We start from the raw sequence: 57671 nt of genomic DNA, 5'->3' as shown, positions 1-57671 counted from the left end.
ACGTGATCGAAGAGAACACCGGGTCCCGTCCGAAATATGTGCGGACCCGCTCGGGGGACTATCCCGAGGACTTGCCGCTGGTGGCGGCCCAGCTCGGGCTGAAGGCGGTGGTGAGCTACAACATCAACCCGAAAGACCGGGACATGCAGAGCGCCAAGGAGATTGGGGACTATGTCAAAAGATATATCCACCGGGGCGGCATCATCTCCTTAAACACCGACATTAATCCGGAAGTCATCGCGTCGATTCCTTATATCGCCGCAGCCGCGGACGAAATCGGATATAAGCTGGTTACGCTGGACGAGCTCGTCAGCCGCGGCGGCGTACGCAAACCTGCCGAGCAGGTTCCGGGATACGATGCGGCGCGCATTAATTCCGATTACAAAACGGCGAAGTATCGCCTGATCTATCAAGTGGACACCCCCAAGAAGCACATCGCCCTAACCTTCGACGATTGGGGGAGCGACAAAACCGTCACGAAAATTCTCGACATCCTGGCGGAGAAAGGCGTGCATGCCACGTTCTTCCTGCGGGCGAAAGGCGTCGAAACCAACCCGAATCTGGCCAGGGCCATGGTGGAAGAAGGCCATGATGTCGCCAATCACTCTTACAGCCACCCGGTGGTCACTTCGTTGACGGCCGACGAATTGCAGAAAGATATCGTGAAGGCCCACCAAGTGATCACGGATGCGATTCAGGAGCAGCCGGTGATGCTCTTCCGTCCGCCTACCGGTGTAGTCGATGACGAAAGAGCCAAGGCCATCGCCGCGGTAGGCTACCCGGACATCGCGATGTACGATGTGACGATGCTCGACTGGGATGCCTCGAACAGCGCGGACGATATCGTCAAAGGCGCTTTGGCGCAGACGAAACCGGGGAGCGTCATCCTGCTTCACATGCTGGATGACATCCATACGATTGAAGCCCTGCCAAGAGTCATCGACAGCTTGGAGGGCAAGGGCTATACGTTTGTGAAAATGGCGGATTTGATTAAAGAACAAAAAAATTAGAACAGCGGGGAAGTAGAAACATGGTCACTGAACTTTATGAAAATATCGTCGATCGACGCGAAAAAATTGCCGTCGTCGGCCTGGGTTACGTCGGACTTCCGATTGCGGTCGCCTTTTCCAAAAGGGCCGAGGTGATCGGCTTCGATGTCAATGTAGCCAAAGTGGCGAGTTACCAACGGGGGATCGATGTCACGGGGGATTTGGGAGATGAGTCGATTTCGAGCTGCAGCGTGAAATTCACCTCCAATCCGGCCGATCTTGACGGCGTACGATGCTTTATCGTGGCTGTGCCGACGCCGGTCAAGAGCGGAAACGTCCCTGACCTTCAGTTCGTGAAGAAAGCGAGCGCGCTGGTCGCCGAGAAACTCACGCCCGGTTCGCTCGTCGTTTACGAATCGACGGTTTACCCCGGCGTTACGGAGGAAGTTTGCATACCGGTGCTGGAGTCGCAATCGGGCTTCCGGTGCGGCACCGACTTCAAGGTTGGATATTCACCCGAGCGTATTAACCCGGGCGATCCGGTGCACCGCCTCGAGAATATCGTAAAGATCGTGTCGGGCAGCGACGAAGCGGCGCTGGACATCGTCGCGAAGCTGTACGAGCTGATCATCGAGGCCGGCGTGCATCGGGCCGAAACGATTAAAGTCGCCGAGGCGGCCAAAGTCATTGAAAATGCCCAGCGCGATATCAATATCGCTTTTATGAACGAGCTGTCCATGCTGTTTCACGAAATGGATATCGACACGAACGCGGTGCTTCGGGCGGCGGGAACCAAATGGAACTTCCTGAATTTCCGCCCGGGGCTGGTCGGCGGCCATTGCATCGGGATCGACCCGTATTATTTAACATACAAGGCGGAGGACAGCGGGTATCATTCCAAAATCATTTTGGCCGGACGGCATGTCAATGACGGAATGGGAAAATACATCGCTTCGAACATCGTTAAAATCATGGTGCGGCAGCGCCTGGACCTCAGCCGGACAAAGGTGGGGATCCTGGGACTGGCCTTCAAAGAAAATTGCCGGGATATCCGTAATTCCAAAGTCATCGATATGATTCGCGAGCTTCAGGAATACGGCGTCGAGCCCCTTGTCTTCGATCCGCTGGTCGACCCTTCGGAAGCGTACGAGGAATATGGGGTCGAGTTGTCGGGAACCGAGGCGTTAAAGGGACTTAACATTGCCGTAGTGGCGGTGGCGCACGATTGCTTTGCTTCGATGGGACCCGAGGAGATCGACTCGATGTACAGCGACGACCAGCCTAAGACGATCATCGATATTAAAGGCATTTATAACAGAACCGGGTTAGAAAGCAAGGGCTACCTTTACTGGAGTCTGTAATTTACCGATTGGGGTTTTCTCAAGTGATTATTAAGAAAAAAGAAACCAAAGAAGAAAAATTAACAATGACTCGAACGGACCGGCGTACGCTTTCGTACGTTCCCGATCCGGAACAGGTCCGCAAGAACGCGGACCGGAGAGGCTCGCACCTGGCGGACTCCGGGAACGGGGATGTGGATCCGGAATATATCAACAAGCTGCGGATGCTGAGCTTGCGCTATTTGGCCGACTTTGAAGTGCTGCTCGTGCCGGAGGGCAAGCGGAAAAAGGAAGGCATCCGGGGCCAGGCTTCCGATATTTCCGCCACCGGTCTTTTGATCGAACTGAAGGAAGATGCCGGCTTGACGGAAGGGAGCCGGGTTAGCGCCCGTTTTCGCATCCCTCCGGGAACGATGCCTGAGGGGTTCGAGTCTTCCGTAACCATCGACGCTACGGTGGTGCGCCGGTTTATCCGGGGAGAAGGACAGGAAGCCAGAACTATGCTGGCCGTGGAGTTTTCCAAGCCGCTGACTTCTTATTTTCAACGAAAACGTTGGGGATATTCCGTATACTCCGCGAGCGCGATCCTTTTTGTCGCCATTTTGTTCATTATGCTGATGCGCGTGGAAAGTGTCGTTTACTTCCGCTACAACCTGGTGCTTTATTTGTATAGCCTCATTGCGGCGGCTTTTTTGCTGACCCGCTATTTATTCGGCGCTTTTTACCGCGACGTTCCGATCAATCCCGATTATACGCCCGGCGTTTCCATTATCATCCCTTGCTTTAACGAGGAGGAGTGGATCGGCAGGACCATCATGAGCTGCATCAATCAGGATTATCCGGTTGACAAGCTGGAGGTCATTGTGGTAGACGATCGTTCCACGGACGGTTCGGTGAGCAACATTCAAAAAACCGTCGAGTTGATTCATAGAGAGGCGGAGCGTTATGCCACAAAGGACCGCCTGACGTACACCATTCTTGAGAAGAACGGAGGAAAGCGGGAAGCGCTGGTTAAGGGGGTCGAACTGGCCAAACATGATCTCGTCGTCTTCGTGGATTCGGACAGCTTCCTGGAACCGACGGCGATCCGCCATCTGGTCCAGCCTTTTCAGGATCCCAAAATGGGCGGCGTGGCAGGGCGGACGGACGTGGAGAACAAATACACGAATGCCATCACCAAGCTGCAGACGGTTCGCTATTATATCGCTTTTCGCATTATGAAGGCGGCGGAGTCCTGGTTTGACAGCGTCACCTGTCTGTCCGGCCCATTGTCCTGCTACAGAAAAGATCTCATTCAGCAGCACGCCGAGGCTTGGCTGAATCAAAAATTTCTTGGACAGCCCGCAACCTTCGGGGATGACCGGAGCATGACCAACTTCATATTGAAAACGCATCGGACGGCCTACCAGGATTCCGCGATCTGCTCCACGATCGTGCCTTCGAAGACGGACGTGTTCCTGAAGCAGCAAATGCGCTGGAAACGATCCTGGCTTCGCGAATCGCTCCGGGCGGCCACATTTATTTGGCGTAAGGAACCTTTCATGGCCTTATTTTTCTACATAGGTTTGATCGTGCCGATCGCCGCGCCGGTCGTGGTTCTTTATAACCTGGTATACGTACCTGCGGTCTATCGTGTTTTTCCGACGACGTTCCTGGTGGGGCTGTTAATGATGGCGCTGCTGATGAGCCTGGCGCACCTGATGTTCCGGAAGAGCCGGCTCTGGGTGTTCGGCTTCGTCTTCTGCCTCTTCTATGAATTTGTTCTGCTCTGGCAAATGCCCGTAGCTTGGGTGACCTTCTGGAAGTCCACCTGGGGAACCCGGGAAACACCGCAGGACGTCGAGGCCCGGATGAAGAAAGAAGCGCGCAAACTTAAAAATAAAAACCGAGTCAAGTGAGGATGGCAGACATGGTAAAGAAAAAACAAAGTTCTGCCCTGAATGTACGCAGAAAAAACACGAAAAAGCTTGTCAAAACAATGATCCAGTCCGTCATTCTGGTGTTGCTGGGGGTTGTTTTGTTTCATGCCGTATTCGACGTAGAGTCCTATCGGGAGCCCGACAAGACCACCTGGAAACAGCAAAACGGGTTTATCGCCCTGTCTTATTTCGGAGTAGGACGTTCCGGGACATCCAAATTGGTGGCCAAAAGCGACCTGGACGAGCAGCTTAAAGTGCTGCACGATTTGGGCTATCAGACGGTATCGCAGCAGGATATCATCGACTTTTACTCCAAGGGCAAATCGCTTCCCGACAAGGCCCTGTACCTGTCCTTTGAAGACGGAAGAAACGATTCGAGCTTGTTCGCCCGTCCGCTTCTGGAGAAATACAATTTTAAAGCCACCTTCTTTTCCTATGCCGATAAGCTGGGGGACAATAAAGAGCGGAAATTCGTCCAGCCGAAGGAAATGAAGAAGATGGAGAAGACCGGCTTTTGGGAGATGGGGACCAACGGATACCGGCTCAGCTACATTAATGTTTTTGACAACGAGGGCCATTTTATCGGGATGAAGAACGAGAACGAGTTGCGAGACAAGTCCAATGTGGCGTACTATAACCATTATTTAATGGACTTTATTCGGGACGAGAATATGATTCCGGCCGAAAATCGGGACGAGATGAATGCGCGGATCGGCGCCGATTACGAGAATATGAAGAAAATATATACGGAACAGCTAGGTTACGTGCCTTCCGTTTATATGATCATGCACGCCAACGCGCTGGGCGAAGGCATGAACCGTCTCGTCACGGAGGCCAACCAGGATAATATCCGCGGATTGTTCCAGATTCATTTCAACCGGGAGGGTCGCGCGTATAATTCTAGCCGTGCCGATCTCCTGAATCTGACCCGGCTTCAGCCGGCACCTTATTGGTCGACGAACCATCTTTTGATGAGGCTGCGGGAAGACAGCGGCGAAGCGCTTCCGTTCATCACCGGGAACGAAGAGGATTCCGCCCGGTGGAACGTCAAGGATGGGGCGGCGCAGTTTAAAGATCACGAGCTGATTCTGACCTCTCCCCCGGGAAGAAGCGGGCTGCTTGAGCTGAAGGAAGCCGTAAAAAGCGAAAAACTTCATGTGTCCGCCCAAGCGACAGGAAATGTAGTGGGCAAGCAGAGCATTTATGTTCGCTACGACCGTGCGAAAGATTCCTATATCCGGATCACCTTGGACAATAACACGCTGCAGGTGGAACAGAAGAAAGCCGGCGCCGCACCGGCGGTCTTGCTTACGCGAGAACTGGATCCCGTAGCCTGGTCTTCCGAGGATCTCAGCTTTGATAAAGCTTCGGTCTATACGTACGAGCAGACGTCGGCCGGCGTAAGTGAGGAAGAAGAGAAATATCCGATCAATATCAAAGATGAGCGGAAGCTCGACATTACGCTGGACGGTGAATCCTTGACCGTACGGGTGGATGACGAGGCGATGCTGGACAAGCGGAAGATCGACGATTCCATCCGGACCGGCACGGTGGCTGTGGAAGCGGAATATAGCGAGAACAACAAGAAAGAAAATATTTACGATGCCCGGTTTGAGAATATGGAGATTACGGCGGGAGACCGGGTTCTATTCAGCAATGCCCCCCGCGGTTGGCAGGGGGCGGCCGACCGGGTCAAATCGGCGGTTAACGCCGCCATTGACTGGGCGATCGAAACGTTCTGAGTTTCATAGTTCAACGCATCGGAGGTGGGCGAATGCCTGCAGGCAAAGGAACGCGAATCGCCCTGGCCGCTGCCGGGCTGCTGCTGTTGATCGGGGCGGCCGCCGTCTGGTTCTTCCTGCGGGAGGGGGACGACCACGGCCGGCCGGAGCCGAGTCCGGAGGATCGGGCGGAGTTTTCCGCCTGGATCGTCGACTGGCAGTTGGGGGCGGGGATGGAAGAGGCCCAAAAGCTAACGGGCGGCACCCCGCAGGGGCTGCAGTTGTTTGCCGTCTATTTTGATGAAAATGATGGATTGTACTTCAGCGAGGATATGAAAAAGGCATTGACTCGATTACCCGAGCTCCGAACCGAGCCCGGCGCCGAAATCGGGATAACCCTCGTTAACGATATCGTTCGGTCGGACGGAAGTTCCGTGCAAAAAGATCCGGACCTGATCAACCGCCTGGTGGCCACGGAACAAAGCCGCGGCAGCCATATTCGGCAAATTGTGGACACCCTTGAACAGCAAGGATTGAACCGGGTTGAAATCGACTTTGAAAAGATTCGCCAAGAGGACTGGAAGTCCGTCAGCCTTTTTTATAAAGAGCTCTATGAAGCGCTGAAAGCTCGGGGAAAAACACTTCGAATCGTGCTGGAACCTAAAGCCCCGGTTGACTCCGTGACGCTTCCGGAAGGGCCCGAATATGTCATGATGGCTTATAACCTATTCGGTTCCCACAGCGGCCCCGGTCCAAAAGCGGACCCCGCGTTTATCCGGAAGGTGGCCGGCAAATTGAAGGGACTCCCCGGAAAGCCGGTCATCGCCCTTGCCGCCGGCGGCTTCGATTGGTCGGCGTCCGGAAAGGTGACGGCCGTGACCGAGAAGAAAGCAGAAGAGCTGGCCCGGACGAAAGAGGCTTCGTTGCGGAGGGATCAGGACAGCGGAAGTCTGCACTTTGAATACACCTCTAAGGACGGGGAGCGGCATACCGTATGGTTTGCCGACCACACGACCCTGGAGATGTGGGTACAAACGGCTCAGGAAGAAGGGATTACCCGCTTTTCTCTGTGGCGGTTGGGCGAGCTGGCTGAAGAGACGCTGGAATACTGGAAAGAAGGAACGGACGGATCGTAAACCGGCGTTCCTTTTTTCGTTGAGAAATTGTAGAGCCGAGTGAGTTATGCTGAAAAACAACAACATAATAAAGGTGGATCAACCGATGCGAAAGTGGCCTTACTTGCTCATCATTGCGGGGCTGATATTGATTGCGGCTCCTTACGCCATAGAATGGAACGCCAATCGGGAGGAGAAGCTGCTGCTGCAGGAAGCGGAAGCGCTCCAGAAGCTATGGAATACCGGCGGTCCGAACTCCGAACTTGCGGCAGGGTATGAAAGGGTATCCCGGCTGCTTGAACAGGAGAGCGGGGAAGATGAAGCACCCACACTCGATCCAAAGGAAAACGTAAAGGAGGGAACCCTGGCAACGATCGAGATTGAGAAGATCGATTTGAAGCTTCCCGTGCTGGAAGGGGCGACCCAAAAAAACATGAAACACGCGGCGGCACATATGACGGAGACGGCTCCCTTCGGCCAAGTCGGCAACGCGGCGGTGGCCGCTCACCGGGCCCGAACCAAGGGAAGACTATTTAATCGCTTGAATGAAGTGGAGATTGGAGATAAGATCAGGATAAGCACGATCGACGGGACTTATGAATATACCGTCTACGATACTTCGGTAGTTGAACCTACGGATTTGTCCGTGCTCGAAGGAAATGGTCAAGACCAAATCCTGACCCTGATTACTTGTCACCCCTTGAAGAATCCAACACATCGGCTGATCATTCAAGCCAGAATCGAGTCGTAGGGGTACACAGCGAAAGGAATGGAATCGATTGCCGCTCGAACCTGTCAAGCTGAACTCCAAGCGAAAGATGCTTCTGTATTTGATCCTTTTTATACTTCTCCTTCTGGGCCTGCGTTTGTTATGGTTCCAATTCCGCATGATTCCGGAGCATCCCCATGCGCAGCAAGGAACCCAGGATCTTAGGAAATGGAACTTCACCGATAACCAGGTGATTACGTTGAATGGAGAGTGGGAATTTTATCCCGGGGTCTTCGTGGAACCGGAAGCGTTCGTGAAACCGGAGGGCAGGTTGGGACGGCAATTCATCCAGGTACCGTCGAATTGGGTTAATCAATCCGAACTCTACCGGAAACATAAATTTGCCACTTATCATCTGCGCGTGCTCCTCAAAGATCATGATTTATTGTATGGCATGCGAGTCTATAGTATCGATACGGCGTCCAAGCTGTTCGTCAACGGCAAGCTGATGAAGCAGGCCGGCAATCCGGGCGGAAATGCATCGGTCAGCAAACCGATCAACATTCCCTACACCGTCCTGTTTAAATCGGACAAGCCCTATCTGGATATCGTCATTCACGTTTCGAACCATGAATATTCAGGGAAAGGCGGCATCAACCAATCCATCAAGTTCGGAACGGCGGCGGCCATAACCCATGAAGAATTTTTCACCAAAACGATGCAAATTATCGTCACGATTGTGATGCTGCTGCACGGTCTTTGCGCCTTGATCCTGTTAATCATGGGGTATCGAGGAAAAGGGCTGGTTTATTTTGCCGTCATGAATGTTTTTGCGGTTCTGTCCGTCCTGTCGGAAGACGATCGGATGCTGATCGCTTGGCTGCAACTGGATGTGGTGTGGTCCGTTAAATTAAGGCTTGTGATTTATATGAGCTTGGCTTTATTTATCACCTTATGCACGAGGTCTTTGCTGGAGGAACGCAAACTGGAAAAACCGGTCCGCGCCCTTACCGCCCTGGGCATCGTCAGCATCCTTGTCACGTTGTGTCTGCCGGTGGAGTATATTACCTACTTCCGGCTCCTGCTGCTTGCCATCAATGCAGGGATGAGCCTTCTCGTTATAATGACGATTGTCAACGTCATCCGGAGCGGGGAGAAGACGGCGTTTTCCTTCCTCCTCGCGGCAACGGCCCTGTCGATGAATATTTTGATCGGTGGGGTAATCAAAGCCCGGGTGTGGCTGGACATGCCTTACTATCCGGTGGACCTGATCATCGCGTTTCTCAGCTTCGCTTCCTTCTGGTTTATCCGGTTCACCCAAACATCGATTCGCGCCGGTAAACTGGCGGAGCAGCTGCTTAGAGCGGACAAGCAGAAAGATGACTTTCTGGCCAATACGTCGCATGAACTGCGCAATCCGCTGCATGGCATGATCAATATGGCCCAGACGGTCCTGGATGAAGAAGGAAACACCCTTCGGCCTCAGCACCGCGACAAACTGAAACTGCTCGTTACCGTAGGCCAACGGATGTCTTTGCTGCTGAACGATTTGCTGGACGCAACACGTCTGCGGAACCGGGATGTTCGGCTGCAGAAACATCGTGTGAATTTGGAGGGAGTTGTGGCCGGGGTGTTCGACATGGTCCGTTACATGACCGACGGCAAGCCGGTGGTGTTGGAGCAACGATTTCAAACTCCTTTTCCTCACGTCGTTGCCGACGAGAATCGTCTGGTTCAAATTTTGTTCAATCTGGTGCATAACGCCATAAAATATACTCGCGAAGGAAAGGTGACCGTGGAAGCCGAGATCAAAGAGGAGACTGTCTGCATTCATGTAAAGGATACGGGAATGGGGATGGACCGGGATACCCTGGAACGGATCTTTGAACCCTATGAGCAAGGGGATTCGGGGATCACGGCGACAGGAGGCGGTATCGGGCTGGGGCTCAGCATTTGCAGGCAGTTGGTTGAGCTTCATGGCGGGACGCTCACCGCTCAGTCCGTTCCCGGGCAGGGTTCCGTCTTCACATTCACGCTCCCTGTGGATCTTGAGCATCTGGACGAGCTGTCGGCCCCTTCGCCGTTTTTGGAAACGGCTGCGGATACGGAAGGGAGGCTTGAAGCGCCTCCGATGTCCATCGAGGTCCCCGAGGTTCTTCAGACAGCGGAAGAAACAGCGGTTGACTCTCAACAGTTAGGCGAGTATCGACCGCATATATTGGCGGTGGACGACGACCCCATTAATCTGAAAATTTTAGAGGCTATGCTGGCTCAGGAGCAATACCATGTCGTTGTCGTAACGAACGGAGCGGACGCCCTGAAACAACTGGAACTCCGGGAATGGGACTTGGTCATTGCCGATGTGATGATGCCGCAGATGTCCGGCTACGAGCTTACCAGGAAAATCCGGTTTAATTATTCCATTTCCGAACTGCCCGTGCTGCTGTTAACAGCCCGAAGCCGGCCCGAGGATGTATTTGCGGGATTTTCCTCCGGCGCCAATGACTATGTCACCAAACCGGTGGGGGCGATGGAGTTAAAAGCGAGAGTGCGCGCTCTGGTTGAACTCAAACACTCGATCCATGAACGGCTTCAAATGGAAGCCGCGTGGCTCCAGGCTCAAATCCAGCCGCATTTTCTGTTCAACACGCTGAATTCCATCGCTTCACTGAGCGAAAGCGATCCGGGCAGAATGGTCATCCTGCTCGAGGAATTCGGCAACTATCTGCGGAAGAGTTTCGACCTGAAAAATTTGGAGCGTGTCGTTCCATTGGATCATGAACTTGAACTTCTCCATTCTTACTTATATATTGAAAAAGAACGATTTGGGGAGCGGCTCAAAATAGATTGGCAGGTTCCTGCTTTGGTGGAAGCGGATATTCCGCCTCTATCGCTTCAAACCTTGGTTGAAAACGCGGTCCGCCACGGGATACTTGCCCGGGCCAGCGGCGGCACGGTCACCATTCGGATTGCGGAATTCCAGGCCGAATGGGAGTTCGCCGTAACGGACGACGGGGTGGGCATCGAGGAGGATAAACTGCAGCAACTGCTGACCGGAACACCTACGGCTCCTAAGGGAGTAGGGCTGATCAACACGGATCGCCGATTGAAGCAAATTTACGGCCAAGGTTTGCAGATTTCCAGCGTTCCCCACCGGGGAACGACCGTAAAATTCCGAGTCCCCAAACAGCAGCGGACAACAAGTAAGGCAGAAACGGGGATGTATAGGTGATGACAATGAATTTATCCGGAATTAACCTGCATTATGTTCTTTATGGTCTCTTTGTTATAGTACTGCTCGCCGGAGTGATCTATATCCGTACACTGCTGGCGGAAAGGAATACGCTGAGGGAACTCGCGTACCGGGATCCGGTAACCGGACTGCTGAACCGTAACGGATTCGAACATTTTTGGTCGACTTTTAAAGGGAAAGATAATCTGGCCGTGCTGAGTCTGGATTTGGACCGGTTTAAAGAGATCAACGATTCTTACGGCCATAATGCGGGGGACCAATTGCTCAAGGAGGTCAGCGAGGATTTACGGCAGGTAACGAACAAAAATCTGCTCGCGTTTCGGATGGGCGGAGACGAGTTTTTGTTTATTATGAAAAATCGCGATCCGAACCAGGTCGAGATTCTCGCCGGCTTAATTTTAAGCAAAATCAGCAGGCCCTATTATATTCAAGAGCGCGATATGTCCGTAACGGGCAGTATAGGGATAAGCCTATGCCATGCTTCTAAAGTGGATCGGGCTCGCATGCTGGAGGAGGCGGACCGGGCGATGTACCATGCCAAACGTTTGGGCAAAAACTGTTACTATGTCTTTTCCAGACCCGAACCCGAAAATCAGGTTCACGAAGACGAGCAGGACGCGGTATGACCTAGGAGGCGGCCTTGAGTGAAGCCTCTTAAGTTATCCCGTGAAAAAGACACAAAAATCCATATATAAGATCACTTTATTAACGTTACTCCTCCTGGATAACATAGTAGAATGGGGTAAAAGCCATTCCAGTATTCATAACCATTCAGGAGGATTTTACTATGCCCATTTTCTATGATAAAGCTCAGGGTCTGTTCCATTTGCAATCGCAAAATTCCAGCTATTTGATCCAATTGGTGCATGGCTATCCGGCTCATCTGTATTACGGGCCCAAACTGCGGAACGACAGTAATCTTTCGGACTTGTTACAACTGACGGAGCGGGCGTCGTTTTCCCCTAACCCGATTCCCGAGGACAAACGGATTTCTCTCGACACGCTGCCCCAGGAGTATCCGGGATACGGGACCAGCGACTTCCGCAGCCCGGCCTATCAAGTGAAATTGGCGGACGGCACCCGGATCACGGAATTGACTTACAGCTCCCATCGGATTATTTCCGGAAAACCGGCTTTACCGGGGCTGCCCGCCGTTTATACGGAGCAGGATTCCGAAGCCGAAACGTTGGAACTTGAGTTGATCGATACGGTTTCCGGGCTGACGGTGACCCTTTTCTATACGGTATTTTCCGATTTTAACGCCATTGTCCGTTCGGTTGGCATCACGAATGCCGGTCAAAGCGCGGTGGAACTGGAACGTGTGCTGAGCGCGTCCGTCGATTTTGCCGACAGCGATTATGACGCCCTGTATCTGTCCGGCGCTTGGGCCCGCGAACGCCATGTGCAGCGGCGGAAATTGGCGCCCGGCGTCACGGGAATCAGCAGCCGCAGAGGATCGAGCTCCCACCAGCAAAATCCGTTTATCGCACTGCTTCGTCCGGACGCCAATGAACGTCAGGGCGAAGTATACGGATTCAGCCTCGTTTACAGCGGTAATTTTGTGGCGGAGGCCGAGGTCGAGCAGTTCGGAACAACACGGCTGCAAATCGGCATCAATCCGTTCGATTTCGGCTGGCGGCTTGAGCCGGGCGAGCGCTTCCAGACTCCGGAAGTGGTTATGGTATATTCCGGCGAAGGATTGGGCGGTATGTCCCGGACGTTCCACCGGTTGTACCGCACCCGGCTTTGCCGCGGACAGCATCGCGATCAAGTGCGGCCGATTCTGGTCAACAACTGGGAGGCCACCTACTTCGATTTCAACGCCGACAAAATCGAGGCCATCGCAAAGGCGGGGAGCGAACTCGGAATCGAGCTGTTTGTGCTCGATGACGGCTGGTTCGGCCGCCGCGACAAGGATAACTGCTCGCTCGGCGACTGGTTCGAAGACCGCCGCAAGCTGCCGGGCGGTCTGGAGGATTTGGCCCGCCGGGTTGAAGCGACCGGCCTGCAATTCGGCCTATGGGTCGAGCCGGAGATGGTCTCCCCGGACAGCGATTTGTACCGCAGCCACCCGGATTGGTGCCTACATGTTCCGAATCGGCGCCGGACGGAAGCTCGGGACCAACTCGTGCTCGATATGTCGAGGGAGGATGTCCGGACTTATCTCTATGAGCGGCTTAGCGCTATTTTCGCCAGCGTGCCGATCTCTTACGTCAAATGGGATATGAACCGGAACATGACGGAAATAGGTTCAGCCCAAGTCCCGGCCGAGCGGCAGAAGGAAATCGCCCATCGTTATATCCTCGGCCTCTACGATCTGCTTGAACGGCTGACGACCGAGTTTCCGCACATCTTGTTCGAGAGCTGTTCCGGCGGCGGCGGACGCTTTGACCCGGGCATGCTCTACTATATGCCTCAGACTTGGACCAGCGACGACACCGATGGCGTCGAACGGTTAAAAATTCAGTACGGCACGAGCCTGGTATATCCCGTTTCCACGATGGGGGCGCATGTTTCCGCCGTACCGAATCATCAGGTGGAGCGCATCACGTCGCTTAACTTCCGCGGGGACGTCGCCATGTCCGGCAACTTCGGCTACGAATTGGATCTGACGAAGTTTACGCAGGAAGAGAAGGAAACGGCCAAGCGTCAAATCGAGTTCTACAAGCGAATCCGCGGTCTGGTGCAGCAAGGCGACCTGTATCGTCTGCGCAGCCCGTTCGAGGGCAATGACACTTCCTGGATGTTTGTGAGCCGGGACCAGGAGGAGGCGCTGCTGTTCTACTTCCGGGTATTGGCGGAACCGAATGCGCCGCTGCGCAGCGTGAAGCTGGAGGGACTGAACCCGGCCAAAAACTACCGGCTTGACCCTAGCGGAGAGGTGTTCGGCGGGGATCGTCTGATGTATGCGGGAATACCGGTATCTTCCCTGCACGGGGATTTTGCAAGCATGTGGGTGCGTTTGACAGCCGTCCATTAATGCGGGACTTACGTTGAATTCAAAAGAGCCTGTAGCGAAAGCTCCAGGCTCTTTGCATTTGGCAGCGAACCGCCGCTTTAGGTGTCCATGCACCCGGGGAACATCCCCGTGGAAATCGCGATGCGATTCCAGGCATTGATCAGGTTGATGGCGAAGATCAAATCGACGTATTCTTTCTCGCTGTAGTAATTCCGTATACGCTGATACAGCTCCTCAGGCACGCCTTTCTCGGAGATGAGGGTGACGGCTTCCGTCAACTCCAGCACGGCTTTTTCCTGGTCGCTGTAACATGGAGACTCCTTCCAGACGCTGACTAAAGCGATCCGCTGTTCGGATTCGCCCATTTTCCGCAGTTCCTCGGTGTGCATGTTGAGGCAGAAGGCACAGCCATTGATTTGCGATGCGCGGATTTTGATCAGTTCATACGTTACCCGGTCCAACCCGCTTTCCCTGACACGGGTCTCCAATTGAGTCATGGCCCGATATACTTCCGGATTTACCGCATAATGATTCACTCTCATCTTCATTGCAATCCCTCCAAATGGGTCTATTATTTCGATCCGTCAAAGTTAAGACAATGAAGGAGGGGATTTTGTGACCGAACCCTAAAAAATCAATGAGTCAAAGGCAAAGAAAGAGGAGGGGCCATGGCCAATTTATCCGGGTTCGTGACCAGGTACATATTCCGGATTTGCCCTTGAGCATCCCCCTCAAATGCGATGGCTTTAACGGGACGGCCTTGCTGGTAAAGGAGGAGTCCCCAGTCCCCGTTTAAGCGTACCGGGACCAGTTCCCCGGCCATGGAGCCTTTGCGCGTAATTCCGTTCCAAAAGGCCATAATCCGCTCGCGCGTAAAAATCGGACGAAGTGCCGAACGTACCTTGCCGCCGCCATCGCTCCAAAGGACGGCATCTTCCCGTATCATCGCCAGCAGCGGGGTGAACTCCCCTTGCCGGGAGGCTTGGAGAAAGGCCTGGACCCAAGCCGAAACCCGGTCTCCCGGGACTTTCGTTTCTTCCAGGCCGCTGCGGGTCAACTTGTTACGAGCCCGGCTCAACAATTTCCGGCAGGCGGCTTCGCTTTTGTCCAGAATGGCGGCGATTTCTTGATAATCAACGGCGAATGACTCCCGAAGCACCATGACGGCCCGCTCTTCAGGGGACAGCTGTTCCAGCATCACCATAAAGGCGTATGACACTTGCTCTTCATGGAGTACGGAATGATCCGTCTCGGTGGCGGTTTGAAAAAGAGGTTCGGGAAGCCATGTCCCCGGATACGTTTCTCGAGAGAACCGCGGGGACTTCAGCACGTTCAAGCTGCGATTGACCACGGCTTGCCTGAAATAGGGGAGCGGATTCCGCACCTGCTCAAACGCCGCGGGAGTCTCAAGCAGGGAGGTGAAGGTTTCCTGGACGATATCTTCGGCTTCCGCCCAAGAGCCCGTTAACCGGTAAGCCATGGCGATCAATGAGGACTTATGCTCACGGTAAAAGTTTTCCCAAGGCGAAGACATGATTCGGTCGTCTCCTTTCGATCGGTCTGTCATTGGACTATCCCCAATATAGCAAAAAAAATGCCGCCGTGTCTCACCAAGAGAAACGGCGGTTAGTATCAAGATCAAGGGAGCTAAAATTTGAAAATATGTATCGTCTTTTGAAGCTGGAATACGGCGTTTTTCATTTCTTCGGCCTCATCGGCCATCGCTTGAATCGATGTAATCTGCTCGTTCATGGAAGCGGAGACCTCCTCGGTTCCGGCGGCCGACTGCTGGGTGATGGCCGAAATGTTCTGGATCGCCGACGAGATATGGTGCGCGCTTTCCAGCATCGCTTCACTTTCTTGGGAGAAAGCGGAGATTTGCTCTGAAATGTATTGAACGCTATCCACGATTTGCTGGAAGACCTGTTCGGCTTCCCGGATCATTTCATTTTGCTGGCGCACCACGTCTTCATTGATTTTGATGTTGTGTCCGGCGCGCTCGACATCCTGCTCGATGCTGCGGACGAGACTGAACACCTCTTTGGTGGAGGCGGTGGATTCTTCGGCCAACTTGCGGACCTCATGGGCCACGACGGCAAAACCGGCGCCATGTTCGCCCGCCCGCGCCGCTTCAATGGAAGCGTTCAGGGAGAGGAGGTTGGTCTGCTCCGCGATTTCTGAAATGGTGGCCGTAATCTTCGTGATTCCCCGGGCATTTTGCGCCAACGCCTCGATGGATTCGGCCACGCGGTTCGTCGCCTCAATGTTGCGTTTCATTCCCTCGGCCTGCTGGGACACCGATTCCTGACCCCGCTCCACCAGACTCAGCATTTCCACGGAACGCTGATTCATTTCCCGGGTGGAGTCGGCATAATTGCTGACTTTAAGCTCGATTTCACCGATCGAATCTTTCATGCCGGCGACATCCTCCGAAATTTCGTTGGCCCCGAGCGCCAGCTCGTTGGAGGATTGGGTCACCTGAGTCATGACGCGGATGAGCTCCTGGTTGCGATCGGCGATCGAACGGCTGGAATCCATCACTTTTCGGGTGATTTCCGACGTTTCCTGCAAAATTTTGCGCAGCTTGTCCGCCATGTTGTTGAACGCGCGGTTCAGATCTTCCATGCCCCCGGTTTCCATGATCCGGACGGTGAAATCGCCTTTGGCGATTTTCGCGGAAGCATTGGAAATGTCATCGAAAGAGCCGGTCAAAGACTTCTGAACATACAGGGTGAGCGGATAAGTAAGCGCTCCCAACACGGCGATCAAAATAATGCCGGCCAGCAGTTTCCCGACCACCGCAAACAAAACCAGTGCAGGAACGGCAAACATGGCGGCCACCAGATAGCACGCGGCGGAAATTTTTTTGGATAGAGGAAGTCTGTTGAACCATGACATAAGTACGATGCCTCCTTGAAAAATAGGATATATCTACCATTGATTATATCACCGACTGTGGAATGCGGATAGATCTAATCTTCACTGCATATGACCAAAGAACTTGGGAAAGGTTATAGAAAAAAAGTTGATGCCGTATAAAAGTTCATCCTACTTGAGAAAGTGAGAGAAAGAATCCGCATGGAAAATACTGCGAATGCCGGAGCGCTCCCTCTAAAAAGATGGCCGATCGTCATGGCGCTCCTGATCGGAGCCTTCGTCTCCATCTTGAATCAGACTTTGATGAACGTGGCGTTGCCTCACATGATGCGCGATTTGAAAGTCACGGAAACGACGATACAATGGTTGGTCACCGGATTTATGCTGGTCAACGGTGTTCTCATTCCGGTCAGCGCATATTTGATGGAACGGTTTACGACGCGGGGACTGTTTGTGGCGGCGATGACGCTTTTTACGATCGGCACCGTCGTCTGCGGAATCGGTACGAATTTCGAGATGGTATTGACGGGCCGCCTGATTCAAGCCGCGGGGGCTGGCGTACTTATGCCGCTGATGACAGTCGTATTTCTGACGATTTTTCCGATTGAAAAACGGGGTCAGGCGATGGGCACGATGGGGATTGCCATGGTGTTCGCCCCGGCTGTCGGCCCAACGCTGTCGGGCTGGATTATTGAACATCATCCGTGGAACATGCTTTTTTGGATTATCCTTCCGTTCTCGGTGCTTTCGGTTATTCTAGGCGTTATATTTATGAGAAATGTCACCGAAGTATCGCGTCCCAAACTGGATGTGCTGTCGGTCATCCTCTCGACCCTGGGATTCGGAGGCATCCTGTATGGCTTTAGTGAAGCGGGAAGCTTGGGCTGGGGCGCTGGTGAAGTGACCGTCAGTCTGATCGTCGGCGCCGTCGCCCTGGCGCTTTTCCTGTGGCGTCAAGTCAAGAGCAGCCATCCGATGCTGGAATTCCGGGTGTTCAGCTACGATATGTTCTCCTTAACGACGGTAATCAACGTTATTGTTACGATGGCGCTTTACGCGGCCATGATTTTACTGCCGATCTACCTGCAGACGATCCGCGGTTTCTCGCCGCTGGAATCCGGCCTGCTGCTGATGCCGGGGGCGATCCTGATGGGGATCATGTCCCCGGTGACCGGGATCATCTTCGACAGAATCGGAGCCCGGTGGCTGGCGGTGACCGGTCTGGCCATCACGACCGTGACGACATGGGAGTTCAGCAGACTGACGGACAGCACGACCTACACCCAGCTCATTCTCATTTATACGGTCCGGATGTTCGGCATGTCCATGCTGATGATGCCGATTCAAACGGCCGGCTTAAACCAGCTGCCCGCCCGCTTGAACGCGCACGGAACGGCCATGTCGAATACGCTGCGCACGATCGCGGGCGCGCTCGGAACCGCGCTGCTTGTCTCCATCATGTCTTCCCGGACGAAGGATCGGGTGACGGAGATGATTCTGGCGGCGGGCATTAACCCGCGGGACCCGGCGAATACGGAGCAGCTTGCGCAGATTACCAAAGCAGCGACCATCAACGGGATCGACTTTGCGTTCGAAGTCGCTACGGGGATCACACTGGCGGCCTTTTTGCTGTCTTTCTTTATCCGTAAAGTGCGGGTAGGCCAGGGCGGTCGTAACCGGATCAACAAAAGAGCCTGATATAAAGCCCGCGTATCTCGTACGCTTTTAAAAAACCGATTGCAGGAATTACTGCGGTTGGTTTTTTTTACGTTCTTTAAAAATAAAAAAATGAAAAATAATGTAGATTTGGGAGGGAAACTATCTATCCATGTAGAAATAATTACAAGATGGGGGGACATACCTTTGTGGCAGGGGAAGAGTAGCCATAACAAAATCATAGATTGTGACGACTAATAGAGGTGTAGAAATGAAAAAGGCTATATTTTTTTTATTTTTCAGTTTGACTTTTTTCATCGCGTTCTTTCCGCAGGAAATTCATGCAAAACCCGCGCAATCCAAAATCGTCCTGGACGGCCAGGAAATCCTTCCCCCGGAAGGCGTGGAAGTCGCCAGTATCAACAACAGCGTGATGATTCCCATAAGGGTTGTGGCCGAAAATTTACAATTCAATGTTAAATGGGATCAAAAGACGCAAAACGTTAAAATCGAAAACCAGTCGAATGCGATTTCTTTAAAAGTGGGCCAGAAAGAAGCGAAGGTCGCCGATAAGCAAGTGTTGCTAAGCACCGCACCCCTCGTGCAAAAAAATACGGTATTGGTTCCGATTCGTTTTGTCAGCGAGCAGATGGGGCTGGAGGTAAATTGGAACAACGCCGATAAAACCGTATATCTTGCAAGTAAAGAAAAAAATGTGATTCCGCCGGAAGAACAAGCCGAGGAATCATTGAAGTATATAAACGAAATCAATTTTAACAACGATCAGCTTGTTATCTCGATGAACGGTCAGGTTACTCCCACTCTATTTACACTGCCGAATCCTGATAGAATAGTCATCGATTTGCCGCATACCGCATTCGCGGATACGTTTCAGCCTTTGGGAGCCGGCCTGAACGGGAGTTTGGACGTGAGCGGAAGTGCCCAGATCGCCGACATTCGATATTCGCTGTTTCAGCGTGATCCGGAACAAGTCCGGATCGTTGTCGAGTTAAAGAAGGACCAAGAACTTCGGTATAACTATGAATTTCAGGAAGGCAACTTGATCGTTGATTTAAGCGAAGCGGGGAATTCTTCCGATCCTGTTAATTCAGATAATCCTGTTACTCCTGATAATCCTGCTACTCCCCAAGATCCCGTCGTCCAACCGGGACTCAAAACGGTAGTAATTGACGCGGGTCATGGCGGCAGCGATCCGGGGACAACGAGCTACAGCAAGAGACCTGAAAAGGAGTTTACTCTGGCGTTAGCCTTGAAAGTCCAGGAGTTACTTTTACAGGAGCCCGGGATTCATCTCGTAATGACTCGTGAAAGCGATGTTTACCCAACCCGCCCGGAGCGCGTGGCGATGGCCAATGATGGCAATGCGGATGTGTTCGTCTCGATTCACGGCAATAGCGTGCCCTCTTCACCGCAAACGACCGGAACGGAAACCTTTTATTATAAACGAAGCAGCAGCAAAGAATTAGCCGACGCGATTCATAAGCGCTTAGTGGAAGCCATGGGTTTAAAAGACCGCGGCGTCAAGGACGGAAATTTTCAAGTCATTAGAGAGACCCGTATGGCTGCGGTTCTGTTAGAGGTCGGGTTTCTAAGCAACCCGTCGGACGAGGAAGCGATGTTCTCCGAGGATATGCAGTACAAGGCGGCCCAAGCCATTGTCGATGGGATAAAAGAATATTTGGATATCTCTGGAATGTAGGGGGCCGCTTCGTGCGTGCCTATGTATAGGATGCAAAAAACCAGGGTAGGGGAGAAATCCCCTGCCCTGGTTTTTTTAACTAGCCTAATACCACTTCAACTTGGTGCACGCCGCCGTCGCCGATCGGAACGATGATGTTGCCTTCTACCGCTTGACCGTCGACCGTCATGCTCTTGACGCCTTTCGAAACGCGGTTCGGGTTCTGCACCTTGATGACGTAAGTGTCGCCGCGGAATACGCGGGTAATCTCGAAGCCGTCCCATGCGGCAGGGATGCAAGGCTCCACCTTCAGGCCGCGGAAGTCCGGCTGGATGCCCAGGATCGCCTGGGTAATCGCCACATAGTTCCAAGCCGCGGTACCGGTCAGCCAAGAGTTCTTGGCCTCCCCGTGACGAACCGCGTCTTTGCCGGCGATCATCTGCGAATAGACATACGGCTCCATACGGTGGATTTCGCTGATATCCTCCAGATAAGCCGGAGCGATCTTCGAATAGACTTCGAACGCTCTGTCCCCGTGACCAAGCACGGTTTCCGCGATCATGATCCAAGGGTTGTTGTGGCAGAAAATGCCGGCATTTTCTTTATACCCAGGCGGATACGTGGAAATTTCGCCCAAGTTGAGATAATACTTGGAGTATGGAGGCTGCTGCAGCACGATACCGTACTTGGTATCGAGTTTTTCTTTAACGGAAGTCAGCGCCTTGTCGGCAAGCCCTTCTTCCACGCCGATGCCGGCCATAACGCAAATGCCTTGCGGCTCGATAAAGATTTGGCCTTCCTCGTTTTCCTTGCTGCCGATTTTTTGGCCGTAATGATCGTAGGCCCGCAGGAACCATTCGCCGTCGAAGCCGTGTTCGAGCGTAACGGCGCGCATTTTTTCCATATGGGCTACCGCCGCGGAAGCTTCTTCATCCAGACCGCGCATGCGGCAGATCTCCGCAAAATCCGGGCTGACGAAAACAAACAAACCGGCGATAAAGACGGATTCCGCCGTATGTCCGGCGATGTTTTCCGTCGTTTGGAACGATTCGCCCGGCTCTTTGGAGAAGCAGTTCAGATTCAGACAGTCGTTCCAGTCCGCCCGGCCGATCAGCGGCAAGCCGTGAGGTCCGAGGTTATGGATGACATGATAATAGGAACGCTTCAAATGTTCGAATAAGGTAGCCGTATTGTTCGGATTGCTGTCAAACGGCACCTGTTCATCCAGAATGCTGACGTCGCCGGTTTCTTTGATGTAAGCGGCCGTCCCGAGAATGAGCCAGAGCGGGTCGTCGTTAAATCCGCTTCCGACTTCGTTGTTGCCTTTTTTGGTCAACGGCTGGTATTGGTGATAAGCGCTGCCGTCCTCGAACTGCGTGGCGGCGATATCGAGAATCCGTTCTCTGGCGCGCTCCGGAATTTGGTGCACGAATCCGAGCAGGTCCTGGTTCGAATCCCGGAAGCCCATACCGCGGCCGATGCCGGATTCGAAATAGGAGGCGGAGCGGGACATGTTGAACGTAACCATACACTGATACGGATTCCAGATGTTGACCATCCGGTTCAACTTGTCATCGCCGCTGTTGATCTGATATTTGGAGAGCAGTCCATTCCAATAGGCGGCAAGCTCTTCCATCGCGCGATCCACATCGGCATCCGTGGCGAATTTCTCGATCATGGCCAGCGCAGGTTTTTTATTGATCACGCTTGGCGCTTCCCATTTTTCTTCCTCCGGCACTTCCACATAGCCCAAAATAAAGACAAGGCTTTGCTCCTCGCCCGGTGCCAGGTTCAGCTTCACTTCGTGCGAACCGATCGGAGACCAGCCGCTGGCTACGGAATTGTTCGCTTTGCCCTGGACAACCGCTTGCGGCTCATGGAGGCCGTTATAAAGACCGACGAAGGATTCGCGGTCCGTATCGAACCCGTCGATGGCCCGGTTGACGGAATAGAACGCGTAGTGGTTTCTGCGTTCGCGGTATTCGGTTTTGTGATAAATGACGGAATCCTTTACTTCCACTTCGCCGGTGCTAAGATTGCGCTGGAAGTTCGTCATGTCGTCCTGGGCGTTCCACAGGCAGAATTCGGCAAAAGAGAAGAGGGAGACCGTTTTGGCCGCCGCGCTGGTGTTCTTGACCGTCAAGCGATGAACTTCCCCGTTATAACCGAGCGGAATAAAGGCCAGTTGGGTGACGGAAATCCCGCCGCGCTCGCCCGTAATCGAAGTATAGCCGAGACCGTGGCGGCACTCGTAAAAGTCCAGATCACGCTTCACCGGCATCCAGCCCGGCGTCCAGAAATCCTGGGTGTCGTGATCGCGCAGGTAGTAGTAGCGGCCGCCCGTATCCAGCGGGATGTTGTTATAACGGTAACGCGTCAACCGCCGCAGGCGGGCGTCGCGGTAAAAGGTATAGCCGCCGGCCGTATTGGAGATCAGGCCGAAAAATTGCTCGTTGCCCAAATAGTTGATCCAAGGATACGGAGTTTGCGGTGTGTTAATGACATATTCTTTGCGAACGTCGTCAAAATGTCCGAATTTCATAATATAATTGCTCTCCCTTCGTTTATGAACGCGCGTTTATTTTAGCGAAAAAGCACCGCCCCGATTGCCGCAAGCGGCAACAAAGGGGCGAATCAGGCGGTTGCCCCCGATAAACGGCCATCCTTGCCGGCCGAATCGAAGGTCAAAGGAAGGTGGTTCATCGGCGCTCAAGCCTGCGGCGGTCTGCAGGAATCCCGGACAACGAGCCGCGTCGGAAAGCTGACCGTGCTGAACGTGGGCTCTTCCGCGCTGCACAGATCGATGACCTTCGAGACGGCCGCTTTGGCCATATCGTCGATCGGCAGCTTGACGGAAGTCAGCTTCGGACTAATGACGGCGGCAAGCTGGACATCGTCGAAGCCGATAAGCGACAGATGCTCGGGCACCGAAACGCCGTGTTCGGCAAACGCTTCCATCGCCGCGATCGCCATATCGTCATTGGAGCTGAACAACGCTGTCGGAAGCTTACCGCCCGCAGTCAGTCGCTGCGCTTCCCGATAGGCGGTTTCCTTCAGGAAGTCGCCTTCCAGAACAAATTCCTCCCGCACCGGAAGTCCGTACTTCCGCAGGGTGTTGACGAAGGCCGTATAACGTTCCCGTCCCGAGAACGTGTTCATCCTGCCTTTGATGATGCCGATCTCCCGGTGGCCCAACCCGATCAAGTACTCGATCGCCTCGACCGTGCCTTCGTAATCCATGGAGTTGATGACGGCGAGGTGGCTCTTGTTCAGCCGCTCGGCCATGATTTCGGAGATGTCGTAATCGATCAGCACGAGCGGAGCGTTCTGGCCGACAAGTTCCCGCACCAGTTCGATGTCCTTCTGGGTTCCGACCAGGATCCCTCCGTCAATCCGCTTCTGCAGAAAGGCCTGCTTGATCTTCTGGAAATCCTCGGGCGAGTAGACCGTATGAATGAGCACGTAGAACCCGCGAGCATTCGCCGTATCGACGACAAGGTCGACGATCGGGGCGAAATAGCTGTTCTGGTAGATCCGGCTCGCGTTTTCCTTCTCGTTCATACTGATGGCGAACAGGCCGATCGTATCGGTTCGTTTGCCGGCCAGCGCTCTGGCGAAGCTGTTAGGCTCGTATTGATACTGTTCGATCACGCGCAGTACCTTGGCCCGGGTGGCTTCCGGAACGTTGGGATAATTGTTGATGACGCGGGACACGGTGCTTCGGGAGACCCCCGCCAATTTGGCAATATCTTCGCTGCGCATGTGGTTCCCTACTTTCTTGTAAACGCGCGTTTATGAGACTATTTTAGTGGATGTTCCGATTGAAATCAATTCCTTATTTTTGACGTTTCAAAAAACTCCCGAATTCCGTTCTAAGAATTCGGGAGGGGATGGAGGTTACTTAGCCGACACGCCCGGCTCCAGATAGCGTTCGATGAAATGGAGGGCTTTGTCCTTGTTTTTGCTGTCGATTCGGAGCGTAACGATCATGTCGTCCATTGCGAGCGGCAGCTCTTTGGCCAGCGCGCTGTCCGAGACCCGGATGCCGTAAATATGATCTTCCGTATCATCTTCCGTTCGTCCCTTTACGAGCGAATCCTCTTTCAGGAGCGGCTTAAGCACGCCTTCGGCCTCTTCGTCCAGGGGTTCCAGAACGCCGCCGCCGCCCAGCCATTTAAAAGAGTTCTCGTCCAGAATGTATACATCCGGGGTTTCCGTCGCCACGACCGCCATGGCCTTCTGCTGATAAGCGATATCTGTGGTTCCCACGCCCTGACCCTGCGGAGGCAGATAGGTGAGCAGCACTTCCAGCCGCTTCCATTCCGGAAATTGGGCGGTCATTGCTTGTTCCAGACCTTCGTCCCCGCCTCGATTTTGGTCCGACATATAATTGCCTACAAACATGATCGACAAATCGACGGGAGGCAGGGCGGCCAGCCGTTTCTGTTCCTCCCGGTGGTTGATGAAAGCGACCGTCCCGGCGACCAGCACGATGACCGCAATGACGGAGATGATGACGTGCGTCCGGTACAAGCGGAAAAAGTCATCGATCTTCTCGGCGGTCCCTGCGAATTTTCCCCATTTGTCGTAGCGTTTGCGGCTCATTTCGTTGATTTTACTGCGTTCTTCATGCTCCACGATCGTTTTGTAAGCCCTCAGCTTCATTTCGTATTCGGTTTCGCCGGATTCGGCCCCCGCCGATTTGGAACGGGATTTACGAAGCACCCGCTCAAAGGCTTTCTCCACTTCTTCTCTGGAAGCGTTCTCGGGAAGTCCCAAAGTTTCATAAGCTTTTTTCAGTTCGTCCATCGCCAATCTCCTCTAATTATAAGTGCTTTTTGCTCTCTATTGTTCTAGAAATGATATGGAAAGTGGTCCTACCATTCATTATACTTTGTATTTGTAACGAAGGGAAATAGCGGGGGAAGGGGGCGGGGAAGACAAAAAAGCCGGGGACCTGAGGCCTCCCGGCAGCCAAAAATAACATGGGTTTAGGATTTACTGTACCCGGCGCATCGACAAGATCACGTCGTGCCAATACCCGCTGTCCAGCGTGCTGATCTGTACGCCGGGATCTCCCCAGGTATGGATGAATTTGCCTCCGCCGATATAAATCCCGACATGGCCGGGGACTTTTTCGCTCTCAAACCTGCCCGGAACCGTGAAGAAGATCAGGTCCCCCGCAACCAGCTCGGATCGTTCTACGGGATTCCCTTCCTTGGCTTGATCCCTGGCGAGGCGGGGAAGGTCGACCCCGAAATGTTTAAACACATGACGCGTAAAGGAAGAGCAGTCAAAGGTGTGAGATTGCTCGTAAGGCGCGGCTCCGAATTCATAGGATACGCCCATGAATTGTTTGGCATAGGACACGAGCTCATCGCGGTTTTCAGCCAGGCCGAACACCTGAAACCCCCGGCTACGGGGCTGCCGGGCTATGTCCGGGGCATGCCCCCCGCCGACGGAAGCAATCTCTACTTCCCCCGTCTGCGGATCCTTCCGAACTTGTCCTTGCAGCAGGTCGGACAGTGCTTCGGCCGTCAGGTAGGTTTTTCCGTTTTGTCTTAACGGAGGGTGTGCTAAAGTCACCTGTTTGCCGAAAGAGACCGCGGATTTTTGGCTCGGAGTCAGTTCGAACATGACATCGGTAAAACCCATTTGCGCACTGTTCTGGCTTTCCCGGAGCCGCAGTCCCAGTGAATCGGCAATCTGCGTAAGGGGAATCCATTCGTTGTCCGCCGGGGTGCCTTCAGGACCGGTACGGATTAAAGGGTTTTCCGGAGTAGGGACGGATTGGGCGGTGGGACCCGGCTGCCGATTTCCGCAGGCGGTGGCGGCCAACAGCAGAAGCCCGAGAAGCAAGAGGCCCCAAGTTTTTTTCGGTGCAATGCTCATTTGCGTATCGCACTCCATTTCTGTGGATTAGTCCCGGAGTTGTCGGGGCAGCCCGCTCCGGGAAAAGATCGGATATGTAGAAGTATGTAATAGTCTGTTGTTTTTATGTAAGCTGGGGGAAATTCCCGGTTGTTCGAGGTTTTCTCACCAAGACAAGGAGAGTGCCATATGAGGGGCGGCATCATGTTTAAACAGAGTACCCAGCGTAAACCGTCGTTACAGCGCAGAAATTTGGCGATGGCGACATGGGAAGGAATTCCCTCCGTCATTTTTCAGACGCTGCTCGGCGGTCAATTTCTAACAGGCTTTTTACTTTATCTCGGAGCGACTTCCGGGGAACTTGGCTTTGTGCTGGCGATCACGACGTTCGTCAATATCGGGCAGTTGTTGGTGGCCTATCTGATTCAGAAAATCCGCAGCCGGAAATGGGCGTTTGTCATCTTCGGCACCGTTCAACGGGTGTTGTGGGGAGCGACGGGACTGGCTCCGTTTCTGTTTCCCCAGCAATATTGGGTCGCCGCCTATATCGGATTTTACGTCTCGGCTTTCCTGCTGAACACGTTTGTGGGGATGCTTTGGAATTCGCTGATCAGCGATATCGTTCCGGCGAGGGTGCGGGGAAGGTACTTCGGGATCCGGAACACGATTTTGAACGGTCTGGGCACGCTTTTTATGTTTATCGGCGGCATGCTGCTTGACCGGTTCCCCGGGGGACAGGGATTTTTGTACCTGTACATCGTTGCCTGGATCTGCATTACCGCCAATATCGCGACCTTTTTCTTTTATCCGGATCTGCCGTTCGAGCGCTCGCGGGAGACCGGGTTTCTGCCTATGCTCAAGCGGCCGCTGAAGGACCGTTCTTTTATTAAAGCGACAGGTTTTATCGCCGGTTTTCTGTTTTTGCAAAATCTGGTCGTCCCGATGTATTCCTACGTCATGCTGGAGCTGCTGGAAATCAACTATAAAACGATCTCCTTGTTGAACGTGACGCAGACGGTCTTTATGATGGGGAGCTTTTACGTCTGGGGCAATCTGAACGCCAGATACAGCAATCGGAGGCTGCTGCTGTGGACCATGCCGTTGATCGCGCTGGCCGTTCTGACCTGGGGGCTTATCTCGGTATTCCCGGCCCTGCCGGTCCTGTTTCTGGCGCACATCCTCTTCGGGATCGGAGTGGGCGGTTTTAACCAGCTGGCGTTTAATTTTATGATCGGCGACACGCCAAAGGCGGAAAGACCGATGTACATGGCGATGTATTCGGCGATTACGGGGGTGGCGTCCTTCTTCGGTCCACTTATCGGCGGCCAAATGTATGAATGGATCGAGCATTGGCCGAAATGGACCCAGGTCTTTGGTTTGCAGTTGGTTGTCGGCATCCTGATGATTGTGCTGGCGATGACATTTGGCCGGCGGATTTTGCGGGATACCTAATTAAGTTAAGTCCGAAAATTCGCCGATTGTGACCGGAAAAGATGACTTTTGAACCGGCATTCGGTATAATCCTTACCAGGTTAAGGAAGCAATCATGACTAAGAGGTGTTAGGGGAGATTAGCGAGATGGCACAATTGAAGGCATACGAGGGTTCGTTTCACGGGGAGCCCGCAGTTTGGCTGCAGGCCGGAAAATATGAAGCCGCCATGGTACCCGGTGTGGGAGGGAACTTATTAGCTTTTCGCGATACCGAAAGCGGTTACCGTTTTTTGCGTGAACCGGCGGGGCATGAAATGGACGACTTCAAAAGCAATCCGGGCGTCTACGGGATCCCGGTATTATTCCCGCCAAACCGTTATCAGGCCGGCGTATTTCCCTGGAAAGGGAAGGAGTACCGGTTCCCGGTGAACGAGGAAGCGACCGGAAACCACCTGCACGGCTTTTTGCACACGGCCGCTTGGGAAGTGGAGGATTACGGACATACCAAACTGGAAAGTTTCGTTACCGTCAAAGCCGCGGTCGATGAAGGGCACGACGCCTACCGTTACCTCCCGTTCCGCTTTACGGTGAGATTAAAATACAGTTTGAGCGAAGACGGGCTATCCCAGCATTTATTCGTGCAAAACCTGGATGAACAGGAAATGCCGTGTCTGCTGGCCTTCCATACGGCGGTAAACGCACCGTTTGCTCCCGACAGCGAAGCGAAGGATTATCGCGTCAAATTGACGATCGGCAAGCGGTGGGAGCTTGATAACCGGATGCTCCCGACGGGGAACCATCAGGCGCTGACCGAAGAGGAGAAGCAATTGCAAAGCGAGGGCATTTATCCTTTTTACGCTTCCATGGATAACCACTACACGGCGGTTCCGCAAAACGGCCGAAACCGGATGGAGCTGACCGACACGAAGATCGGAAAGACGCTGGTTTATGATGTCGGGGCCTCGTACAAGCAGTGGATGATTTGGAACAACGGGGCGACCGAGGGATTCTTCTGTCCCGAACCTCAGATCAACCTGGTCAACGCGCCGAACGTGGATCTGCCTGCGGAGGAAATCGGCCTGTTCAGCCTGGCGCCGGGGGAAATCTGGGAAGAGACCGCCCGCTTATATGTGAAGTAAGGGTCGGGGGAATTTCCGAAGTACGGCATACAGGAAACCAAAAAGTGCGGGTTTGCGGAGGGAACAGCTCCCTTCGCAACCCGCACTTCTTGCGTTGATTCGCTTAGCCTACCTGATCCATACCGGCCGTTCCGCGGTGTCCGGACACAGGGAGCAGACGCTTGATCTGCTCCAGGTTCCGCCGGGGAACCTGAATCGTCTTGATTCCGTGGACTTCATCCCGGAACAATACGACATTGTCCCGAATCTCCGCGATTTTCGGCAAATTGACGTAACAGTTGGTACTGATGCGGTAGAAGGAAGGGTCCGTTACGAGCTCGGAGGTTTGTTCGGCGGAAAGTCTCTGTTTTATACTATAATTTCTGCCATGGAAACAAACGAGTCCGTGAGCCCCAATTTTGAAGAAATACGTGTCGTGCGGGTCGAAATCCTCGTAAACGTCTTTCTTCTCCAATCCGACATTCATCATTCCAAATCCCCCTTTAGAAGATGTTGTGGAAGCGCTTGCAGTATACCATATTTTTACGCGTTTGTGTAGGGGATATGCTTAAAATTTAAAAGCTTCCGAAGCGAACGGCTGGACTTTTTCGTTCTTTTACGGAAGAATAGTTTAGAAAGAACATATAAAAAGGAGGCCGAATTTCTTGTCAAACTTATCGCAACGTCTGCTTATATTCGTGGGATCTTATGCCGAACCGGACAATACCGGGGTTTACGTCTATGCATTTGACCCTGTCCAAGAGGACTTCGAGCGTCTTGACGCCGTATCCGGCTTCAAAAACCCGACCTTCTTGAGCGTGGATGCCGACCATCGCAAAGTGTATAGCATTGCCGAAACCCAAAATAAGGCGGGGGAACGAATCGGGGAAGCCGTTGCGTTCGCGGTCGATCCTGAAACTGGACGGCTCCGTGAACTGAACCGGAGTCATACGATTCAGCCCTCATCTTCGCATATCGCTCTCGACAGGGAGAACCGATACATCGCGTTGTCAGGCTATCATGGCGGGAACGTAGGGTTGGCCAAGCTTGAAGAAGATGGGTTGGTGGGCTCCCTGGTCGACGAACAGCAGCATGCGGGAAAGGGGGCCGACCCCGAGAGACAGGATCGGCCGCACCCGCACTCCTCGCTGTTCAGCCCGGATAACCGTTACATGCTTGTAGCCGATCTGGGCCTGGATTTGGTGCGGACTTACGCTTTTGAAGCCGAGTCAGGTACGCTCAAACCGGTCTCCGATGCGATCACGCCGCCGGGTTCCGGCCCCCGGCATATGGCCTTCCATCCGAACGGGAAGTGGGTTTTCTCCATTAATGAAGTCGGGAATTCCATGACGACCTATCGGTATGACGCCGATTCCGGACGTTTGACGCCGGTCGACACGATCTCCACGCTGCCCGACCATTTTCAAGGGGAAAATACGACCGCGGAAGTGGCGGTGTCGAAGGACGGCCGTTTTCTATACGGTTCCAACCGCGGTCATGACAGCATCGTGCAGTACAGCATCGATGAGAACAGCGGCAAGCTTTCCCTTGTGGAGTATGTATCCACCGAAGGCGGACATCCCCGTCACTTCGCCTTGACGCCGGACGGCGGCCATCTGATCGCGGCCAACCGGGATGCGAACAATCTGGTCTTGTTCCGCGTTGATCGGGAAACCGGACGGCTGCAATTTACCGGGAAGACCGCAACCGTGTCGAAGCCGGTGTGCGTGCGTCCCGTCCTGTTTGGTTAAGCTTCAGCGGAAGCTTGTTCCTTGAAAAGACCGGACGACGTAATGCCTTCCCACAGCTCGGCGAATTGCGGAATATCGAGCTGCTGGGCGGCGTCGGACAAAGCGGTTTGCGGATCCGGATGAACCTCCACCATAATCCCGTCGGCGCCGGCTGCTAGGGCGGCTTTGGCGCAGGGCAGCAGGATGTCCTTTCTTCCCGTGGAGTGCGTCACATCGACCAGCACGGGAAGGTGGGTTTCCTGCTTCAGCAGCGGTACGGCGGAAATGTCCAGCGTGTTGCGCGTCCATTTCTCGTAAGTGCGAATGCCGCGCTCAATGAGCATGACCCGGCTGTTCCCGCTAACCGCGATGTATTCCGCGGCATGTACGAACTCCTCCAACGTGGCGGCGAGCCCCCGTTTCAGCAATACGGGAATGCGGGCTTTGCCCGCCTCTTTAAGGAGCTCAAAATTCTGCATATTTCTGGCTCCGATTTGGATGATATCGATATACTGCTCCGCCAGTTCGATGTGAGCCGGATGAACGATTTCGCTGATGGTCGACAATCCGAATTCATCGGCCACCTCTTTAAGCATTTTTAACCCCTCGATCCCCAGACCCTGGAAATCATACGGAGAGGTACGGGGTTTAAAGGCGCCGCCCCGCATTACCTTGATCCCGGCCTTCCGAAGGGCGGAGGCCACCGTTTGCAACTGCTCATAGGACTCTACGGAGCATGGACCCGCGATCATGACCTGAGTTTCGCCGCCGATGCGTGTGCCGTTTACGGCGATCACCGTATTTTCCGGCTGTTTCTTACGGCTGACCAGCAATTGCCGTTGATGCTCTTCTTCCTGCAAGTGAAGCGAAGCCTTAAAAATCTCCTTGAAGATATGCTTGATCTCGGCATCGCGGAACGGACCGGGATTCAGCCGCGTCAGTTCATCGAGCATGTCTTTTTCCCGCACCGGGTCAAACTTCGGAACCCCCTGTTTCTCTTTGATCTCCCCGATGGCGCATGAAACTTCCGCGCGCTCGTTCAACAGGCGAAGGATCTCGTGGTTTATGCGGCTTAGCTGGGCGCGCAAATCCTCCAAGGTTTGGCTCATGTTTACACACTCCTCTGAATAAATTTTTTATGGGAGCAGAAAAACAAAAAAAGGCTGCCTTGTGAGGGACGGATTATTCCGCGGTACCACCCTCATTAGACAACCTTCCGGTTTCTCAGCTTGGACACGGATAACGGTGTGCGGCCGGATTTCCTTAATATCGCTCGAGAGTGCCGGGCGGGTTCGGGAAATCGACTCGGGAGCGAACTTCAGCGATGCGGCTCCATCGGGGTGCTCTCAATCTCCGGCACCGCCGTCCCTGTGTGGACGCATTCGCTTACTTTTCTCCGTCAACGTCGATCTTGCAGATGAATACAAAGGATAATTACGTAATTACCGGAGATTATAGTCTTTACCGAAAAAGCTGGCAAGCGTGCGCAATCCCGCTTGGAAACTGCAACGCAATGTTTCGTTAAAGCATTTAAAGGGAAAGGACAGGCGATGGGTGAGAAAATTGAGAAAATTGTCCTGTTTGCTGACTTGCTTTTCGGGCAGGGGCTGACTTAAGATAAACCCATAGGTTTTTTGAAACCACATAAGGGAGCAGGTTGCAAATTATGACGTTTTTTAGGGAATTGTTTCAAATGCCGGGTTTTCGCAGGGTGCTGGCCCTGTTGTTTGTCATACTGGTACTTTATTTTTCGCGCAGCATGCTCAACATGATGTTAATCACGTTTATCCTAACGTATTTAATCAACCGGATACATAATTTCATTGCCCGGAACGTGGACAAAGTTATCCGTATTCATCGAAGTATCACGATCCTCTTGATTTATATCGTGATGATTTCCCTGCTTGTGTTGGCCCTCGTCAATTATTTTCCCGTGTTTCTCACGGAACTGACGGATTTGGTGAACCAAGTCATCTCCTTCTACGACAATCCTCCCACAGATTTGCCGGACAATATCATTTTGAATTTTTTGGTGGATACGCTTAAGGACATCGATCTTTCAGCCTATATCAAAGATGGATTTAGTTTTGCGGTCAACGCCCTGTCGGATATCGGAAAATGGAGCTTAAATCTGTTCGTCGCCATTATCCTTAGCTTGTTCTTCCTGTTGGAGAAGGAGAAGGTAACCCATTTCACCGCGAAGTTTAAAGCGAGCAAGTTTTCGGCACTGTTCGTCGAACTGGAGTATTTCGGCAAGAAATTCGTCTCCTCCTTCGGGAAAGTAATTGAAGTCCAGTTTATGATCGCGCTCGTGAATGCGGTGCTCTCCACGATCTTTCTGTGGATTTTCGGGTTCCCGAATTTGGTGGCTTTGTTTATCATGATCTTTTTGCTGGGTCTCATTCCGGTCATGGGCGTGATTATCTCGCTGATTCCGTTATGCGCGATCGCCTTTAAGATCGGCGGCCTGGTCAAGATCGTTTATGTCCTGGTGATGGTTGCCCTGGTGCATGCCTTGGAAACCTATTTCCTGAATCCGAAGTTTTACTCCAATAAAACGCATCTCCCGATCTTTTACACCTTCATGATCCTGCTCGTTTCGGAGCATTTCCTCGGAGTTTGGGGGTTAATCATCGGGATCCCGATCTTCATGTTTTTGCTGGATATCCTGGAAGTGCCGATCGGTACGGCGAAGAAGGAGAAGCTGTCTCCAACTGGAAAATAAACCAACAAGACAGAAAGGACGGAGCCGTCGCCAGTCCTGGCGGCGGCCCCGTCCTTTTTTTACTAATTTTGCGCGGTCTCTGGCTTTGAATTCGGAGCGGGCCATACAATATGATTATGCTGCATGTCCATCGCCGGATGGCCGGGGCTGCCGTGCTTCCAAGTCCGATGAATCGCTTTCTTTAGCCTGTCCGGCAAACTCTGCTTGATTTTGGCGGCCTGCTCCGGCTTCAGCTTTCCTTCGGCGACGGCTTCGTCCATATGACGGGACGCCGTTTCCGTCAGTTTTTTGATATACTCGGCTTCACTCCAGCCCTTCTCGGCCTTTACGACCTGCATCAGCGACTGGCCTTTTCGCAGCCGATCGACGAGCTCTTTCGGTTCCATCCCGAGCATGGACGCCGTATCTTTAACAAGGTGCCCGCCGCGGAAGTGCCGGAAGTGCGGGTGATGCGGCTTGTTTTGTCGTTCATCGTTCTCCGTTTGGGGAGGAGCGCTCTCTGCCGGCGACGTAAGGGCGAATGCGGGAGAGGCGGTAAAGACACCCCACCCTGCGACCGCGGCAAGGAGCGTGGCGGCTGCCAGACGTTTCAGCTGGTGCATAGACTTTTTTCACCTCATCGTTTAGAATAATTTGGGCCTTGCCTTCTTAGTTTAGACAAAATGAACGGATTCATATCAATTCGGGTAAAAATGAGAAAGAGAGAAGCAACAGGAGGAATCGATGTGACGTTTGGCGCAAGAATGCTAAAAACCGGTCTTGCGGTGACCTTAGCTTTATATGTGGTGAGCTGGCTCAATTTATCGTCGCCGGTCATCGCTGCGGTTGCTTCTATTTTTGCGATGCAGCCGACGATTTACCGGTCCTGGAGATATTTGCTTGACCAGCTTCAGACCAATACGCTTGGGGCCGTTCTCGCTATGCTTGGCGGTATGCTGTTCTCCAACGAACCGATTGCGGTAGGGTTGGTCTGCATTCTGGTCATTATGATCTGTTTGAAGCTGAACATGGGCGAGACGATCGGAATCACGCTGGTTACCGTCGTATCGGTTATGGAAGCCTCGGGGCAATGGGAGTTTGCTCTGAACCGGTTTGCCTTGAGTTTGATCGGCATCGTTTCGGCGTTCGTCATCAATGTTCTGGTCATGCCGCCCAAGCCAAAGGTGCAGTACCTGAATCAGATCCAGGAAACCTTCCATCAGCTTTCTTTGCTGCTGCGTACGGCGGTCTCCGATGAAATGAAGGAAACGGTGTTCCGGAGCGAGAAGCGGAAGCTGGAAGACAAAATCAATTCACTAAACGACAAATTTAAGTTGATGGAAGAAGATCAAAAGAAGTTGAAAACGCCCAAATTCAGCGATAGCCGTCAATTGGTCGTATACAAACAAATGTTGAAGGCTCTCCGAAAAGGATACGGGGTTTTGGACGCGGTGGAGCAGCACTATTTCCAGGCGGTCGTCCGCACGCCGGAAATGAACCGCGAATTCGACCAGCAGTTGGAGAAGCTGATCAAATTTCACGAGCACATTATGCTCAAGTTTGACGACAAGCTGAAACCGAACAATCGGGAGGCCGAGGAATTCGAGCGGGAGAACGATGAGTTTCTGCGGCGCATGCTGGACCGGTACGCTTCCGAACGGGTTGGCGTTTTGCGCCTGTCGATCGTCTCGGCGGAGATGTATGAATACGGGCATCAACTGGAGAGGCTAAACCGGTTGGCGGATCACCGTCACACCGCCGGTGATTCATAAATAACAAAAAAGTCCTGCCGCTCGGCAGGACTTTGATCCATTAACGATAATATCAAGTTGAAAAAGGCGCATAAAATGGTTACAATAAAAGCCGATATAAACATGATTAACAAAGCAAACATATCCTAAAAAGATTATATCATAATTGTATTCCAATGTCAATAGGCTGTTTGCCTTGTTGGTAAAGTCGTTATATAGAAGCTTACAAGGGGAGCGATCATGGTGAACGGAACGGATCAAACATGGAAAGAAGAGCAGCAGCGCGTCGAATATGTCTCCGACCGGATTGACGAACAGATTGCGCAGTTAGAGAGTGAAGTGGGCAGCGTACGCGGGGATGTCGTGACCATGCGAAAGGAATTTTGGGATGAGGTAACCGTCAACTTCTCGGAAGCCGACGATGTCGGAGAAACCTCCACCAGCTTGCGCCAGCAATCGCAGGTGTTGTCCGAGCGGGAGAAGAGCCATCAGCACGCCTCGGCCGCACTCGGAAAAATGAAGCGGCTCAAACAGTCGCCTTATTTCGGACGTATCGATTTTGAAGAAGAGGGTTACGGGACCGATTCGATTTATTTGGGGATCGCTTCGCTGCTGGAGGAGGGAGATGAGACGTTTCTCGTCTACGACTGGCGCGCACCGATTTCGAATCTTTACTACGACAGCGTTCCCGGACCGGCGTCCTACGAGACCCCTTCCGGGACGATTGAAGGCACGATGACCCTGAAACGCCAGTTCGTGATCCGGGGCCGCGAAATTAAAGTGATGTTCGATACCGGCGTAACGATCGGCGACGAGCTGCTCCAGCAAGTTCTCAGCCGCAGTTCGGATGCCCAGATGAAGAGCATCGTGGCTACGATTCAGCGGGAGCAGAACCGGATCATCCGCAATGACAGAAGCCGCATGTTGATCGTCCAGGGGGCCGCAGGCAGCGGAAAGACCTCCGCCGCCTTGCAGCGCGTCGCTTATTTGCTTTATAAGCATCGGGATACGCTGCAGGCGGACCAGATGATTCTTTTTTCGCCGAATCCGATGTTTAACAGCTATGTGTCTACCGTACTGCCGGAGCTCGGAGAAGAGAATATGCTGCAGACAACGTTTCAGGAGTATCTGGAACATCGGCTCGGCCGTGAATTTCAGCTGGAGGATCCCTTCATCCAGATCGAATATGTGCTTTCGGGCCGGGAAGACGAGGACTATGCCGCCCGCATTAACGGGATCCGCTATAAATCCTCGGCTTCGTTCCTTGATGCGATCAATCGGTATAAGCAGCTGCTGGAACGGAAGGAGATGCGGTTCAAGCCTTTGAGGTTTATGGGCAAGGTGGTGGTGGACGCGGACACGATCGCGGAGAAATTCTATGCCTTTGATCCGGCGATTCGGCTGGCCAACCGGTGTGAGCTTTTGAAAGATTGGCTGCTCAAGGAGCTGGCTGCCTTCGGAAAGGGCGAGCTGAACGAACCTTGGGTCGAGGAGCAGATTCAAATCCTGGACATCGAGGATTATCAGCGGGCGTTTCAACGGATGCGCCGCAATCAAAAAGGGCGGGCCGACAATTTCAGCGATTACGACGAAGAAAAAGTCATTCTATCCAAAATGGTGGTCAGCGACCGGCTGAAACCGCTGCGCAGATGGGTAAAATCGCTGCGGTTCGTCGATGTTACAGCGCTCTACAGCCAGTTGTTTCAAAATCGCGACCTGTTCCGGGAAATCCACGGCGGCGAGCTTCCGGTGGACTGGGACGCCATCTGCGTGCAGACTCTGGAGAAGATCCGGGAGGGGGAGCTGTTTTACGAGGACGCCACACCTTTTCTGTATTTGAAGGAACTTATTCTGGGCTTCCGTTCCAATACCTCGATCCGGCATGTCATTATCGATGAAGCCCAGGATTACTCGCCCTTTCAGCTGTACTTTCTCAAGCGGCTCTTTCCGCGTGCCCGTATGACGGCGCTCGGCGATTTGAATCAGGCGATTTACGCTCATGCCTCGGTATTGCAGCAGTCCACGTCGCTGACGGAATTGTACGGGGAGGAGCAGAGTGAGCTGATCACTTTGGTGCAAAGCTATCGTTCCACGCGGGAAATCGTCGAATTTACCCGAGGGATGATTCCCGGCGGTGAGGCGATTGTGCCGTTTAACCGGGAAGGCGAAAAGCCTGAGGTGCGCGTTCTTGACGATGTCGCCGAACTGAACGGACGAATCCGGCAAGATATCGAAGGGCTTCGCGCCGAGGGGTATGACATGATCGCGGTCATCTGCAAAACGGCGGCCGAAAGCCAGCAAGCCTATGAGGCGCTGTCGAAAGATTTGCCGGTGAAGTTGATCAAGAAGACGACGCTCTCTTTTGAGAAAGGAATTCATATCATACCGGCTTATTTGGCGAAGGGCGTGGAATTCGATGCCGTTCTGATCTACGACGGTTCGGACGAGAAATATACCCGCGAAGCGGAGCGGAAACTATTTTACACGGCGTGTACGCGGGCTATGCATCTGCTGCATGTGTATTCCGTGGGGACGCCCAGCCGTTTTGTCCGCGAAAGCCGGGAGGATACGTATATTCTTGTATAGGTGTGAATAAAGGCCCGGAGTATATTTTCGTGAAATACAACCAAACTACCCTTTATGGAATGATTTATCGACTGTGAAGGGTGGCCATCATAATGGATAACAAAAAAGGCGATTTGGCTGCGCTCGCTTCCATCCCGCTCATCATGACCTTGGGCAATTCCATGCTGATCCCGATACTTCCGCAAATTGCCCGCGAGCTCCGCGTTTCCTCGTTTCAGGTCAGTTTGCTGATTACGGTGTACGCGGTCGTAGCCATTCTGCTCATTCCTGTGGCCGGATATCTTTCGGACAAATGGGGGCGGAAAAAAATCATTCTTCCCAGCTTGGTTATCGCCGGGATCGGGGGAGCGGTTTCCGGGGTTGCCCCCTGGTTTTCGGAAGGCTTGGCGGTTTATTGGATCATTCTGGCCGGGCGCTTTTTACAAGGAATTGGCGCAGCCGGCGCCTTCCCGATCGTCCTGCCCCTGGTGGGGGATCTGTTCGACGAAGAGGATGAAGTAAGCCACAGTCTGGGGATTATCGAAACCTCGAATACGTTCGGTAAGGTGCTCAGCCCGATCCTAGGGGCGCTCTTGGGCGCGTGGATCTGGTATGTGCCGTTTCTGGCGATTCCTGTTATGTGCCTGGTGTCTCTTCTTCTGGTCCTGTTCTTGGTTAAAGAGCCGGAACGCCGTCATGAAGCCAAGCCTTTAAGGGAGTTTTTAACTTCACTGAAAAACGTGTTTGTCGAGAAAGGGCGCTGGCTCTATGCTATTTTCGCGATCGGCTGCATCTGCATGTTTTTGCTCTTCGGCGTGCTGTTTTATTTATCCGATCAATTGGAGAAACGGCATGGACTGGACGGTGTGTTAAAAGGGCTGGTATTGGCCATTCCTTTGGCGGCCCTGTGCCTGGCTTCCTATATTACGGGCAAAAAAATCGGAAAGAACAAAAAGCTGATGAAATGGTGTGGAGTTGTCGGGCTGATTATGGCAACGGGAGCATTGTTCGGGATCAGCTTTTTGAACAATATTTATTTCGTGATCGCTTGTTTGATCGTATGCGGGGTCGGCATCGGAATCGTTCTGCCGAGTTCGGACGCTTTAATTACCGAAGGGATCGATAAGGAATTAAGGGGAACGATCACCTCCGTTTATAGCAGTATGCGCTTTATCGGGGTTTCGTTGGGACCGCCTGTCATTTCTTTGCTGGTGGGGGCCGGCCACACGATGATGTTCATCGTGATCGGAGCCGTGGCGCTGATCGCGGTAGTGCTCCTGCTGCTGATGGTCAAGCCCGAATCCGACAAGGGAGAAGAGGGCAGACGAAAAGCGCCTAAACCGATCCATCAGGCTTGACGCAACGGTTGTCATAGTTGAATATACCTAATGATGAACAGCGAATCCGGGATTTGCCGAAAGGGGGATCTCGGGGTGCGCTGTTCTTTTTTGCGCCTGTTTTTGGTATGATATTAGCTGGTTCGATAAAAAACAAAATCCGTTACATATAGGATGCCACAAAATAAGGAGGCGGAACTATGAATGCGAAACAGGCGGCTGGATATAAGGCGGCCGAATGGGTTCGGGACGGGATGACCGTCGGTTTGGGAACCGGGTCCACAGCCTATTATGCTATCGAGAAAATCGGAGAGATGGTGGGCAAGGGCTTGAAGATTCGGGCGATTGCGACCTCGAATGCTTCCGAGGAGCTTGCGGTGAAATACGGGATTCCGCTAGTGGCGGCATCCGAAGTGACCCGGCTGGATATCGCGATCGACGGAGCGGACGAAGTGGATCCGCAGATGGCGCTGATCAAAGGAGGGGGCGGCGCTCTGCTGCGCGAGAAGCTGGTGGCGATCAACAGTGACCGGTTCATCGTCATTGCGGACAGCGGTAAAATGGTGTCCCAACTGGGAGGATTCAAGCTTCCGATCGAGATCGTGCCTTTTTGCTATGAATGGACGCTGGGCCGGCTGCAAGAACGCTATAAAGTTGAAATCGAAATGCGCCAGCGGGACGGACAACTTTACGTCACGGACAACGGGAACTATATCGCGGATGCGTCTTTTGGCAAGATTGTATCGCCGGGCGAGTTAAGCCATGAATTGAAAATGACGACCGGCGTCGTGGATCACGGATTGTTCGTGGATATCGCCGATACGGTTATCGTAGGCTATGACGATGGAAGAACCGAAGTGATCGGTAAAAAGGAATAAGGGAGGAACCGAGCGTGCTCGTTCAAGTGACATCGTTCCCCGCCGAAGAGGCTCTGCGGGAGCTGATGGAATATGCGGCAGGTTTTGACCCCGAACGGGAAAAAGAGGCCTGGGAACTTTATGCGTCCGGTGGACAAGCCGAGTTATACGGTTATCAAGAGGAAGGGGAATGGATCGGGTTAATCGGCTTTGCCCTCCGGGAAGGCGGCCAGATGGACATTCACCATCTTGCGGTACATCCGGAAGACCGCTTGAAAGGTTACGGACGCGGAATGCTGCTGGAGACCTTGCTTCTCAAACAACCCCGGGTCATTACGGCCATAACCGATGAAGAGGGAGCCGATTTTTTCCGCAATATCGGATTTTCGGTCCAAGGCTTTATCTCGCAAGGCGGGTACGAGGAGTTTCGGTGCGTTTATCGGACAGAGGAAGAAGAATCGGACGAATAGAAAAAATGAAAGCCGCATCCTCCGTGTGAACGGGGATGCGGTTCTTTTATTTTTTCGGCTAAACAAACAGGGAAGAAAAGTAGCTGCGCACCGCCCATTTTCGTTCATGGCGTTTTTTGAATTTAGGCAGGCTTCTGTAGACGGCTATGGATTCCTGAAAGGCTTGGTTTGCCTCTTCTTTGCGCCCCAGCGAGCGGTAGAGACTGCCGAGAAGGTAGCAGGCTTCGCTGGAGGAGGATTGGATTTCACCGTATTTACCGACGTAGGCCAGCGCCTTTTCGGGATTAGCTTCCTTAAAGGCTAGGGCCAGTGTTAAATAAGGTTGGCCGTATCTTACGCGTTCATTTAGCCGGATCGCTTGTAGTATCATGGCTTCGCCTTCGTCCAGACGCCCCAGCCCGATGGTCGCCCTCCCCAAATCGTCCCAATATTCCGCCGAGCTCTCGGAGTAGTCTCGCACTTCTTCAAGAAGAGCCAGCGCTTCTTTGTACTTTTTGCGTTCCAATAACAGGCGGGCCAGTTCACGCTTCGCGGAAACATCAAACGGACTTAAGGAAAGCTGCTGGCGTAGCTTGCTAATATTTCGATATCTTTTGTAGGGTATGGAAATGCTCGGAAATACGCCGATAAAACGCCGATCGATAAAATAAAGGACTGCGAGCAAAATTATAACGGCAATCCAGGGATTTCCTATCAACCAGGTCAACAAAATAAAAAGCATGAGCTTGCTCATAAGTTCCTCCACCCATCATTATATTTACCAATTATAACATAGTTTGGGCGCTGGACGATTATAGTTATACGATGGTTTGGGTATTAATGAATAGGAGTAAAAAAAGAAAGAAGCCGCCAAAAGCTGGCGGCTTCTGAAGTTGAACGGTTTGACGGAGGTTACTGCATACCGCGCATAACCGAGCTGGAGCTCGATGGGCTCAATTGTGACCCGGACGTTTGGCCGATGGAAGATCCGAAGGACGATCCGCCGGATCCCATGGATCCAACGGAACCGACAGACCCCATAGAACCGGTGGAACCGGCAGATCCAACTGAGCCGAGGGAACCGGCGGAGCCGATAGATCCGACGGACCCTGCGGAAGATCCGAAAGAAGAACCGCTTTGCGAACCGAAGGATGATCCGGCCGACGATCTGAGCGAAGAAGTTCCAAAGGATCCTGCCGACGAACCGGAGGCTCCGAACGACGAATTTACAGGCGAAGCTCCGATGGAAGAGCCTGCGCCAAAGGATGCACCGGATCCGATGGAAGAGCTTGCGCCAAAGGATGAACCGGCCCCGATGGAAGAGCCTGCGCCAAAGGAGGATCCAGACCCGATGGAAGAGCCTGCGCCAAAGGATGAACCGGCCCCGATGGAAGAGCTTGCGCCAGAGGAGGATCCAGACCCGATGGAAGAGCCTGCGCCAAAGGAGGAGCCGGCCCCGATGGAAGAGCTTGTGCCTGAAGAGGAGTCGGATCCGATGGAAGAGCCCATGCCAAAGGACGAACCCGAGCCGAAGGAAGTTCCGCCGGAAGAAGCGCCAATGGAAGAAGATCCAATCGAAGAAGATCCAATCGAAGAAGATCCAATCGAGGAAGAGCCGATGTTTCCTTGGTTAAATCCCGTTTGGCCAAATCCCCCCCCAAATGAGCTGGACGGTCTGTATTCCTGACTTCCGAATTGGCTGGTTCCAGAAAAAGAGGTTCTTTCAATTTGGCTCGTCAGCTGCGACAGTTGCTGGAACTGCTGCATCGCTTGCTGATGACCTTGAATTGCTGTCTGAATCGTTTGAACCGCCTTGCGTTCGCGTTGAGCCAACTGCTCCAGTTGAATCGCGTTTTGTTGTTCCTGTTCCAGCATTTGCTGATACATGGCGGTAGATTGGCGGGTTTGCTGTTCCAATTGTCTTACAATCTGTTCGATCTCGCGAACTTGCTGAGAGACATTATTGTACATGTAGTTTGTCCTCCTAAATGTTTAGATATTGGGAATCATGGTTAGCTTGCCCACCATGTACCTCGATATGCATGTTAGAATGTACGGCCGAATTTCCGTTTATGTGGAGAAAATATCTTACTACGAAATAAGAAAGGTGATGGATGAATGTACCGGTTGGTGCTGGTCAGACATGGAGAAAGCGAATGGAACAAATCCAATTTGTTTACGGGATGGACGGATGTCGACTTATCTGCGAAAGGAGTCAGGGAAGCGAAGGACGCTGGAATTTTGCTGAAAGAGGGGAAATTCGTTTTCGATGTGGCCTACACTTCCTACCTTAAGAGGGCGATTAAAACACTGTACTATATCCTGGATGCGATGAATTTGCTCTGGATCCCGGTGCATAAGACTTGGCAGCTGAATGAACGGCACTACGGGGCTCTGCAAGGGTTGAGTAAATTGACGACAGCCCAGCAGTATGGAGAGGATCAGGTTATGTTATGGCGCCGAAGCTTTGATGTGCTTCCTCCTTCCCTTAATCAGGAGGATGAGCGTTATCCGCGAAACGATCCGAAATATCGCGATGTTCCGGATTCGCAAATCCCCCTGACGGAGAGCCTGAAAGAGACGATCGTGCGAGTGCAGGATTATTGGGACAGAGAAATCAAGCCGCAGATCCTTGCGGGGAAAAACGTGGTCATCGCGGCCCATGGCAACAGCCTCAGAGCCCTGGTGAAATATCTGGAGAATTTAAGCAATGAGGAGATCGTGGATGTCAACATCCCCACGGGAACTCCGTTGGTTTACACGTTGGACGAAAATTTAAAACCTGTGGAAAAGTACTATCTGGGAAGCGACCAGAAGGTGGAGCACAAAATCAGAAAAGCGGCGGATCCCGACAAGATCCTGGAATAAGCCTGTTTTGTCCTATTCTGTCCAAGCGTCCGGAGAAACCTCTGCATATGCTGATTTTGGAGGTGATGAGATGGACAGAGCGGAATTCATCGCTGCAATTGCTCCGGACGCGGTGAAAGACTGGCATCAAAGCGGAGTTCCCGCTTCCCTCACGATCGCTCAAGCCGCATTGGAATCGAATTGGGGATCCAGCGGTCTGGCGAGACAAGCCAACAATTTATTCGGGATTAAAGGTAACGGGCCTGCAGGCAGCGTAATGATGCCGACGACGGAATACCGGAACGGATCACCGGTACGAATCCATGCCCCGTTCCGGAAATACCGCTCGTGGGCAGAATCGATAGCGGATCATACCCGGCTGTTGCAGAATAAACGATACACCGGGGTGCTGCGGCGTTCCGGTCAGGAGGCGGCTAAGGCGGTCGCGGCGGCAGGTTATGCGACCGATCCGTCATACGCTTCCAAATTAATCGGTTTGATGGATAAGTATAATCTATATCAATATGATACTCGGAAAGGGGATGAGCCGATGACGGCCGAGGAAAAGAAACGGTTTGACGCCCTGTTGGATACGGTAAACATGCAGGCGGAGCGGATTGCCGAACTGGAAAGAAAGGCGAGCATGCCCGTACCGGATTGGGCCAAAGAAGCGGTTCAGGCCGCCGTCAGCTATGACCCGGCCCGGCCACTGATCGATACCCCGGAGGGCGGAAGCCTCGATTTCTACCGGGTCATCACCATTTTGCATCGCCGCGGACTGTTTGACAAGAAAGAATGAAATCCAACAAATTCAGGAAATGAAATGACGGTTTTTTAATCCAAAAGTTACGGATTTGTAAATTTCTATATATACAAGGATTGGGAAAAGGCTTATACTCATGGTATGGGGAACGAAAAACACAAAGAAGACACCCTCTTTCTGCATAGTCATACCAATAGAAAGGAGTGTGTTGGATGGATTCGCTGGAACAAATAAAGGAGCATTACAAGTCTCTGGAAAATCGGGTCCGGTTGTTTATCATGGTGCACTCCGACATAGAATACGTTCAAGGATCTTCCGAATGCGTGGAAGGTGGGGCATTTACTTGGGCAACCCTCTCTCCGGATTCCCAACTCATACAATCCGAACTGTACCATGAATATATGTCCTTGATCAAGCGAGCGAGAAAGCACTTGGAATTGGCCGGGAGCTCCTATCTTGAAACATTTGATGAGAGCTGCGCCGAGGTCAAAGCTTATATTTTGCAGGAAAATCTTCTTTGGGGCTCGTCCCTTCAAGATGTTTTCATCGGTGTTAAAAAAGAACTTGACCTGCAACGAGGTCTGATTGCCCAGCCGATTTTGATCTGAAAAAGCGAAACAGCGCGAAGGCGTCGCAGAGTATATCTGTGACGCCTTTTTATCGTTTCAAACTCCCCCAGGAAATGGCGAAACTTCCCTTATGCTGTTTCCCCTTCACCTCAAGACGGTAGTTTCCGGGTTGATCGAGCTGGACGACAAAGGAGGAAGTTTGGATTTGTTTTCCTTGATAGGAGGGGTTGCCCTGACTATCCGTCAAGGAAATATCCAACTGCCCGGAATCGGTGGTTACTTCAAACCCGACCTCCAACGGCTGACCTTTTTCCACCTGAATGTCCTTTTCTTTTTGCCCCGTAAACTTGGCGTATTTCATGCTCATCGAGGTTGGGGTATTGGTCTCTACGGCCATTTTCGTGGACTCACAGCTTGTGAGAAGAAGTGCCGCCATCACCATGGCCAAAAATCCTTTAAACGAAAAAACGCTGCGCCACAACGGACTCATAAAAGGAACCTCCCCAGATTTGAACTGCTTTCTTAATACAGCATACAACAGAATCTGGAATATCGGCTATGAAATCTGATATACCCGGCATAAAAAGCGAAATGAGGATCAGATATTTAAAACGGCCGTAAAACTGCCATATTATAAACTTAATTGCTAAGCTTAACCGATAGCATTGCTCTGGCAGTTCTGGTACAATACCATCATCAAGTTTTAAGGAGCGGAGTCCCATGGACAATGATCTTAAAGAGTTGCTGCAATCGGTAATTCGAGCGGAATTGGTACCCGTGAATGAGCGCTTGGAACGTATCGAAACAGAACAGCAGGGAATGAAGCAAGAACTCCAGGGGATAAAGCAAGAGCAGCAGGGGATGAAACAAGAACTCCATGAGATAAAGCAAGAACTTCAGGAGGTAAAGGAAGAACAGCTGGGAATGAAACAGGATCTGCTGGAGATGAAGCAGGATCAGGTTTTGATCAAGCGTGTGGTACTGGAAACCAATGATCGCCTGAAGAACGTGGAAACCATTTTGGAGAATCAGCATAGAATCATCGAGCTTCTCTCTGCTCGTTCGATCCAGCAGGAAGCAGAATTAAAAAGAATCAAGTAAACCGGTCCCGTGGGGAATCGGCATGTTCCACGTTGGATTCAGGAATTCCCGACCGCTCTCTATGAGCGGTTTTTTGCTTTTTCGCATTATGGTTAAAGTTCAGTTCATCAACTCATAAAAAAAGGACAAAAACCTTCGTAGAAAACCTTGCTACAAAGGCTTTTGTCCGGGCGCCCCTTGCGGGACGCCCATCATGGGAGAGGAGAAACCGGACGAAGAGCTTATGGGGAAACGTAAGTCTTCTCCGCGGTTGTCTACGACATTTGTGATGTCGATAGTACCATTCTGATCACTTTAAGGGTGATTTATACATCCTTGCGAGAAAATATGGAGAGATTTCAATTTTTAATTCCCCGTTCGATTATGGTACGATAGCGTCAGGCATTTTTTGCATGAAGGAAGGGAAGCGAAACATGAGAGTCATATCGGGCAGTGCCCGGGGGAGAGCGCTCAAGGCGGTCCCCGGTATGGGGACAAGGCCCACGACAGACAAAGTGAAGGAGGCCTTGTTCAGCATGATCGGGCCGTATTTCGAAGGGGGCTGCGCGCTGGATTTGTTCGCGGGTACCGGCGGACTGGGGATCGAGGCCTTGAGCCGCGGAATGGACAAAGCCGTATTCGTGGACTTGGAATATAAAAGCATCGAAATCGTTCGCGCCAATTTGCGGACGGCGGGGCTGGAGGACAAGGCGGAGGTTTATAAAAATGACGCCGAACGGGCGCTCAAGGCGTTAGCCAAGCGCGAGGCGAAGTTTAATCTCGTCTTTCTGGATCCGCCTTATCGTCTAAAGCATGGGGACAAGCTGATGAGCATGATGGATCAGCTAGGCCTGCTCCATCCCGGAGCGACAATCGTTTTGGAGTATGAATCCTCGTACGCTTATCCGGAGCGGGTCGGGGCCTTTGCCGAGACGAGAAAGGCCCAGTACGGCGAGACGGCTGTCTCTATCTACCGCTACAATGAAGAGGATCATGAACCCCCGGTTCAAGAACCGGGCGAGGAGGCATAAGATGGAACATCAAAGAAAAACGCCGCGGATCGCGGTTTATCCGGGAAGCTTTGACCCGGTGACAAAGGGGCATATGGATATCATTCAGCGGGCGTCGCGCCAGTTCGACAAACTGATCGTAGCCGTCCTGAACAACTTGAGCAAAAATCCTTTGTTTACGGTGGACGAGCGAAAAGAATTGCTCGGCACGGTGACGGCGCATTTGCCTAATGTGGAAATCGACAGCTTCCGGGATCTGCTCGTCAATTACATGGATCTCAAGCAGGCTCATGTAATCGTAAGAGGGATCCGGTCCGTAACCGATTTTGAATACGAACTCCAACTGGCGTCGACGAACCACAAGCTGAACAGCGAGGTCGAGACGATTTTTATGATGACCAATCCGAAATATTCCTATCTCAGCTCCAGTGTGGTGAAGGAAATCGCCAGCTTCCACGGGGACGTGGGCGACCTCGTTCCGCCGGAAGTGGAGAAGGCGCTGAAGGAGAAATTCGCGAACCGTTGAAGGATATCAAGCAAAGCATCAATTCGCATTTTTTTTGTAAACGAGCGAAATGACCAGAAAAGCTGCGACAAGGAACAACAGCAGCCAAAACTGGGCCTGAACAACTCCGGAGATTTGCTCCCATCCCGGTATGGGAAAAGAGCCCGCGGTAACGGAAGGCAGATCAACCTCCGCCGTGGTGGACTTGACTTGGGGGAGCCATTTGGACATCGGAGCCCACAGCAGTAAAGTCAATACATAGGCGTATGCTCCATGAAGCAGTCGAGTCAGCAAAAAATACTTCGTACCGCCCAGGCCGGCAGGCTTCAGGACGGACCTCGCCTGCAGAAACGCGCAGATTCCGCTCCATCCCAGCAAAGCGCCGAGCAGTGCGCAGACCATCGCCGGCGGAAGCGACAGCCGGGCGGCCGTGTAGGTGCCCAGATGGACTTCCAGCAGGCCGGCCACGACGAAGGAAGGAAGAAATCCGGGCAAGATGCCGGTCAACACATGGATGACCACTGCAAAAATAAGCATATAACCGCCGGTCGTCATCGAGATCTGTACTCCCGAACTGACCGTATCCCCCAGCAGTTTGCCGATACCGCGGCCGTCCGCCCTGCGGGCTTCTTCCATTTGCGCGAGCGCCTGGCGGAATCGGGACGGCCGGGGGCGGGAGGGAGAGGTGACGGCCGGCTTTGCTTTGGGTTCGGGGCCCGGACTCCGGTCCAGAAGGTGAAGCGTAACGCCTGCGGCGAGGCCGCCGAGCCAATGCGCGGCAAGGAGCAGGAGGCCCCACTCGGGCCGCCCCCAGAAGCCGGTGCCGACCACAACCGCAATGAGCATCGGACTGGCAAAGTGGGCGGATGCGGCCATCTTTTCCGCTTCCAGAGCCGAAATCTTGCCTTGTTTGTACAGAGTGGCCGCGGCGGATGCGGCGGCCGGAAAACCCGCCGTAAGACCGAGCGGCAGCACCCAGGCATAAGAGCCGGGCAGGCCCAGTCCCCTTCGGGTTAACGGCTCGACCAAGACGCCGAGCCCGTGAGCGAAGCCGCCGGCAAGCAGGATTTCGGACAGCACCAGAAACGGGAGAAGGGCGGGGAACACGATCCGCCACCAGACGGTTAACCCCTGGCCGGAAGCCTGAAAGGCCTCGCGGGGGTCGATCATAATACAAACGACGAGCAGGACGGCGGACAGCCCGAATAGCAGTGTCGCCGAAAAGCTGCTTCCGGAAGTGGAGCTCTTGCTTGGCAAGGAGTTCACCTACTTTTTTTGATAATCGCTAAAAAACGAATGGAATAGTACAAGATATATGCTCGGGAGGCAAAGTACATGCCATTGTCCGAGAACGGCAAAATCAGAGGGGGGAGAGGGAAATGCGCAGAAGCAGATCGTCCGTCATTAAAGCGGGGCTGTATTTAATCACGTTGGCCATATTGATTTACGTCCTGGTGTACATGCCCACGCCTTATATGATCCATCAACCCGGTTCGGCGGAGGAGATCAAACCGATCGTCAGCGTTAAGAAAGGGGATACGGAAGAAAAGGGAACCTTTATGCTGACCACCGTTTCCGTCAGCTATGCGAATATCGCTATGCTCGTCACGTCCCAATTTCAGCCTCACACGGAAGTCATCCGCAAGGAACCGGACCGGAACGAGGAGGAATATCAGACCGAGCAGCGCTACTACATGAATACTTCGCAATCCAGCGCGATCATGGCCGCTTACAAATACGCGGGGGTCGAATACAAAATCGTGCCGGAGTATGTTTTTGTGATCGGCCTTTCCGACAAGATCACCCCCAAGGGAGAGTTTCATCCTGGAGACATCCTCAGAAAAGTGGACGGGAAGAAAGTCGAAAAGTTCGAGCAGCTGGCTGAGCTCATGTCCGGGAAATCGGCGGGGGATCAAGTAGCGGTGGAGCTGGAGCGAAACGGGAAAAAGGTCGAACAGCGGGTAGAGCTGGTGGAACTCGGCGAAACCAACGGGATCGCCAAAGTGGGATTCGGGGTCAGCGTCGGGGAAGTCCGAAAAATCCAGCCGCAGGATCCGGGCATGGAGGTGCATTTTGCCGAAACGCGAATCGGCGGTCCTTCCGCAGGGTTGATGTTCTCCCTGGAAATTTATAACCAGCTGACCCCCGGGGACCTGAGCAAAGGCTACCGCGTTGCCGGAACGGGCACCGTGGCGGAGGACGGAACCGTCGGCCCGATCGGCGGGGTCCAGTTTAAAATCGTCGCTTCCGATCGGGAGAAGGCGGATATATTTTTTGTGCCGGAGGACAATTATAAGGAAGCAAAGGCGAAGGTCGACGAACTCGGGACTTCGATGAAGCTGGTTCCGGTCAAGCGAGTCGACGACGCCCTGAAGTATTTGAAGGAGCTGTCGTACAAATCATAAAGGCCGAACCTCGGCCTCTATAACTGAAGTGGAGGCTGCCGATAATCCCGCAACATATCTTCCGTCGTTCTTGTCGTCATGGCGTTCGCGTAAAGGGCGGAGGCTTTGAGATCAAGCGCCAAATGAGAATGAGCCTCGCCGCCGGCCGCCCGGGTGATGACGGGGAGGGCGGCCGTTTTTCTCATCGTTTTGAGCAGCGCTCTGCCTTTTTGCGAAAAGCCCAGGACCCGCAAATATTGCGGCCCTTGCCCCAAAGCTTCAGGGGCGAGGGAATCGGCCGGATGCTGAAGCAAAACATGGAGCAGGGTCCGCTGAAGTTTGGTGTGCGTGTAACGCTTCGTTTTCAGCTGTTTGACCAGCTCGGATACCGTGGGGTGGCTTAGATCGGATAACAGACGTTTAATCCGGTACTCCAGCCCTTCGGTCATTTCATGATGGGCCGCGAGCTCGCCGGGCGTGCAGGCGAGCAGCCGGTGAAACAACTGGGGCGCGAACCGCTCCCAGTCCATCGGCCCCCGCCCGGCGGCGAACTCGCGGGCCAGTACGGCCGCCGTGAACGGCGGCACGTACGGCTCCGCGGCGGCAAGCCCGCCCGCCTTGGCCAGGAGCGCCCGCACGGCGGTGGCGCTAGCGATCGCGGCGTCCCGCGGCGCCGCGTCGTGGTACCCCGCGGCCCGCCGCCGCACCGTCAGCGGCGCGATGCCGCTGGACAGCCGCCGCAGCGCGATCAGGTAATGCAGCCCCAAACTGTTGTTGGGCTGCATCAAAAGCGCTCGCGCCGCGGCGGCATCGCCGCCCGCGCAGGTGCGGGCGGCCGCGGCGGCGTAGGCCGCGGGGTAGCTCGCCCCGGTGGCGAGCTCCTCGCGGACTGCCGCCCGGAGCGCGGCGCTCTCGTCCGCCAGCCGCTCCGCGAGCGGCTGCAGGGCCTCGAGCGCCCCGGCTTCGCTGCCGAAGCACAGATGCGTCACGACGCCGGTCGCCTGGAGCGTGGCGACGGCGCCGTACGCAAACCATTCGGCCGGCTGCACGGCATAGGCGACCGGCAGCTCCAGCACGAGGTCGACGCCGAGCCGCAGGGCCATTTCGGTCCGGGCCCATTTGCCGACGATCGCGGGTTCGCCCCGCTGCAAAAAATCGCCGCTCATCACGGCGACGGCGGCTTCGGCACCGGCCAGCCGCTTGGCTTCGGCGAAATGATAGGCATGCCCGTTATGAAGCGGATTATATTCGACGATGAGTCCGACGGTCTTCAAAGTTCGTTCCCCTCTGACGGCACAGCTTCCGCAGGGCGCTCTGTAGAGGCGCGCCGGCGGTTACTGCACGATGATTTTGGTTTATTTAATATGAATAATAACACAGCAGGGCTGTTGACAAAACTTACTGAAAATCGGTATAATAATTTTTGTTTGTTTGGAGTGATATTCATGATCTTAAATTTTCGTCAGTTGGCGTCGTCCGACCGCCCGGTGGAGTTCCACCAGACGCTGGATGTCAGCCAGGTTATCAAGGGACGCAAGGATATTCAGGCGGCCGGACCCCTACAAGCCGATCTTCAGGCCGAGCCTGCCGGCGGCGGAGTGGTGAAGGTGACCGGAACCCTTGCGGGCGAACTGGACATGTCCTGTTCCCGATGCCTGAAGCCCTTGAGCCACAAAGTCGATATCGAGTTTGAAGAACGCTTCAAGCAAAGCGATCATCCCGAGGCGGAAGCGCAGGATGAAGATGAGGAACTGCAATGGGTCGCTGAAGATCAGTTGGATCTGAAGCCCTACGTTGAAGAGTCCTTTCTTCTGAACCTTCCTTTCGCGGCCTTGTGCAAGGAAGATTGCAAAGGGCTTTGCCCTTCTTGCGGAACCGATCGCAATGAGCGGGATTGCGGCTGCAATACGGAGCGGATTGATCCTCGTCTGGCCTCGCTCGGCGATTTTTTCAAAAAGTAAACAACGAACAGCGTAAGAAACCGGGAACCCGGGTTGACTTGATAAGGAGGTGGGAACCATGGCAGTACCTCAACGGAGAACGTCCAAAACGCGCCGCGACAAACGTCGTACGCACTTCAAATTGGCTGTGCCGGGCATGGTAAAATGTGAACAATGCGGCGAATTGAAGCTTGCTCACCACGTATGCAAAGTTTGCGGAACATACAAATCGAGAGAAATTATCAACGCGTAAGCGACTGTAATTTCAACAACTTCAGGTAGTATCTCATTTCGGTGAGATACTATTTTTTTTGGGGCTAGTTTCCAAACTTCCAACTCCAAAAAGATGCAAATCTGCAGGAATTTTAGGCCGATTCCCGAGGGAATGCGAAAAAAGATGCAAATCTGCAGGCATTTCCAGCGATTTTAGAGAAACGAGCCGGTTTCGTCGAAAATTCCTGCAGATTTGCAGGTATTTTGAAATTTTTAATCCAAACAGGAAAAAAGCATGCACATATGCAGGAATTCTATGTTATCAAGGTTGTCTGAAGGGGGACTAGTAATAAACGCACCCCTTCAGGAGTAGGCAAAAGCGGTAACGGAATAGTAGCTTGAACGAAGTGAAAGTTAGCGCCTTTAGACGCAAGCCGGTAATAAAGGCATATAGCCTTAAAGCAAAACCACCCGTTTGACGGGTGGCTATGATGTGCCGCGGGGCGGAAAGAACGGCGGTTAGAAGCATTGCCTCTTTCTTTTTCCGGGCAGATGTTTTATACTAGAATTTAGTACCAGGTTCTAAAATGTGATGTCATCAACCTAGCGTTTATAATAGATTGAACTGATCCTCGGAGGGGATATCCATCGAACGTTTGCCGAAAAGAGCGAGACAGCAGCAGCTCGTGAAACTTATAGAGGAAAATCCGTTTGTCACGGATCAGGAGCTGACGCGTCAGCTTAAAGTCAGCATTCAGACGATTCGATTGGACCGCCTGGAGCTGGGAATCCCCGAACTCAGGGAACGCATGAAGCTGATGGCGGAGCGCTCCTACGATCAGGTTCGGTCCCTGCCGCTGCATGAGGTGATCGGGGAAATCGTCGATCTCCAGCTGGACAAGAGCGGGATCTCCATCTTCGAAATCCGGGAGGAGCATGTTTTTTCCCGGACGGGGATTGCGCGGGGACACCATGTGTTCGCCCAGGCCAACTCCTTGGCCGTCGCCGTGATTAACGACGAGATCGCTTTGACGTTCTCCGCCGACATCCGGTTTATCCGCTCGGTTCATTTGGGGGAGAAGTGCATCGCGAAGGCTTACGTGCGTCCGATGTCCGGCAACAAAGGCAAGGCTCGGGTCGAAGTATTTACCTATGTGGGGGAAGAAATGGTTTTTCAAGGGAACTTTGTCATCTACCGGTCCACCGCCGATGACAATCAAGAGGGAGGAAATAGCCATGCGAATCGCGATTGACGCCATGGGCGGGGATCACGCGCCGAAGAGCACCGTGGAAGGCGCGCTGGCCGCGGCCCGGGAATGGAGCGACGTGCAAATCGTGCTGGTCGGCCGCAAGGAGGCTTTGGAACCGCTGATGGCGGGGGCTCCGTCCAATCTATCGATCCAGCACGCCGAAGAGGTGATCGAGGCCGAGGATGAGCCCGTTAAGGCGGTCCGCCGCAAGAAGGACGCTTCGATGGTCGTAGCCGGACGGATGGTCCGCGAAGGCCAAGCGGACGCGATGATTTCGGCGGGCAATACGGGCGCGCTTATGACGACCGGCCTGCTTGTCGTCGGGCGGCTGGAGGGGATCGAACGGCCGGCCCTGGCGCCGATGATTCCTACGCTGGACGGACGCGGCGTATTGGCGCTGGACTTGGGCGCGAATATGGACGCGAAGCCGGAGCATCTGGCGCAATACGCGCTGATGGGCAGCATTTACCGGCAAAAGGTTCACGGTATGGAGAAGCCGCGCGTCGGCTTGCTGAACGTCGGAACGGAAGCGAAGAAGGGCAACGAATTGACGAAGGCGGCTTATCCGCTGCTGGAGGAGACGCCGATCGCGTTTGTCGGCAATGTCGAGGCGCGCGATATTCTGACCGGGGCTTGCGATGTCCTCGTCTGCGACGGGTTTGCCGGCAATATTTTGCTTAAAACCTTGGAAGGGACGGCCGGCGCCATGTTCTCGCTGCTCAAGCAGGAGTTTACCAAATCGCTGAAGAACAAGCTGGCGGCGGCGATGCTGATGCCGTCCCTGAAAGGGCTTAAGCAGACCTTGGACTATAAAGAGCACGGCGGAGCGCCGCTGCTCGGTCTTAGCGGCCTGGTAGTCAAGGGGCACGGCTCTTCGGACGGCGATGCGATCAAAAACGCGGTTCGCCAGGCGCGGACCGCCCTGCAGAGCCGGTTGACGGAAAGTATCGCGGAGGAAATCGGGAAACGGATGGTGCAATCATGAAATTTCGTTCAATTGGAATCGTCGGGTACGGCAAGTATGTGCCCGAGAAGGTGTTGACCAACGCCGATTTGGAAAAAATGGTAGAGACGAACGATGAATGGATCGTATCGCGGACGGGGATCCGCGAACGCCACATCGCCGCGCCGGAGCAGGCGACTTCCGATCTGGCGTACGAGGCGGCGGTCCGGGCGCTGAAAACGGCCGGTCTGGCGGCGGAGGATGTGGAGTTGATCATCGTCGCCACCGTGACGCCGGACACGACCTTTCCTTCGACCGCCTGCATTTTGCAGGAAAAGCTGGGGGCGAAGAAAGCCGCCGCTTTCGACCTGTCCGCGGCATGCTCGGGCTTTGTGTACAGCATGGCGACCGCGAACGGCTTTTTGCAGACGGGCATGTATAACAATGCCCTGATCATCGGGGCGGATACGTTGTCCCGCATTACGGATTACACCGACCGGAACACCTGCGTTCTGTTCGGGGACGGAGCCGGAGCGGTCGTTCTGGGCGAAGTTCCGGAGGGCCGCGGCTTCCTCTCCTTCGACCTTGGCGCGGAAGGGGCCGGCGGGCCGCTGCTGAAACTCGAGGGCGGCGGATCCAGACTCCCGGCCTCGGAAGAGACGGTAAAGGGCGGCAAGCACTTTATTTACATGAACGGCCGCGAGGTGTTCAAGTTCGCGGTGCGGGTCATGGGGACGGCGACGGAGGAAGTGCTCCGCAAGGCCGGCAAGAGCAAAGAGGATATCGATCTTTTCGTGCCGCATCAGGCCAATATCCGGATCATTCACTCCGCAATGCAGCGCCTGGAATTGCCGGAGGAGAAGTGCGTGATCAACGTGGATAAGTACGCGAATACCTCGGCGGCTTCGATTCCGCTTGCCTTGGTCGAGGCGGCGGAAGAGGGGCGGATGAAGGAAGGCGACACGGTGCTTCTGGTCGGCTTCGGCGGAGGATTGACCTGGGGGGCGTCCGTGCTCGTTTGGTAATCCGCGCGGCGTGCAGATTGCAGATTAATGAAGGACAGGAGGGCGTGATCGGAAGATGGGGAAGATCGCCTTTGTTTTTCCGGGACAGGGTTCCCAACATGTAGGAATGGGCAAAGATATGTATGACGGCGTGTCGGAGAGCCGGCGCTTGTTTGAGCGGGCGGACGAGGTGCTCGGCATGCCGCTGTCGAAGCTGATTTTTGAAGGGCCGGACGGCGATTTGAAGCAAACGGCCAACACGCAGCCGGCGCTGCTGACGACAAGCGTGGCGCTTTATGAAGCGTTCGCCGCGAAAGGGATCAGACCGGACTATGTGGCCGGACACAGCCTTGGCGAATACAGCGCTTTGACGGCGGCGGGCGCGCTGAAGTTTGAGGAAGCCGTTGCGATCGTAAGGGCCCGCGGCGAATTTATGGAGCAGGCGGTACCCGGCGGCAAAGGCGCCATGGCGGCCGTGCTGGGCGGCGAACGCGAGGCGCTCGCGGGGCTGTGCAAAGAGATTGCGGACGGTGGCGACCTGGTCGAGCTGGCCAATATCAACTGCCCGGGCCAAATTGTCGTCTCGGGTACCCGTGAAGGGATTGCCAAAGTTGTCGAACGGGCGAAGGAGATCGGCGCCAAGCGGGCGATTCCGCTGGAAGTGAGCGGACCGTTCCACTCCTCGTTGATGACTTCGGCGGCGGAGCGGCTGCGGACGAAACTGGCCGAGGTGCAGTTCGGGGACGCCGACGTTCCGGTCATAGCCAATGTGACGGCGCGTCCGGTCCAAAGCGCCGGGGAGCTTGCGGACCTGTTGGTCCGTCAGGTGTACAACCCGGTTCTCTGGGAGGACAGCGTGAGATTTCTGATCGCCGAAGGCGTGGATACCTTTGTCGAGTTGGGGCCTGGCAGCGTGCTGGCGGGCTTGATCAAGAAAATCGACAAGAGCGTCCGGATTCTTAACGTCAACGGGCTGGAGAGCCTGGAAGCATCGGCGGAAGCGCTCCGCTAAAAGATTAGGCTGACAAGCTCATCCTTTTCTGGTATTTTTAAGCTTGACCTCCCTTGATTTAGAATCCAAAAGGTATATCCTCTTTGGGGAAGGAGATGAATGACATTATGGCAAAACCGCTTGAAGGGCAAAACGCTCTGGTTACGGGCGCGTCCCGCGGAATCGGACGCAGCATCGCCCTTGCCTTGGCCGAGGCCGGCGCGAATGTCGCGGTGAACTATGCCGGGAATGAACAGGCGGCTGCGGGCGTCGTGGCCGAGATTGAAGCGCTGGGCGTTAAAGCCTATGCGGTGAAGGCTCATGTCGGAAACAGCGAACAGTTTGAAGGGATGGTCAAGGGCGTGTTGGACGCCTGGGGCAAGATCGACATCCTCGTAAACAACGCGGGAATCACTAGAGATAATTTGATTATGCGGATGAAAGAGGAAGAGTTCGACGAAGTCATCGAGACGAATTTGAAGGGCGTGTTTAACGGAATTAAAGCGGTGACGCGTCCGATGATGAAGCAGCGTTCCGGCCGGATCATCAACATCTCTTCGGTCGTCGGCACGCTCGGCAATCCCGGACAGGCCAACTATGTGGCCGCCAAGGCCGGCGTCATCGGTTTGACGAAATCGTCGGCCCGGGAGCTCGCGTCGCGCGGGATCACCGTCAACTGTATCGCCCCGGGCTTTATCGAAACGGATATGACCGATCAGCTTTCCGAAGAACTTCGGGAAGGCATGCTGAAAGGCATCCCGCTCGCGAGGCTCGGCCAGCCGGAAGAGATCGGCAAAGTGGCCGTTTTTCTGGCCTCGGACAGCGCGTCCTATATGACCGGACAGACGCTGCACGTCGACGGCGGAATGTACATGTGATTCGCCCGCTATCGCTTCTGGCATTTTACTTTTAATTCTCGTATAATACCAAAGAGGAGGTGAACCGGATGTCCGATGTATTGGATCGCGTAAAACGCATTGTGGTGGATCGCCTTGGTGCTGATGAAGCCGAAGTTACGCTTGAAGCTTCTTTCAAAGATGATTTGGGTGCGGATTCTCTCGATGTCGTGGAATTGGTCATGGAACTCGAGGATGAATTCGACCTGGAAATTTCCGACGAAGATGCAGAGAAGATTACGACCGTAGGTGAAGTTGTAAACTACATACAATCTCATACCTAAAGTCATCTTTAAAAGTCCCGTACCTCCTTATTAAGCAGGCGGGACTTCTCCTCATCTTGAGAGAGTTCAAGGTTGTGGACAAGGGCAACAGCGAATTATGATTACACATGAAGTCTATACGAGGTGAGTGTGTTTGAAACATAGAGTAGTAGTGACCGGCATGGGCGCGGTGACGGCACTCGGACATGATCTTGAAACGTTCTGGGGCAACCTTATGCAAGGGAAATCCGGCGTATCCAAGATCGAATCGTTCGATGTCAGCGAGTATCCGACCCAAATAGCCGCTTCGGTGAAAGACTTCAATCCCGAAGATTATATAGATCGCAAGGAAGCGAGAAAAATGGACCGCTTCGTTCAGTTCGCCGTAGCCGCGGCTACGACGGCATTGAAGGACAGCGGCCTGAATATAGCCGAGCAGACCGACCCGGAGCGGGTTGGCGTCATGATTGGCTCGGGCATCGGGGGTCTGGGCACGTGGGAGGACCAGCACAACATTTTGCTGCAAAAAGGTCCTAAACGCGTCAGCCCGTTCTTTATTCCCATGATGATCGCGAACATGGCCTCCGGGCATGTCTCGATCCTGTTCGGAGCCAAAGGCCCGAACAGCACGGCGGTGACTGCGTGCGCGACCGGAACTCATTCCATCGGCGATTCGTACAAGCTGATTCAGCGCGGCGACGCGGATGTGATGATTTGCGGCGGCGCGGAAGCAACGATCCGTCCAACCGGCCTCGCCGGATTCTGCTCGATGCGGGCGATGTCGACCCGCAACGACGAGCCGGAGAAAGCCAGCCGGCCTTTCGACGCGGAACGCGACGGTTTCGTCATGGGCGAAGGCTCGGGCATCCTCATTCTGGAGTCGCTGGAACATGCTCAGAAACGCGGCGCCAAGATCTATGCCGAAGTGATCGGCTACGGTCTTAGCGGCGATGCCCATCATA

General features: G+C 53.6%; 51 protein-coding genes (2 of these 51 running past the window's edge). 37 read left to right on the top strand and 14 right to left on the bottom strand.

Annotated elements, in window-relative coordinates:
• The 9 genes from LBW89_RS14875 to LBW89_RS14835 form a co-directional block, all read left to right on the top strand.
• On the top strand, positions 1–1010 hold the 3' portion of the coding sequence (locus tag LBW89_RS14875; protein WP_225039449.1) for a polysaccharide deacetylase family protein. The gene continues 436 nt to the left of window position 1, outside the view; 1010 of the gene's 1446 nt are visible here — the last part of the coding sequence; its start codon lies beyond the left edge, outside the window; it ends in the stop codon at positions 1008–1010.
• A 20-nt stretch (positions 1011–1030) separates the two neighbouring features.
• A complete protein-coding gene (locus LBW89_RS14870; protein ID WP_225039448.1) occupies positions 1031–2350 on the top strand; it encodes a nucleotide sugar dehydrogenase in 1320 nt (439 codons plus the stop codon).
• Between the two features lie 65 nt (positions 2351–2415).
• The gene (locus LBW89_RS14865; protein WP_225039447.1) at positions 2416–4227 is read left to right on the top strand and encodes a glycosyltransferase; all 1812 of its coding nucleotides are present in this window, start codon (positions 2416–2418) and stop codon (positions 4225–4227) included.
• An 11-nt stretch (positions 4228–4238) separates the two neighbouring features.
• Complete coding sequence (locus LBW89_RS14860; RefSeq protein WP_225039446.1) at positions 4239–5990, top strand: polysaccharide deacetylase family protein; 1752 nt, start codon at positions 4239–4241, stop codon at positions 5988–5990.
• Between the two features lie 32 nt (positions 5991–6022).
• Positions 6023–7105 (top strand): glycosyl hydrolase family 18 protein, encoded by a 1083-nt coding sequence (locus LBW89_RS14855; protein ID WP_148449986.1) that lies wholly within the window; start codon positions 6023–6025, stop codon positions 7103–7105.
• Positions 7106–7190: 85 nt separating this feature from the next.
• Positions 7191–7835, top strand: a complete 645-nt coding sequence (locus LBW89_RS14850; protein WP_225039445.1) for a class D sortase — start codon at positions 7191–7193, stop codon at positions 7833–7835.
• 28 nt (positions 7836–7863) lie between these two features.
• Positions 7864–11025 carry an ATP-binding protein gene (locus tag LBW89_RS14845; protein WP_225039444.1) on the top strand — a complete coding sequence of 1054 codons (3162 nt, stop codon included), beginning with the start codon at positions 7864–7866 and terminating at the stop codon, positions 11023–11025.
• Entirely contained in the window at positions 11025–11672 is a 648-nt protein-coding gene (locus LBW89_RS14840) for a GGDEF domain-containing protein (RefSeq protein ID WP_148449982.1), read from the top strand. Before LBW89_RS14845 ends, LBW89_RS14840 begins: the two co-directional genes overlap by 1 nt.
• Positions 11673–11833: 161 nt before the next feature.
• Complete coding sequence (locus LBW89_RS14835; RefSeq protein WP_225039443.1) at positions 11834–14026, top strand: alpha-galactosidase; 2193 nt, start codon at positions 11834–11836, stop codon at positions 14024–14026.
• Positions 14027–14103: 77 nt separating this feature from the next.
• Here LBW89_RS14835 and LBW89_RS14830 read toward each other — a convergent pair whose 3' ends face one another.
• The 3 genes from LBW89_RS14830 to LBW89_RS14820 all read right to left on the bottom strand — a co-directional run bounded on the left by LBW89_RS14830 (position 14104) and on the right by LBW89_RS14820 (position 16903).
• Positions 14104–14553: a carboxymuconolactone decarboxylase family protein gene (locus tag LBW89_RS14830; protein ID WP_213504879.1), complete on the bottom strand. Its 450-nt coding sequence runs from the start codon at positions 14551–14553 to the stop codon at positions 14104–14106.
• 86 nt (positions 14554–14639) lie between these two features.
• The gene (locus LBW89_RS14825) at positions 14640–15539 is read right to left on the bottom strand and encodes a sigma-70 family RNA polymerase sigma factor (RefSeq protein ID WP_225039442.1); all 900 of its coding nucleotides are present in this window, start codon (positions 15537–15539) and stop codon (positions 14640–14642) included.
• A gap of 113 nt (positions 15540–15652) precedes the next feature.
• Positions 15653–16903, bottom strand: coding sequence for a methyl-accepting chemotaxis protein (locus tag LBW89_RS14820; protein ID WP_148449974.1), 1251 nt, complete (start codon positions 16901–16903; stop codon positions 15653–15655).
• A gap of 180 nt (positions 16904–17083) precedes the next feature.
• Here LBW89_RS14820 and LBW89_RS14815 point away from each other — a divergent pair, with 180 nt between their 5' ends.
• Complete coding sequence (locus LBW89_RS14815; protein ID WP_225039441.1) at positions 17084–18580, top strand: DHA2 family efflux MFS transporter permease subunit; 1497 nt, start codon at positions 17084–17086, stop codon at positions 18578–18580.
• 229 nt (positions 18581–18809) lie between these two features.
• Complete coding sequence (locus LBW89_RS14810; RefSeq protein WP_148449970.1) at positions 18810–20258, top strand: N-acetylmuramoyl-L-alanine amidase family protein; 1449 nt, start codon at positions 18810–18812, stop codon at positions 20256–20258.
• 79 nt (positions 20259–20337) lie between these two features.
• Here LBW89_RS14810 and LBW89_RS14805 read toward each other — a convergent pair whose 3' ends face one another.
• The 4 genes from LBW89_RS14805 to LBW89_RS14790 all read right to left on the bottom strand — a co-directional run bounded on the left by LBW89_RS14805 (position 20338) and on the right by LBW89_RS14790 (position 26129).
• Entirely contained in the window at positions 20338–22779 is a 2442-nt protein-coding gene (locus LBW89_RS14805; protein WP_225039440.1) for a GH36-type glycosyl hydrolase domain-containing protein, read from the bottom strand.
• Positions 22780–22946: 167 nt separating this feature from the next.
• Positions 22947–23999: a LacI family DNA-binding transcriptional regulator gene (locus LBW89_RS14800; RefSeq protein WP_225039439.1), complete on the bottom strand. Its 1053-nt coding sequence runs from the start codon at positions 23997–23999 to the stop codon at positions 22947–22949.
• Positions 24000–24134: 135 nt separating this feature from the next.
• Positions 24135–25046 (bottom strand): molecular chaperone DnaJ, encoded by a 912-nt coding sequence (locus tag LBW89_RS14795; protein WP_225039438.1) that lies wholly within the window; start codon positions 25044–25046, stop codon positions 24135–24137.
• A gap of 189 nt (positions 25047–25235) precedes the next feature.
• Positions 25236–26129: a C40 family peptidase gene (locus tag LBW89_RS14790; RefSeq protein ID WP_225039437.1), complete on the bottom strand. Its 894-nt coding sequence runs from the start codon at positions 26127–26129 to the stop codon at positions 25236–25238.
• A gap of 183 nt (positions 26130–26312) precedes the next feature.
• On the opposite strand from LBW89_RS14790, the gene LBW89_RS14785 reads away from it, so the two are divergent.
• Together LBW89_RS14785 and LBW89_RS14780 are read left to right on the top strand one after the other, a co-directional pair.
• On the top strand, positions 26313–27560 hold the full coding sequence (locus LBW89_RS14785) for an MFS transporter (RefSeq protein WP_225039436.1): 1248 nt from the start codon (positions 26313–26315) through the stop codon (positions 27558–27560).
• A 126-nt stretch (positions 27561–27686) separates the two neighbouring features.
• Positions 27687–28679: an aldose 1-epimerase gene (locus tag LBW89_RS14780; protein WP_225039435.1), complete on the top strand. Its 993-nt coding sequence runs from the start codon at positions 27687–27689 to the stop codon at positions 28677–28679.
• A gap of 103 nt (positions 28680–28782) precedes the next feature.
• Here the strand turns inward: LBW89_RS14780 and LBW89_RS14775 are convergent, their stop codons facing one another.
• Positions 28783–29148: a LytTR family transcriptional regulator DNA-binding domain-containing protein gene (locus LBW89_RS14775; protein ID WP_225039434.1), complete on the bottom strand. Its 366-nt coding sequence runs from the start codon at positions 29146–29148 to the stop codon at positions 28783–28785.
• A gap of 175 nt (positions 29149–29323) precedes the next feature.
• Here LBW89_RS14775 and LBW89_RS14770 point away from each other — a divergent pair, with 175 nt between their 5' ends.
• The gene (locus LBW89_RS14770) at positions 29324–30409 is read left to right on the top strand and encodes a lactonase family protein (RefSeq protein ID WP_225039433.1); all 1086 of its coding nucleotides are present in this window, start codon (positions 29324–29326) and stop codon (positions 30407–30409) included.
• Here the strand turns inward: LBW89_RS14770 and LBW89_RS14765 are convergent.
• On the bottom strand, positions 30406–31497 hold the full coding sequence (locus LBW89_RS14765; RefSeq protein WP_148449956.1) for a bifunctional 3-deoxy-7-phosphoheptulonate synthase/chorismate mutase: 1092 nt from the start codon (positions 31495–31497) through the stop codon (positions 30406–30408). The two genes, LBW89_RS14770 and LBW89_RS14765, sit on opposite strands and share 4 nt — an antisense overlap.
• Before the next feature lie 557 nt (positions 31498–32054).
• Here LBW89_RS14765 and LBW89_RS14760 point away from each other — a divergent pair.
• Positions 32055–33113, top strand: a complete 1059-nt coding sequence (locus LBW89_RS14760; protein ID WP_148449954.1) for an AI-2E family transporter — start codon at positions 32055–32057, stop codon at positions 33111–33113.
• 62 nt (positions 33114–33175) lie between these two features.
• Here the strand turns inward: LBW89_RS14760 and LBW89_RS14755 are convergent, their stop codons facing one another.
• Positions 33176–33715: a hypothetical protein gene (locus tag LBW89_RS14755; RefSeq protein WP_225039432.1), complete on the bottom strand. Its 540-nt coding sequence runs from the start codon at positions 33713–33715 to the stop codon at positions 33176–33178.
• Positions 33716–33838: 123 nt separating this feature from the next.
• Here LBW89_RS14755 and LBW89_RS14750 point away from each other — a divergent pair, with 123 nt between their 5' ends.
• From LBW89_RS14750 to LBW89_RS14730, 5 genes are all read left to right on the top strand, one after another.
• Positions 33839–34864, top strand: coding sequence for an FUSC family protein (locus LBW89_RS14750; protein ID WP_148449950.1), 1026 nt, complete (start codon positions 33839–33841; stop codon positions 34862–34864).
• Between the two features lie 219 nt (positions 34865–35083).
• A complete protein-coding gene (gene helD / locus LBW89_RS14745; RefSeq protein WP_225039431.1) occupies positions 35084–37429 on the top strand; it encodes an RNA polymerase recycling motor HelD in 2346 nt (781 codons plus the stop codon).
• A 92-nt stretch (positions 37430–37521) separates the two neighbouring features.
• Positions 37522–38766, top strand: a complete 1245-nt coding sequence (locus LBW89_RS14740) for an MFS transporter (protein ID WP_225039430.1) — start codon at positions 37522–37524, stop codon at positions 38764–38766.
• A gap of 179 nt (positions 38767–38945) precedes the next feature.
• A complete protein-coding gene (gene rpiA, locus LBW89_RS14735) occupies positions 38946–39623 on the top strand; it encodes a ribose 5-phosphate isomerase A (protein ID WP_225039429.1) in 678 nt (225 codons plus the stop codon).
• Positions 39624–39637: 14 nt separating this feature from the next.
• Positions 39638–40072 (top strand): GNAT family N-acetyltransferase, encoded by a 435-nt coding sequence (locus LBW89_RS14730; RefSeq protein ID WP_225039428.1) that lies wholly within the window; start codon positions 39638–39640, stop codon positions 40070–40072.
• Between the two features lie 58 nt (positions 40073–40130).
• On the opposite strand, the gene LBW89_RS14725 is transcribed toward LBW89_RS14730, so the two are convergent.
• A complete protein-coding gene (locus tag LBW89_RS14725; protein WP_225039427.1) occupies positions 40131–40805 on the bottom strand; it encodes a tetratricopeptide repeat protein in 675 nt (224 codons plus the stop codon).
• Between the two features lie 225 nt (positions 40806–41030).
• Here LBW89_RS14725 and LBW89_RS14720 point away from each other — a divergent pair, with 225 nt between their 5' ends.
• The 4 genes from LBW89_RS14720 to LBW89_RS14705 all read left to right on the top strand — a co-directional run bounded on the left by LBW89_RS14720 (position 41031) and on the right by LBW89_RS14705 (position 44269).
• On the top strand, positions 41031–41738 hold the full coding sequence (locus LBW89_RS14720; protein WP_225039426.1) for a hypothetical protein: 708 nt from the start codon (positions 41031–41033) through the stop codon (positions 41736–41738).
• Positions 41739–42169: 431 nt separating this feature from the next.
• Complete coding sequence (gene gpmA, locus LBW89_RS14715) at positions 42170–42919, top strand: 2,3-diphosphoglycerate-dependent phosphoglycerate mutase (RefSeq protein WP_225039425.1); 750 nt, start codon at positions 42170–42172, stop codon at positions 42917–42919.
• 70 nt (positions 42920–42989) lie between these two features.
• Positions 42990–43697, top strand: coding sequence for a glycoside hydrolase family 73 protein (locus LBW89_RS14710; RefSeq protein WP_225039424.1), 708 nt, complete (start codon positions 42990–42992; stop codon positions 43695–43697).
• 176 nt (positions 43698–43873) lie between these two features.
• Positions 43874–44269 carry a hypothetical protein gene (locus tag LBW89_RS14705; protein WP_225039423.1) on the top strand — a complete coding sequence of 132 codons (396 nt, stop codon included), beginning with the start codon at positions 43874–43876 and terminating at the stop codon, positions 44267–44269.
• A 49-nt stretch (positions 44270–44318) separates the two neighbouring features.
• Here LBW89_RS14705 and LBW89_RS14700 read toward each other — a convergent pair whose 3' ends face one another.
• On the bottom strand, positions 44319–44720 hold the full coding sequence (locus tag LBW89_RS14700) for a hypothetical protein (RefSeq protein WP_148449934.1): 402 nt from the start codon (positions 44718–44720) through the stop codon (positions 44319–44321).
• A 230-nt stretch (positions 44721–44950) separates the two neighbouring features.
• Between LBW89_RS14700 and LBW89_RS14695 the strand changes: the two genes are divergently transcribed.
• From LBW89_RS14695 to coaD, 3 genes are all read left to right on the top strand, one after another.
• On the top strand, positions 44951–45331 hold the full coding sequence (locus LBW89_RS14695; RefSeq protein WP_225039422.1) for a hypothetical protein: 381 nt from the start codon (positions 44951–44953) through the stop codon (positions 45329–45331).
• Positions 45332–45744: 413 nt separating this feature from the next.
• Complete coding sequence (gene rsmD, locus LBW89_RS14690; RefSeq protein WP_148449931.1) at positions 45745–46341, top strand: 16S rRNA (guanine(966)-N(2))-methyltransferase RsmD; 597 nt, start codon at positions 45745–45747, stop codon at positions 46339–46341.
• A gap of 1 nt (position 46342) precedes the next feature.
• Positions 46343–46846 (top strand): pantetheine-phosphate adenylyltransferase, encoded by a 504-nt coding sequence (coaD, locus tag LBW89_RS14685; protein ID WP_148449929.1) that lies wholly within the window; start codon positions 46343–46345, stop codon positions 46844–46846.
• Positions 46847–46864: 18 nt separating this feature from the next.
• On the opposite strand, the gene LBW89_RS14680 is transcribed toward coaD, so the two are convergent.
• Entirely contained in the window at positions 46865–48082 is a 1218-nt protein-coding gene (locus tag LBW89_RS14680; RefSeq protein WP_148449927.1) for a nucleoside recognition domain-containing protein, read from the bottom strand.
• Positions 48083–48204: 122 nt separating this feature from the next.
• Here LBW89_RS14680 and LBW89_RS14675 point away from each other — a divergent pair, with 122 nt between their 5' ends.
• The gene (locus LBW89_RS14675; protein WP_148449925.1) at positions 48205–49230 is read left to right on the top strand and encodes a SepM family pheromone-processing serine protease; all 1026 of its coding nucleotides are present in this window, start codon (positions 48205–48207) and stop codon (positions 49228–49230) included.
• Between the two features lie 17 nt (positions 49231–49247).
• On the opposite strand, the gene LBW89_RS14670 is transcribed toward LBW89_RS14675, so the two are convergent.
• A complete protein-coding gene (locus tag LBW89_RS14670; RefSeq protein ID WP_148449923.1) occupies positions 49248–50483 on the bottom strand; it encodes a nucleotidyltransferase in 1236 nt (411 codons plus the stop codon).
• Between the two features lie 171 nt (positions 50484–50654).
• On the opposite strand from LBW89_RS14670, the gene LBW89_RS14665 reads away from it, so the two are divergent.
• From LBW89_RS14665 to fabF, 9 genes are all read left to right on the top strand, one after another.
• Positions 50655–51170, top strand: a complete 516-nt coding sequence (locus LBW89_RS14665) for a YceD family protein (RefSeq protein ID WP_148449921.1) — start codon at positions 50655–50657, stop codon at positions 51168–51170.
• A gap of 58 nt (positions 51171–51228) precedes the next feature.
• Positions 51229–51402 (top strand): 50S ribosomal protein L32, encoded by a 174-nt coding sequence (gene rpmF / locus LBW89_RS14660; protein ID WP_148449919.1) that lies wholly within the window; start codon positions 51229–51231, stop codon positions 51400–51402.
• A gap of 616 nt (positions 51403–52018) precedes the next feature.
• Complete coding sequence (gene fapR, locus LBW89_RS14655) at positions 52019–52615, top strand: transcription factor FapR (protein WP_148449917.1); 597 nt, start codon at positions 52019–52021, stop codon at positions 52613–52615.
• The gene (gene plsX / locus LBW89_RS14650) at positions 52599–53597 is read left to right on the top strand and encodes a phosphate acyltransferase PlsX (RefSeq protein ID WP_148449916.1); all 999 of its coding nucleotides are present in this window, start codon (positions 52599–52601) and stop codon (positions 53595–53597) included. The genes fapR and plsX overlap by 17 nt, the downstream gene beginning before the upstream one ends.
• The gene (locus LBW89_RS14645) at positions 53594–54580 is read left to right on the top strand and encodes a beta-ketoacyl-ACP synthase III (RefSeq protein ID WP_148449913.1); all 987 of its coding nucleotides are present in this window, start codon (positions 53594–53596) and stop codon (positions 54578–54580) included. Before plsX ends, LBW89_RS14645 begins: the two co-directional genes overlap by 4 nt.
• A gap of 55 nt (positions 54581–54635) precedes the next feature.
• Positions 54636–55571, top strand: a complete 936-nt coding sequence (fabD, locus tag LBW89_RS14640) for an ACP S-malonyltransferase (protein ID WP_148449912.1) — start codon at positions 54636–54638, stop codon at positions 55569–55571.
• A 107-nt stretch (positions 55572–55678) separates the two neighbouring features.
• A complete protein-coding gene (fabG, locus tag LBW89_RS14635) occupies positions 55679–56428 on the top strand; it encodes a 3-oxoacyl-[acyl-carrier-protein] reductase (RefSeq protein WP_148449910.1) in 750 nt (249 codons plus the stop codon).
• Positions 56429–56496: 68 nt separating this feature from the next.
• On the top strand, positions 56497–56730 hold the full coding sequence (gene acpP, locus LBW89_RS14630) for an acyl carrier protein (protein ID WP_018750834.1): 234 nt from the start codon (positions 56497–56499) through the stop codon (positions 56728–56730).
• A 133-nt stretch (positions 56731–56863) separates the two neighbouring features.
• Positions 56864–57671 carry the 5' portion of a beta-ketoacyl-ACP synthase II gene (fabF, locus tag LBW89_RS14625; RefSeq protein ID WP_148449908.1) on the top strand. Its footprint extends 431 nt past the window's final position, so only the first 808 of its 1239 coding nucleotides appear in the window; the start codon lies at positions 56864–56866; the stop codon falls past the right edge of the window.

The sequence above is a fragment of the Paenibacillus sp. alder61 genome (assembly GCF_020179875.1).
GTDB classification, from domain to species: domain Bacteria; phylum Bacillota; class Bacilli; order Paenibacillales; family Paenibacillaceae; genus Fontibacillus; species Fontibacillus faecis.
Note: the sequence above shows the minus strand (reverse complement) of the source record. Positions and strands in the feature narration are given on the sequence as shown.

Bases quoted from the DNA above. Each gene is read 5' to 3' on its own strand.
- LBW89_RS14870 (WP_225039448.1), top strand. From the start codon at position 1,031: ATGGTCACTGAACTTTATGAAAATATCGTCGATCGACGCGAAAAAATT.
- LBW89_RS14865 (WP_225039447.1), top strand. From the start codon at position 2,416: ATGACTCGAACGGACCGGCGTACGCTTTCGTACGTTCCCGATCCGGAA.
- LBW89_RS14860 (WP_225039446.1), top strand. From the start codon at position 4,239: ATGGTAAAGAAAAAACAAAGTTCTGCCCTGAATGTACGCAGAAAAAAC.
- LBW89_RS14855 (WP_148449986.1), top strand. From the start codon at position 6,023: ATGCCTGCAGGCAAAGGAACGCGAATCGCCCTGGCCGCTGCCGGGCTG.
- LBW89_RS14850 (WP_225039445.1), top strand. From the start codon at position 7,191: ATGCGAAAGTGGCCTTACTTGCTCATCATTGCGGGGCTGATATTGATT.
- LBW89_RS14840 (WP_148449982.1), top strand. From the start codon at position 11,025: ATGACAATGAATTTATCCGGAATTAACCTGCATTATGTTCTTTATGGT.
- LBW89_RS14835 (WP_225039443.1), top strand. From the start codon at position 11,834: ATGCCCATTTTCTATGATAAAGCTCAGGGTCTGTTCCATTTGCAATCG.
- LBW89_RS14830 (WP_213504879.1), bottom strand. From the start codon at position 14,553: ATGAAGATGAGAGTGAATCATTATGCGGTAAATCCGGAAGTATATCGG.
- LBW89_RS14825 (WP_225039442.1), bottom strand. From the start codon at position 15,539: ATGTCTTCGCCTTGGGAAAACTTTTACCGTGAGCATAAGTCCTCATTG.
- LBW89_RS14820 (WP_148449974.1), bottom strand. From the start codon at position 16,903: ATGTCATGGTTCAACAGACTTCCTCTATCCAAAAAAATTTCCGCCGCG.
- LBW89_RS14815 (WP_225039441.1), top strand. From the start codon at position 17,084: ATGGAAAATACTGCGAATGCCGGAGCGCTCCCTCTAAAAAGATGGCCG.
- LBW89_RS14810 (WP_148449970.1), top strand. From the start codon at position 18,810: ATGAAAAAGGCTATATTTTTTTTATTTTTCAGTTTGACTTTTTTCATC.
- LBW89_RS14805 (WP_225039440.1), bottom strand. From the start codon at position 22,779: ATGAAATTCGGACATTTTGACGACGTTCGCAAAGAATATGTCATTAAC.
- LBW89_RS14800 (WP_225039439.1), bottom strand. From the start codon at position 23,999: ATGCGCAGCGAAGATATTGCCAAATTGGCGGGGGTCTCCCGAAGCACC.
- LBW89_RS14795 (WP_225039438.1), bottom strand. From the start codon at position 25,046: ATGGACGAACTGAAAAAAGCTTATGAAACTTTGGGACTTCCCGAGAAC.
- LBW89_RS14790 (WP_225039437.1), bottom strand. From the start codon at position 26,129: ATGAGCATTGCACCGAAAAAAACTTGGGGCCTCTTGCTTCTCGGGCTT.
- LBW89_RS14785 (WP_225039436.1), top strand. From the start codon at position 26,313: ATGTTTAAACAGAGTACCCAGCGTAAACCGTCGTTACAGCGCAGAAAT.
- LBW89_RS14780 (WP_225039435.1), top strand. From the start codon at position 27,687: ATGGCACAATTGAAGGCATACGAGGGTTCGTTTCACGGGGAGCCCGCA.
- LBW89_RS14775 (WP_225039434.1), bottom strand. From the start codon at position 29,148: ATGATGAATGTCGGATTGGAGAAGAAAGACGTTTACGAGGATTTCGAC.
- LBW89_RS14765 (WP_148449956.1), bottom strand. From the start codon at position 31,497: ATGAGCCAAACCTTGGAGGATTTGCGCGCCCAGCTAAGCCGCATAAAC.
- LBW89_RS14760 (WP_148449954.1), top strand. From the start codon at position 32,055: ATGACGTTTTTTAGGGAATTGTTTCAAATGCCGGGTTTTCGCAGGGTG.
- LBW89_RS14755 (WP_225039432.1), bottom strand. From the start codon at position 33,715: ATGCACCAGCTGAAACGTCTGGCAGCCGCCACGCTCCTTGCCGCGGTC.
- helD (WP_225039431.1), top strand. From the start codon at position 35,084: ATGGTGAACGGAACGGATCAAACATGGAAAGAAGAGCAGCAGCGCGTC.
- LBW89_RS14740 (WP_225039430.1), top strand. From the start codon at position 37,522: ATGGATAACAAAAAAGGCGATTTGGCTGCGCTCGCTTCCATCCCGCTC.
- rpiA (WP_225039429.1), top strand. From the start codon at position 38,946: ATGAATGCGAAACAGGCGGCTGGATATAAGGCGGCCGAATGGGTTCGG.
- LBW89_RS14725 (WP_225039427.1), bottom strand. From the start codon at position 40,805: ATGAGCAAGCTCATGCTTTTTATTTTGTTGACCTGGTTGATAGGAAAT.
- LBW89_RS14720 (WP_225039426.1), top strand. From the start codon at position 41,031: ATGGAAGATCCGAAGGACGATCCGCCGGATCCCATGGATCCAACGGAA.
- gpmA (WP_225039425.1), top strand. From the start codon at position 42,170: ATGTACCGGTTGGTGCTGGTCAGACATGGAGAAAGCGAATGGAACAAA.
- LBW89_RS14710 (WP_225039424.1), top strand. From the start codon at position 42,990: ATGGACAGAGCGGAATTCATCGCTGCAATTGCTCCGGACGCGGTGAAA.
- LBW89_RS14705 (WP_225039423.1), top strand. From the start codon at position 43,874: ATGGATTCGCTGGAACAAATAAAGGAGCATTACAAGTCTCTGGAAAAT.
- LBW89_RS14700 (WP_148449934.1), bottom strand. From the start codon at position 44,720: ATGAGTCCGTTGTGGCGCAGCGTTTTTTCGTTTAAAGGATTTTTGGCC.
- LBW89_RS14695 (WP_225039422.1), top strand. From the start codon at position 44,951: ATGGACAATGATCTTAAAGAGTTGCTGCAATCGGTAATTCGAGCGGAA.
- rsmD (WP_148449931.1), top strand. From the start codon at position 45,745: ATGAGAGTCATATCGGGCAGTGCCCGGGGGAGAGCGCTCAAGGCGGTC.
- coaD (WP_148449929.1), top strand. From the start codon at position 46,343: ATGGAACATCAAAGAAAAACGCCGCGGATCGCGGTTTATCCGGGAAGC.
- LBW89_RS14675 (WP_148449925.1), top strand. From the start codon at position 48,205: ATGCGCAGAAGCAGATCGTCCGTCATTAAAGCGGGGCTGTATTTAATC.
- LBW89_RS14665 (WP_148449921.1), top strand. From the start codon at position 50,655: ATGATCTTAAATTTTCGTCAGTTGGCGTCGTCCGACCGCCCGGTGGAG.
- rpmF (WP_148449919.1), top strand. From the start codon at position 51,229: ATGGCAGTACCTCAACGGAGAACGTCCAAAACGCGCCGCGACAAACGT.
- plsX (WP_148449916.1), top strand. From the start codon at position 52,599: ATGCGAATCGCGATTGACGCCATGGGCGGGGATCACGCGCCGAAGAGC.
- LBW89_RS14645 (WP_148449913.1), top strand. From the start codon at position 53,594: ATGAAATTTCGTTCAATTGGAATCGTCGGGTACGGCAAGTATGTGCCC.
- fabD (WP_148449912.1), top strand. From the start codon at position 54,636: ATGGGGAAGATCGCCTTTGTTTTTCCGGGACAGGGTTCCCAACATGTA.
- fabG (WP_148449910.1), top strand. From the start codon at position 55,679: ATGGCAAAACCGCTTGAAGGGCAAAACGCTCTGGTTACGGGCGCGTCC.
- acpP (WP_018750834.1), top strand. From the start codon at position 56,497: ATGTCCGATGTATTGGATCGCGTAAAACGCATTGTGGTGGATCGCCTT.